The organism is Dorea hominis (assembly GCF_014287705.1).
Taxonomy (GTDB): domain Bacteria; phylum Bacillota; class Clostridia; order Lachnospirales; family Lachnospiraceae; genus Dorea_D; species Dorea_D hominis.
This window is the reverse complement of record NZ_JACOOY010000012.1, coordinates 1-57,671: the sequence shown is the minus strand read 5'-3', so window position 1 is coordinate 57,671 and position 57,671 is coordinate 1. Positions and strand designations below refer to the sequence as shown.

The window sequence follows — 57,671 nt, the reverse complement described above, 5'->3', positions numbered from 1 at the left end:
TGACAAACATAGCTGTTCTCTGATCACCGATCATATCCAGTTCCATCTCGTCATAGGACATGATTTCTCTTAGTTCCTGAATATCAAATGGTGCAAGTCTGGCACCACAGGAAATCAAAATCGATTTTGCAGTTTTGCCGGCAGCAAGCTTGTACTTGCGATATTGCCTTACTGCAAAGTGTTCTGGATTTTCTGCTTCCAGCTCTTCAAACAATTCATCCACTGCATTTTTAAATTCTTCATCATCCTCCCTGGTCTCACTGGCATTGATAAATTCCAACAGAGTAGAAAAGTTCTGTTCTTCCTCTGGTGCCTCATACCAGATGTATCCGATCAGTGCAGAATACAAGAGACGTTCCGCTTTGACCCAGAAATCTTCATTGGATTTTTCGCCCTCACCCTTGGTATTCGCGATAATGGTATTGACCAGCTTCAAGATGTCTTTTTCACTCCGGATATAATGGAACGGATTGTAATGCATGGACTTTTTAAAGTTGATCGTATTTAATACCTTGATCCGGTATCCTCCATTTACTAGCATCTTCCCGCATTCAACGATGATCGTACCCTTTGGATCAGTGACCACATAGGATACGTGGTCCGTCATCTGCATAAGGTTGGGCTTCACATAGAATCTTGTCTTACCAGATCCGGAACCACCGATGACAATCACATTCTTATTTCGGGCATACTTTGGTGCTTTTGGTCTGCTGTTCATGGTCAGACGTTCCGTTTCTGTGAGGATGACATTGTTTTCAAAGACCGGATCCATGAAGGGTTCGATATCTTTTCTATTTCCCCATCTGGCCGATCCATACTCCACACCTTGTCGGAACTTCTTTGCATTTTTTGAACGATAGTAGACCACCAGTTTTAATGCACCTGCAACCAGAACACCTACTGCAAGGTCCTGCAAAGCGACACTTGGCAGCCAGCTTAAAAATGCCAGTCGGAAATTGACTAACATCACGCCAAGTCTCTGGACCATGCTTTCTCCCAGGCAATGCCGGTACAGCCAGGATCCTTTATCTGCTACATAGAAAATAAAGAAATATGGGAGATTTAAGACCACCAGCCGTTTGACCTGGATCTTCTGTAATTTTTCCCTAATCATCGTTCCTGACCTCTGGATTTTTGTCTCTGCTTCACACGCTGGCGGTGCTTTGCTTTTCTTTCTACAGATTTCTGCAGTTTCTTTCTGACAGATGGTTTCTTCACCTGTTTCTTTTTCAGTTCTACTCCGGCATATTCCCGGAAAGCCGCTGTCATCACATCCACGTCTTTTGCCTTAAAGAAGACCAGATATTTCGGTGGATCAGCACCAACTTCTTTCTTCAAGCTGTAATCAATGCCGTATTTTCTTGCCACACGGTCAAAGGATTTGATATTTTCATCTGTGATCTTTAAGTTGGAAAGCTGTACTCCCTGTGCATTCAGCTGCTTGATGGTCTGCTTTCCATGCGGCTTTTTCTTTTCAATCTTTTTTCGGGCTTTTTCCCTTCCTTTCTCCTGAGCCCGTCCGGTCTTTTCTGCCATTTTCACCTGCGTTGCTTTCTGTTTCCTGCGGTTGTCCATTTCCAGGAACTTCCGAAGGGCTGCTTTTAGCACACTGGCAGTGATCTTGACTCCCTGGATGCTCAGGCTGATCACTTTCTGATTTACTTCTTCCTGCAATTACCCACGTCCTTTCTTTCCTTTCATCTCAGAATAAAGACGGGCAATACAATATCCGATGCATGGAACATGTTTTCCATACGGACAGCCACCACATGGTGTTGTTTTTACTGCTTTTTTCTTTTCCGGAAGCAGATAGTGGCACTGTTTCAAGCTACAGCCTTTCTTTTTTCCTCCCCACCAGTAACAGTACTTGCAGGACCATGGCTTTTCTTCGCTGTACTTTCTTCCCTCAATAGCTGCATTTGGTTCTATGATCAGATCTTTATTAGTCTTCATTCTGTTCTTCCTCTTTTCTCATGATTTCTGTCAGTTTTTTCTCTGCCTGACTTCCGGCAGCAATGAGACAATACAAAACTGTAAATATTGCCGCTGCTCCCAGAAGAGCAACAAAAATAATGATATTTCTCATGGTTTCTCCCATCTAAAAAAGCGTCCACAGATTCCTTTCGGTTTCCATGAACGCTCATTCTTATTTAATTAGTGTTTCTTTTTTCTCATAAATGCAAGGGCTCCTGTACCAGTCGCACCAATGCCGAGAAGCATAAACCACAGCCACAGATTGGTGTTATCCCCAGTCTTTGGTGAATCACTGACAGGTTTTCCACCTTCCGGTGTCTTTTCTGCCGGTTTTTCCTCATCTACCATGGTTACATGCTGTACTTCACTGGTATCCTTTACTTCGAATCCCACATCTTTTGCAACCAGATAGCCATCCGGTGCTGTTTCTTCACGGAGAGTGTATTTTCCGATCGGAAGCATTTCGATGTAATGTGCTTTCTCTGTACTGGTCCAGCTTTCCACAACTTTTCCATCCTGATCAAGGATTGTGAGTTTCGCTCCCGGAAGTTCTTTTCCGGCGATATCCTGTTTGGAGATTTTCACCTTCGTTACATCATCCTTCATCTCAACTTTCTGCACATCGGCAGTATCTTTGATCGTGAACTTCACGCTTTCAGCTGTCACGTAACCATCAGCAGGTTTTGTTTCAACCAGTGTGTATTCTTTTCCGACAGTCAGCTCACGGATCACATGTGCTTCTTTACCGGAAGTCCATTCATCCACGATATTTCCATCAGCATCTACCACTTTCAGCTTACATCCTGGAAGTTCTTTTCCGGTTGTCAGACTGGATTTGGTAAATTCAACGACGGTTGGCTGATTATCAAAGGTAAAATCATAAGTGACTGTCGGCTGATCCTCACCTGCATACTCAAAGGTAAATTCCTTTACTTCATCGTTGGTTACGAATCCGTCCGGTGCATAGAGCTCTTTTACATAGTAAGTTGCTCCTATTGGAAGATCTGCAACAAATGTGATCTTTCCTTCTTCATCCGTAGATTTCAGTTCAATGATCTCATCGGCTTCGATCAGGACTTTACCTGTTGTCTCAGACTTAATGTCTTCTTTGGCAAATAATCCAAAGATAGCGCCTTCCAATGTACGGTCAGAATCTTTTTCTTTCTTAAGTACAGTGACTTCTACTCTCTGGCGGTTGTTCTGCCAGTCTTTGTCATAGACTACAACTGGTGTATTCTGATCCACGTAAGTCAGATCTACATGACGGATCTCACCATCCAGTACATGACCGTAAGCAGTTCCTGTTTCTTTCACATAGTATTTACCAAGTGGAAGATTTTCCAGTTTTGCAATACCGGTTTCATCTGTCTTGATCGTTGCAATCAGTTCATCCTTTTTATAGTAATCGTCACTGACGCCATCGGCAGCCTTAATGTCTTCCTCAGCATAGACTTCAAACGTAACATCTGTCAGTTTTCCGGTTACATAGTTGAAAATGTGTTCCACCACACCTTTGACCTTATCGGCCAGTGTAACAGAATCCAGAAATTCTCCCTTTTTGTTGATGATGAGTTCACCAACCGGTACCTCGTCCTTCATTTCCACTTTCTGAACCTCTCCGGTATCTTTGACTGTGAATGTCACATCATTGGCTACCAGATAACCATGCGGTGCAAACTCTTCATGTAGGGTATAAGTCTCACCCACTTTCAGATATTTGATCACATGCGGTGCATCTTTGGAAGATGTCCAGCTATCTACTACATTTCCATCTTTATCCGTTACTTTCAGATAAGCTCCATCCAGTTCTACACCGGTTGTTGCATCTGATTTTGTGATCTCAACAGTTGTCGGCTGGTTCTTCTTTACGGATTTTAATGTTACTGTCTGTACATCCTGCCCCTGATAAGAAGCATCAAATCTCAGTACTTCATCCGAAGATACGAATCCATCTGGTGCTTTCAGTTCTTTTACATAATAGCTTCCAAGTGGAAGATCCAGTGTACATGCTGCCTGACCTTTTTCATCAGAAGTCATTTCCTGTAAAAGAGTATCTGCTTTGACGATCACTTTTCCATCTTTCGTCTGAATGTCTTTTGCATTGTAAATACCGAACACTGCTCCGGCTACTGTATTGCCTGTCTCAGCATCCTGTTTTTCGACAGTAATCGACACTTTCTGTCGTTCATCTGTGACAGAGATTTCTTTCTCGATCACTGCAGTATCCTGATCCGCATAAGCAAATTCGACATTTTCCGGTACAGTATTTAACACATAAGTGTCCGGTGCATTCTTCTCTTTAACATAGTACCTGCCAAGTGGAAGATTCTTTACGGTTGCATAACCATCTGCATCCGTTGCGACGGTTGCTACCAGTGCATCCTTTGCAAAATACAGAGTTCTCTGTCCATCTGCATCTACCTGATGATCGGCAGTATAAATATCCTCTGCCGCATAGACTTCAAATTCAGCACCTGCAAGTCCAGCCATTTCATACTGGAAGTCCTTATCAAATCCCTTTAACACTTCACCCTGTTTATAGATCTTTAACTGACCTTTGACCGGGGCATTGGTATATTCCACATCAATGACTGCATCTCCTGTGACAGGATCGGTCAGATAAGCAGTATCTGTATCAACTGCAACTGTCACATAGTTTTTGGATATTGTGTACCCATCGGGTGCCGTCACTTCCTCAATCCTGTAGTTACCAGGTTTCAGATTTCTCGGCAGTACCAGGTATCCTTCCTCATTTGTGAAATAGGATTTGTGTACCGTTGGCTTCGGATAGGATGTTGTCTGTTCCACATATTTCTGATTATCCAGGTCGTATACCTTGAACTCAGTATTAGCCAGGAGTACAGATTTCTGTGTTTCTGCATCCTTTTTGATAATCTTTAATTTTGCTTTGAATTCTTTATCCAGAAGCACTCGCCATGTCTGCGGTGTATCCGGATGATTCTCTGTGATCTTCACTATAAAATCATCAACCGGTGCATAGTTGTGTTTGCTTGTGGTTTCTCTTACCACATAAGTTCCATATGGAAGCGGAATCGATCTTGCATATCCTTTTTCATCGGTAAACATTTCTGCCTGGCCATCTGCAGTCAGTACAACTGGTCTGGCTGAGTCAAAATCATAACTTCCATCTGCTTTTACTTTCAGATCACTGACAAGCCATGCTGAAAAACCAACTCCCTGCAGAAGATCTGCATCGGTCTTCCCGTTGTTTGCTGCCTTGATGATCTGAAATGGCTGTTTGATGACCGTTTCTTTACATACAGAAGTTCTTTCTACTGTCGGAACAGTAGCACCTTCGTAAGTACAGTCCACCTCATGTTCTGTCGGATCCAGTACGTATCCCACCGGAGCACTAAGCTCTTTCAGATAATACTTTCCAAGATAGAGATCCGATACAGAAGCTTCGCCATTCTTATCCGTTGTCAGGGATGTGATCAGGCTGTCTTTCTTATGGATTGTTCCGGTTCTTCCATCCGGATGAACAATATCTTCCCTTGCATAAAGGCCATATACTGCACCTTCCAGCGTTGCATCACCCTGTGCTGCATTCCCTGTCTCAGCATCCTGTTTTGCAATGTTGATCTTTGCATTTACACGTTTGTCTGTTACATTTTTGGTCGTTGTCTTTCCGATAGCAAGAGTCACATTATAAGACTTTGTATCGATCTGATACCCTGTTGGAACAGAGATTTCTTTCAGATAAACAACTTCCTGTGTTTTCTCCATTGTGAGCTGTGAAGCACCATTCTGATCAGTTGCAGGCATCTCTGCAATCAGCTTTGTACATGCAGCATCGGAATAGATCCCGTACACTGCACCAGCCAGTGCATTTCCTGTATCCTGATCTTTCTTTACAATGGATACTTTGCATTCTTTTGTCCAGGTTACTTTAAAATCCACATATTTCTCATTTCCGACACCTTCACCGAAAACAAGAGCCAGGTCCTGTGTCCCAGATCCTGTTGTGATCTTATAGGCTGAATATTCCTTATCAATACTTCCTTTCATCTTAGAAGAGAAAGTAGCACTGACATTTTCTGCCTGATTAAGTGGTGCTATCAGATAGAACTTTGTACCACCGGAAATCTCCACATTAGCCCCTGCAGCACTTGTTTTTCCGGTTGTCACATTTACAAGCTTTACACCGCTTGGCAACTTAAATGTGATTGTCTGCAGTTTATCTGCTTTGAATGTGATTACGCTTGTTCGCTGGCTGTTTCCTTCCACATAAGCCTTTACATTAGATTCAGAAAAGCTCATATCTACAGACGGAATGTCCGGCATATTTACACAATAATTGTAAAGTTCCATTGCCAGGTTCTTTCCTGTTGCATTAGTTCCGGATGCCCAGTCACTGGATCCATTTGCATAAGCTGCTGCAAGATGGGTAATGATGAATCTCTTTCCTGCCGGAAAATCCGGATGTTTCTCATCGAAGAAACCATTCTCATCACTTGCTTTTGTTCCGTAATAGCAGACCTTTGCAAGTGTCTTTCCATCGGCAAGTTTCTGGATCGTATAAGTTCCATTTCCCGGTCCTTTTTTCGATGGTTCAACACAGTATGCTGTCGCATTGATGCTTCCCCATTTCACATAATATGGACAAGTCAGATAAGAACCTAATCCATAGTCTGCGTAATAGTACCAGGAGCCGGCTGTAACTGTGACTGATTTTGTTCCTGTTTCACCGGAAGCAAGCATCATTGGCATATCAAAAGTAATACTTTCGCCTGCTTCAAGATCTGCAAGAGCAACTTCCTGGTCAACAGCTTCCTGCATAACCTCTGAGAGTGTGATCCCTGTTTCCGGATCAACGGTCTCCTGATCCTCCGTTGCTTCGATCTCTGCATCAAATTCTTTTTCTGTCAGTTCTGTTTTGCTCTCCGTGTCAGCAGCATCAGTTTCCTCTGTAGACGAGTCAGCCTCAGAATCCTCTGTTTCTGTCTTATCGGAAGAACCAGCATCCTGATCAGAAGAACTTTCTGACTGCGAATCTTTCTGTTGATCCGCTTCTTTTACCACGATCTTTCGATTGATCTGGTAGGTTGGGTGATCCGTTGTCTGTGGTTCTACATAATAGACTGCCTTATAGGAATTGGCATAATCGGTAGAAAAATCATTCCCGTCCGTATCTTTTGCTTCCTGAAATGTAACTTTTACTTTGCTGTCATCCTGAATCGTAAGACCGGTATAATCACTCTTTACATCGAAATTGTCTCCAACCTTGATCTCATAATCCTTTGCAGTTACCACTTCATCTTCATCCAACTGATCCTTGATCTCCTCATAATACGGAATCTTTTTTACAGATCCGGCATCATCAGAAGCATAGGCAACAGCGGGAGAGAGTACCGTTGATAGAACCGTTACTGCAGTCAGTAAACCGGACATCACCCTGCGTGCTTTCTTTTTCACGTTCATTCTCTTAAATCCTTCCTTTCTGATTTTTTTGTGTATGGTTATCTGTTCGTGTCTGCGTATTATCTTTTATACGAAGATGATCGCCTCCTTTCCTGAAATTTGCGCTATTTGGGACAGTCAGCACAAGCTGAGATAACAGCACAAATATATGGCGGTACCTGTTTGTCACAAATACCGCCACATGATTTCTACTGTCATCCTCTTTTCAGATTCAGACATTTTATTTTGATTTAAGATTTAAGCGTTTTCCTGTTTTCTTTCCCGGATCCGTTCCTATATCAGTTTCCATCTCTGATACGTTTTCTTCTGGCAGACACGCAGCTTTTCGCTCTATGCATGTTCAAACCAAATATCACTCCGGGCAGGCTATTCATTTTTCAAGGTACATGAAGGTGTTCTATGCAAACCCTTCATATAACGAAACGCTCAGAGCCTGTTTTACAGTGGTCTAATTCAATTTTTTTGAAATTTTTTTAAAATTCTTCGTTTTCCGCCTTTTTTTTCATCGTTTTTAATGCCCTGTTCAGGAGGTCATTTACACTCTGCTGTTTGATTCCCAGATAATCTGCGACATCCTGCTGACGCATTTCTTCGAAATAAACCAGATTGAGTACCATCTTTTGCCTCTCTGTCAATTCCTTGATCAGCGCATGCAGAATTTCTCTGTCGATAACATCGTCAACAAAATCTTTTGAAGATCCTCTCATAATCTCCGCATCATCTGTAACATCGCTGTTAGAAAATACACCATGATTGGTGCTGATTTTGCTCTGGCTGTATGCCATACGGTCTTCAGCCTCCATCAGCAGACGGATATACCAGTTTTCATTATCAAAGAACTCTTTATTAAATTCCTTGTTATCGCCAGTTACACTCACATATTCATAGTCATCACAACTATGAAGCGGAAATACGGTTGATTGATTTCCCGCTGTATAAAGCACATATCCGTGATCATAAACAGAGATCGTTGTATCTGCATTGATCATTTCTTTTACTACAACTTTGTGTTCTTTCAAGGATTTCACGCTTGGGATTCTTTTCTCCATATCAGCAACTTTCACGATTTTCTTCAGTTCTTTTAATGTCAACATAATGACCACCTTTCTGCCTTTCGGCTCCGGGTGGTTCTTTCCATCTTTTATGAAATTTCTGCACAGACATAAAGGACTGCAGCACAAGAGGTCACGAACTCACCCGTTTTTTTTGAACGGGAGTCCGCGACTCCTTGATAACGCATAATCTGCTTACATAATTAGTATGTTAGATTACTGCTCATTTTGGGATTTGCACTGAATGCACTCTGATTTATTCTCTGCTTGCTGTTTGCGAAACATGGAATAATCGCCCATAGCATCGTAAGGACAACGCCTTACAAATTCCTGGTATTCGATTTCGGTCATCTTTGCTTCCTCCTTTGTGTCATATTATCAAAATCTCTATTTACAATTTTTTTGCAAAAAAGAATTCAACCTCTATATAACGAAACGCTGAGAGCCTGTTTTACAGTGGGGTACGACAAAAAAATTTAAAATTTTTTCGAAATACGTCAAAAAAGCCCGACAAAACAAATACTTCAACAATCTCCAAAACCAGAAAATACTTCTGATCTTGCAGTGTATCCGTAAATGTTTTGCCGGGCTCTTAGTGATTCCAGTCAGGTTCAGCTCCTTGACAAACTCTTGCTGTCTGGTGCGTTCTTGATGGTTCCTGCCAAATCCAACGCTTACTACAGACAGCTCATTCTATTCTGTTATGATCCCTGATTCATCATCTTTCGGGAATACGTCCGCATCCTGGACTTTAATTGTTCATCTCTGATGTGGATCGGACGAACCGACACCATATCATCCTTTACAAATATCTCCAATGTACTGCGACATTTTTTGCACTCCACTTCTGAATCGCTTTGTGCGCTCTTTTCAATAAATGCTCCGCATACAGAGCAGTGTACATGCCATTTAATAGCACCTGATCCCATATAGGCTTCCTCCTTTAAGCAATAAGATATTTCTCCATTTATTACTCAACGGACCAAAGGGAAATCAAATCCGCCTTATGAGCATCATGCCATCCATTCCGTAAGTGCCAAAGCTGCACGAACAGCACGATTTCTATTCTGATCAGATCTGCTTTGTCGATCTGTGCATCCTTTTTTATCCTTCCACCAGCTACCACACACTCTTTCCGGTATAAAAAATTCCGCTGTGATTAATTAACATGATATTTCAATAGTTTCAAATACATCACCAGTCAGATCACAGATGTCCTGGATCTGAATCTCGGTATCATCAATCCGTAAGTGGACTGATGGATCAAAAAATTCTACGGTTCCAGATAATGTATGGTACTGACCAATTAATGGATTCTTCCATGGCTTTTGAAAATAAGTTGCCTGTATCTTCATTCCATATGCCAGGATCCTTAATTTCATATCCAACTCATTTTTCTTTTCCTCAGATAAATCTCTTTTTGGTTCATAAATGATTTCCTGTTGCCGGATTGTTTCATCCAGTCCACGAAGTGCCGCAAATGGAGCAAACTGTTTTGCCCTGCGTCCTACATCCATGGGATGTCTCCTGGAAACCGGTCTTGGTAAATATAAATACGGTTGATATGCACTTGCCAGCACTTTTTGCACCTCCTCTAAGCACGGTGACCACCTATTTGCTCATTGCGTTCTCTATAAGTAGAACACTCCAGCAGGTTGGATCCCCGCATGATCGCATTCTTTCCATAACGCTGCTTTACATTCAATACTGCTTCCTGTAAATGCCGTTCCTTATCGGTCTGTTTGGGATCATCAAACAGGCTGTACTGCACATAACTTTCAGGAGCAACCCTGTTCGCACACACCTCGATTCTTCGGATTCCGGTATATCTGTCTGCAATCCTGAGATATAAATCTTCCACTGCATCTATGATCTTTTTGGAACTGTTACTTTCTCTTTCGAGTTTTACGGTTCCTTTGGATGCCTCATGCTCATACCTGTGGTCATAGGCGATCCATAAGGTGAGAGAGCTTGTTACCAGTCCTTTTTCAAACAGATCCAGGACCAGATTATCTGTCATTTCCCTTACGATCACAAGTGCTTCGTCAAAAGAATAATTTCGCATCAGCACCTGACCATTTGAAAGGCTGTGTTCCTCCGAATGATAGTTCTTGATGTCACTCATCCGGCATGTTTCATATCCCCATGCATGATCGATCAACAGCTCTGCATCAATCCCAAACATCTTATACAGCCAGTCTTCGGATCTTAAAGAAGCCATTGCAATATCGCCCATTGTATGGATTCCATAACCGGCTAGTTTTTTTTCAGTCCGGGATCCAATCCTCCAGAAGTCACTTAATGGTTTATGATCCCATAGCTGCTCTCTGTAAGAGAATTCATCCAGGATTCCAATATGGTCATCCACATGCTTTGCTACGATATCCATTGCGATCTTAGCAAGATACAGATTGGTTCCCACACCAGCGGTTGCAGTGATACCTGTTTCCTCCATAACCTCCTGCATAAGCTTTACCGCCATTTCTTTTGCAGTGAGATGATAAAGCTGCAGATAGTTTGTCACATCAATAAAACACTCATCGACACTGTACACATGGATATCTTCTTTTGAGACGTACCGCAGATAGATTCCATAGATCTTTGCGGAATAATCCATATACAGCTGCATCCTTGGCATGGCTGTGATGTACTTCACACAATCCGGTATCTCATGGATCCGGCACCGGTTCTTGATGCCAAGAGACTTCATAGCCGGAGTGATTGCCAGGCAGATTGTTGACTTTGATCTGGTCGGATCTGCAACCACCAGGTTTGTTTTAAATGGATTCAGCCCACGTTCTACGCATTCTACAGAAGCATAAAAGGACTTCAGATCAATACAGATAATAGAAGTCTGATCCTGACTCACATTGCCACCTCCCATACGTCTTTCCTCTTTTTGTAACATGTATCCCATTTTGACTATCAATGATTGTCTATCCTTCCTGTTTTCATTGAATTACAGGAAATTCATTTCACATATCCATTGACAAAAGAGGAAATATTGTGTATCTTATAGGAAAGATGTTTCCCCTTATCTGTGATTCACATTATAGGAGAGATATCTCCCTTTGTCAAGATTAATTTTTATTTTTTAGGAGACACATTTCCCGTTTTGCCTTGAAGCGGCTAATGAAACTTATAAGACAAGGCTTAGAAAGAGGTATGTTTATGACATTCGGTGAAAAAGTAAGATCATTAAGAAAAGAAAAAAAGATGAGTCAGCAGGAACTGGCCAGCATGGTTGGTGTTTCATATAGGACCATTCGATCCTGGGAAGTAGAAGGACGTTTTCCAAAACAAAATGTTCTGTATCAGAAACTGGCAGATGCATTACAGTGTGACGTTTCTTATCTCATGAGTGAGAATGAAGCTTTTATCACAGAAGCATCCGAACAGTTTGGTAACCGTGGTGCCAGACAGGCTCAGCAGATTCTGGAACAGGCTGCAGCTATGTTTGCCGGTGGATCACTGACAGACGAAGATAAAATAGCTTTTATGGATGAGATCCAGAGCCTTTATCTGGATTCCAAAAGACGTGCAAAGAAATTTACACCGAAAAAATATCTGAAAAACCAAGAGGAAAAATAATAGAAGGCGGGATTATTGTACACCTAATCTGTTACCTTATAGTTACAAGGATATTTCTGCCCTTTTTATTTTTTACTTTTGAGGTGATTTATTTGAGAAACACTTACATATATACAGAAACAAAGAAATTAATCAAGAAATATGGAACCCGAGATCCATTTGAGATCATGGATCAGATGAACATTGTGGTCGGTGAAACTTCCAGATATAAGACACTGAAAGGATACTGTTTTATGAGCTGTAAGACAATCTATGTCATGATCAGCAGTTTCCTTTCAGAAGAAGAAAAGATGATCGTTGCCGCCCATGAATTAGGGCATATCATCCTGCATCGTTCCCAGCTGAAAATGGCTCCGATGCAAGATGATACACTCTACAATATGACGGATAATACAGAATACCAGGCCAATCTGTTTGCTGCCGATCTTCTGATTGATGATGAGGAGATCGAAGATATGGTTCAGAACGAAGACCTGGATTACTTCGGACTCTGCAGTTCTCTGAATGCAACTCCGGAACTCATGAGCTTTAAACTATACAGCCTGACAAAACGAGGCCAGGCTTATCATATGCCGATGGAGATTCAGAGTAATTTCCTGGCAAAATAATAAAGGATAAGCGCATTCTACAATAAGAAAACTATAGATTTATCTCACTGAAAGGAGGAACATTTATGTCAAGACATCATATTGAAAAAGTAACTTGTCCTTCCTGCCATCATGAGGGGGATTTTGAGCTCTGGGACAGTATTAATACTGCACTGGATCCTGAAATGAAAGAGAAGGTACTTAATAAATCTATTTTCCTTTATACTTGCCCGAGCTGTGGAGAGACCTTTCGTTTAAACTATCCTACACTCTATCACTAGATGGAAGATCTTATCATGATTTATCTGGTTTCTGAATCAGAAGTAGAAAAGACATATGAAATGTTTTATGGTGAAAATGCTTTGTTTGATTTTCGTACTGAAAAATATTTATCCCGAATCGTAACGTCACCAAATCAGCTCGTTGAAAAGATACAGATTTTTGATGCAGGTAAAGATGACAGGATAATGGAACTTGTTAAATTACTTGCGACAGATTCTCTTCTCGAAAATAATCCTGATGAAGAATTTGATGAACTGCGCTTTGCTGTCGACGATGACGGAACAAATATTCTTGTAATCATTAATAAGGGTGAGACCACTGGTGCAGTTGACATTGACGATATGTATGAATTTGCTTCTTCACACTGCACTGATTTCAAAGATCTCCGAGATGATGAGGATATTGTTATCAATCGGGAGTGGATTCTTAACAAACTTGCTGAAGCAGAAAACGAATAGTATATTTGGTGGCTACACCCCCAAGCCCCTGTAGAATAAATAACGCCAGTACTGGATATCAAAAATCCCGCACCGGCGTTATTTATTAAAATATTTTGTTTTTTAATCTTCAACACTCTCTACTGAAACTTCTTTTTTCTTCCTACTTTTACCAGAAATCATCTTGTGTCCTGTATAAATAGCCATAATCATGCAAAGCAAAGTACTTGCTGCAAAGTACTTATGGCCTTCTTTTGATCCCTTATAACCTGTATAAAAAGTTCCAAGCATTGTAATCAGTGCACTGATAGACCAATATTTATGTGCTTTCATTCAGATACCTCCTGCCGTTTTTCTTAATCATATACCTTTTAAAATATATATACAAACTGGTATTTTGAATCAATCGACAAGCAGCTCGGAGCTTCCACTATAAATTCATACCTTCAGCAAATAGGATATGGCAATGAAAATATATCCGGAGATTTCTCTTCCTACTGGATGCAGTCATCCTTAAAGATTTCACCAGTAGAACAAGTTGAACTTTTGAAAAATTTATATCGAAACAACTTCAACTTTACTCCTGCTAATATTCATGCCGTCAAAAATTCCATCCATCTTACCGCCTCTGAAAATGGAGAATTTATGGAAAAACCGGAACCGGACGAGTGAACGGGCAGGATATAAATGGCTGGTTTATAGGTTTTATAGAAAGCCAAAATAATACATACTTTTTCTCCACAAATATTCAAAGCGAACAACGTGCAACTGGTAGTAAAGCATCAGATGGTGCTTTATCTACTCGTATTGATTCGTCACATAAATATAAGCATCTTCCAACGTTGCAGGAATTGACATACACTCCAATTCTGGCTGTATTTCAGAAATCACTCTTAACTGCAATCCCCCCTCAACATACTGTTTTGATGTAATACGATACTTCTGTTCCACTTCTCTTGCTTTTCTCTCATCAGGTACTTTGCAAATCCAGATTTTCCCCTGTGCTTCTTCTGTCAAATTCTTCATAGAACCCGCATATAAGAAACTACCTTTGTGCATAATTGCAAGTTGGTTACAGGTAGCAGCCAAATCTTCCACCACATGAGTTGAAAACAAAACCGTTCTGTTTTCAGAAAAATCTACTAACAAATTGCGGATGCGAATACGTTCCTCTGGATCTAAACCGGTAGTCGGCTCATCCACAATCAAAAATTCCGGTTCATTTAAAAGCGCCTGCACTAATCCTACCCGTCGTTTCATCCCGCCTGACAACTGTTTCATTTTCTTTTTCCGGTGTTCTGCAAGACTGGTCTTTTTCAAATAATATTCTATTCGTTTCTTGCATTCTGCTTTTGGAACACCTGCCAAATCACCCATATACTCTAAACACTCCTGAACAGTCAAATTCGGGTAAAGATCAATTTCCTGTGGCAGATACCCTATTTTTCTCTGGATTTTTTCATAGTTTCCTTCACTATATAAAATCCTGTCCAATGTGACCGTTCCACTTGTAGGTTTAAGTACAGTAGTTAAAACCCTCATCAAAGTTGTCTTTCCTGCTCCATTTTCTCCCAATAATCCAAAAATTCCATTCGGTATATTTAAATTCGCATGATTGATTGCTGTCACACCATTTTTAAATCTTACTGTTAAATCCTCAATATGAATACTCATAAACTTACCCTCTCTTTCTAACTATTTTCGGCAATACTACCAATAAAATCAATCCAATACCAATACACAAAGCTTTCCCTTGCAGCCATGTAACATCAGCAGTATTTTCTATATCTCTGAAAGCATAGGAAAACAGATTCCATGCCCCAAAAAGTTTATCTCCTCCCGTGGAATTTGTTGCTACCCATATCAGAAGACAGCTTCCAATCCCCATCCACATATTGCGAAAAAGCATAGACAATGTATTGACCAATATTCCCCAAAAGAAAATGGTTACTACAATCGCTAAAAAATAGGCAATAAACTGAAGTATTTCACTTTCTGTTGCCGGATGTGTGACCGGTTTTTGAAACACAAAAAACAATCCGTAACCTAAAACAGCAAGCAGTAATAAAAAAACTTCCTGTATCATTATTCGCTGCATGATGGAGCAAATTCTCTTTCTTATTGGATACAGCCTATGGATTTCTGATCTCTTGCTTGTAATTTCCTGCACATAAGTGTCCGCACAAAAAACAGCAGTCAATATAGCAAAAGGTGCCTCAATGGAAAGTCCTATTTCATTTGTGAATACAACCCCACGTATCAAGCTTAAAATCACAACAAAAGATACTGCATAAGCAATCTTATAAAACGGCAGAACAATCTTCATTTCCTTCTTCATTTACATCCGCCTCCTCTTCCAAATCTGTATTGAAATCAGAATAATCACTACAGATGCTAAAATAAGTAGACTCTGATTTAAAAATGCCATTGGTGGCGGTGTCGTATCGAAAAGCTGATCAGGGAATCGAACCATAATCGCAAAAGGTCTTCCCCAATATCCATAAACTCCTTCCGCATTTCTTCCGCCCATATTGGAATATACCATGTAAAGAATCAGAAGTGGCACTCCCGGAAGTGGATTTTTAAATAGGAGTGAAATCAATGTATATACACTTACAATCATCAGCATATTGGGAAGTATATAAAGTACAGTAGAAACTATAAAATCCCAGAACCGCACTTCAAACCCACTGTCTTTTGTATAAATAACACACAATGCCCAAAATAATAGATTTATAATAGTCAGAGCAATCAAACAAATTGCAAATCCTGCGCTTACTTTTCCCAATACATACTTTCCGGCAGTGATCGGTTTCGTGTGAAGCAATTCATAAGTATGCTTTTTCGTATCCTGTAAAAACAGAACCGCTAACATAATTGTTGCAAAAAAACACATAAACAACCCTGCAAAATCAGCAAATTTTCTTGAGTAATAAAAAGAAAACGTCTTATTTTTCATTTTTTCGTTCAGATATGCGTTGATTTCTTCTGATGTTCCTTTGTAATAGGCACTATCTTCGTACATATATCTTGCACTATACCAATCATATTTTTCCTCCAGATATACGAATGCTTCTTCTAACTCCATATCAACAAGTTCGCTCATTACGGATTGTGCCTCTAAATCAGACATTTCTAATTCATCAATTAGTGCTTGTTTTATCTGTCCACTCCATATTTCTCGATGTTTTTCAGGATTCGCAGGAATATATCCTTCATAAACATCTCCTAAGCGAACTGTATCAGGATAATCATTGACAATTTTCTCTCCTTGCCCTAAATAGTGTGTCATTAAATATGGACTTGTCGTATTAAACACACCATAAATCACAAGCAGAATACCTACCCAAAATAACGGTCGCTTTAGATAATTCTTAATCTCTCTTTTAAAAATAGCAATCATACGTTTGTCTCCTTTCCTTGTTATAGACATCATAAAATATAAATCACAACAAAAAGACAACAGTATAAAAAAATCGGACTGCTTATGCAATCCGATGAAATACTGCTGTTATTACAGCTCCACTCTGTTTTTCGTTTTCTATAAGTAACTGTCCGCCATGCTTTTCACAATACAATCTGCTGATATACATACCCATTCCTGAATGTTTCAAACTATCTTTCACATTTTGCTGATAAAAAAGCTCTGTTGCCTTTTGTTTGTCTACTGTAAATCCCACTCCATCATCCTTTACTCTGATTTGTAATTCAGAATAAGTAAGGAGAACTTCCATTTCCACTTTTGTTTTGGCATAACGAAAGGCATTTGACAAAAGATTTTCTATAACCTCTAAAATCACTTCCTTATCTCCCGAAAATTTTTCTGCTGTTTCCGAACATTCTAAATCGTATTGCTTTCCAAATTTTTTCTCAAACACATTCATCTCTGCACGTATGTCTGTTTCTAACTGCTTACTTGTAATTTTTTCTGCCACCAACTCCCTTGCATCTAAACTGCTCATCTTTCGCATTGTTTCCACAAATATATCCATACGTTCAATCTGTTTTTTGCTTTCATTTACCATATCTAGGGCTTGCTCCATATTTATCTCTTTCTTAGGGAGATATTCTGAAAGCATTTCCTGATACCCCTCCAGCACAGATAGTGGAGAACGTATATCATGTGCAATCGCTGTTCGCAAAGCCTTTTCTTCCTCAATCATTTTCCATAATTGATGGTTATTTTCTGCAAGCTGCTCCTTCATCCGTTCAAATTCTCTGCACAATCTTCCCATTTCATCTTTATTTTCATAGGTAATATGAAAATCCAAATTATTTCGACCAACTTGTTGTGATGCCAGTTCTAATTCTTCAATGGGATTTTTCAATTTATGCTTATAAAAAAGAAACACTGCTATGATATTGCCTACCACAGACACGATAAGTACTGTAAACGTCTGAAGGAAATCGCATATCTCTGATACATGATAATCAAATTTTTTCATTTCATAAGAATTCGGTCTCGGAACATCTGTCAAATACTTTCTACCTTCACCTTCTGCCATTTCAAAATACTTTTCTTGATCTACATATTTCCACCAAATGTCATCTTGTATAGTGGCTGCCATTCGCATAATCAATGCTGAAAGATAAAAACTAACTATCAAACTAACAATCATATACAAAACTATAGTTTTTCTCAACGAAAGATTTCTTATTTTGTCCATTTATATCCCATCCCCCATATCGTTTCAATATATTCATGCTCCGTATATTGATTGATTTTTTTACGAATTCTACGAATTAACTCTGTCACCACTCGGCTATCTCCTTCTGCATCGTATCCACTAATCTTTTCATAAATACGTTCCTTATCAAACACCATTTCAGGGTTCATGGATAAAAGTTCTATAATCTCATATTCTAATTTAGTAAGCCCTAAAGCATTTCCTTTAATATGTACGCATTTACTGGCATAGTCAATTACTAATTCCCCATAAAACCGTTGTTCTGTTTTTCTATGTAAACGTTCCTCACGTTTCAAATGGGCAATAATTCTGGCATCTAATTCTTTCAAACTGAATGGTTTTAAAACATAATCATCGCCACCAGACAACAATCCCATTACTCGATCCTGTTCTTCTACTTTTGCAGTCAAAAAAATAATCGGACAGGAAACCATATCTCTGATTCTTCTGCACACTTCAATTCCGTCCATTCCCGGCATATTTACATCCAATAAAATAATATCGGGATTTACACTTATCTTTTCCATTGCTTCTATGCCATTTTCTGCAATAATCACTGTATAATTCTTCAATGTAAAGTATTGATTCAACATTTTTAGCAATTCTCTATCATCATCAACCATTAAAATTTTATAGTTCATAAATTCCACCTCTGGCTATAATGCTATCTTTTCTTTATAGTATATCTTATAAAAAACAACAAATAAACAACAATTCCTAAAAGGCAACAGCCTTTCTAAACTGCCGCCTTTTCTCCTTCATTTTATTTCCATTATTGATAAACCATCTCTGTATCCACAATCTCCCTTGCACACGATTACATATTGTTCATTCTCGCTACCCATTCCATCTGATTTTCTGCCTTTAACTGTTCCGTGATCCCCTGTGCCTGTTTCATCTGCTCTACAATTCTTTCAAACCTTAAATACTTATAGTCGTCTGTATCCAAACAAACAAGCCGAAGTCGCACAACAACTTGAAAATCTTATCAACGGAACAACAGTCCCAGATACTATTATAAAAAAGGAAAAAGAGCTCCTTCGAGCTCTTTTGATTCAGTTCTGTAAACTTGAATTTACCGAATGACCTTTTCAAACTGGAATATTCCGTCCGGGAACTGCTCGTCCAGTTCTTCGGAGCACATTTCCGGATCATTCGGATCTTGGTGATATTTATTAAAAAACTCTACAATGTGGAAGCCGCAGCGATTGACATAAAAATGAATGTTGCGCTGCTCAAAATACGGAGTGACCGTTTCCCACACCTTCACTTCCGGGTACAGTTTTTCAACAGCACACCAAGCAGCATATCCGATACCTTTGCTATGGACAGCCGGAGAAACAAAAAGAAGATCAAGGTCACCTTTTTCGCCGTCAACTTTGATCACTATGCCGCCGACTTTTTGACCGTCCAGTACGATACGGTAGGCTTCTCCGCCGTCAATGGACTGCTCAATCGTATCCCGTGATATGATTTGATCCTCTTCCTCAAAGTGGTCATCTCTAAGTCCAAATTCTTCCATCGCACCATAATTAAAGGCTTCCTGATTATCCAAAATAAACTGTTCTCTATCGCTACATTCAAGAGGAAACAGCTGTACAATAGTATTCATATCTTTGCTCCTTAAAATTACGATTTTTTACTGCTACTTTTCGTCTATAAATCTTTCTTGTAAACTGTTCATTGTCCTCAGACATTTCTTCAATTGTTATATCAAAATCATTCTCATCAAATTCTGGGAAAAAAACATCCCCTTGCTCTATATTTATATTAATTTCAGTAATGTACATTACATCCACTAATGGTATAGCTTCTTTATATACTCCATAACCACCGGCTATATATACATCCTTTCCTTTCGCTAACTCGATAGCCTCTTTTACACTAGATGCTGTATGAATATTTCTTCCAACATATTTTTTACTTTTTGAAATAACTATAGTTTCTCTATTTGGGAGTGGATGACCGATTTCATCATATGAATTCCGTCCCATTACCACAACATTTCCTGTTGTAAGTTCCTTGAACTGTTTTTGCTCGCCCTTAATTTTCCATGGGATTTTTCCATTTTTCCCAATACAATTATTTTTTGAACGAGCTACTATTAAACCTATCATATGATACTCCCTCCTACAGATTCCATTCTCTTTGTCAATCATTCTACACTTCGAACCTTATCCAAATCAATCCAGTATCTTTGTTCCACAACACCATCAACCACGACTTCGTTTTCTAGTATTCCTCCATTGTTTTCAATGCTTTTAGCCGAACCAATATTTCCTTTATCACAAACCATCAGAACTTTATTTATTCCTAGCTTTCTACATTCTTTCAAAGCCAACGATATCATTTTTGTTGCAATCCCTTTTCTTCTCTCTGATGGGCGAACACCATCTCCTATGTGTCCACCATTTAATAACAATGCTTCGTTTAAATAATGTCTAATGTTTACAGCACCTACAACAATGTTTCGTTCTTCATCTAAGCAAAAAAATGTAGAATCAGGAACTAATCCCTCACTTGTGTCTCTTACTTCCAGATTGTTACAATAGTAATCAAAATCACTGTAATCTAAACGACCAATTACATATGGAATAATTTCTTCACCAGAATTATTCCACTCATCTAACATATCTACAATTTGATTACGATATTTATTTGTTGCTTTTACTAACTTAAGTTTCACAATAATACCTCCAGCACTAATCCTTTGTTATTAGAATTTAACTTCCTGTGGTTCATGTGTAAATGAACTAAATGTAGCTGTGGCATTTTTGAAATAGAATACTTCTGTATTACCATCATCTGCTGAGTACATATTCTGTAAAGATGGGTATGCATCAAGCATAGACTGTCTTGCTTCTCTTCTGTCATCTTCTACAAGTTCTCCAGCCACACGGAGCCACTCTCCATCCTTAAATGCACAGATTTCTACCTTTGGGTTTGCGTGAATCTGCTTTGAAACATCCTTGGTTTTACCTGTCTGAATATACAATTTACCTTCAAAAATATGGGCTGTTCCAAAAGGTCTAACTCTTGGCTGATCTCCTTCTACTGTTGCCAAATAATATGTTTCTGCTTCCTTTTAAAATTTTACTACCTGTTCCATTATGTAATCCTCCTATCTCAATTTTTATTTTGATAGGTTCATTATATCACTATTTTCCCTATTATTCTTATCTATTATCAACCTTTTCCGGATACATATCATGATTTGCCATTCTATTAAATGCGATTTCTTCCCATTTTGTTCCAGGCTTTCCATAATTACAGTAAGGGTCTATTGATATTCCACCTCTCGGAGTAAATTTTCCCCATACCTCAATGTATTTTGGATCCATAAGTTTTATCAAATCTTTCATAATTATGTTCATACAATCTTCATGAAAATCACCGTGATTTCTGAAACTAAATAAGTATAGTTTTAATGATTTACTTTCCACCATTTTAATGTTGGGTACATATGATATTGTAACAGTGGCAAAATCCGGTTGACCTGTTATGGGACACAAACTTGTAAATTCAGGGCAATTAAATTTTACAAAATAATCATTTCCCTGATGTTTATTCTCAAAAGTCTCTAACATCTCCGGTGCATAATCGCATGGATACTGTGTTTTCTGATTACCTAATAATGTTATGTCTGCTGTCTCTTCTTTGCTTCTTCCTGTCATAATTCTTCTCCTTTTTATTCCATTGCCGGATCTTTAATTCCGTTTAACTCAAACGCTTTAGCTCTGTCTATACATGTTCCACATTTGCCACAAGGTTTTTCTCCACCTTCATAACAACTCCATGTGTATTTATATGGCACATTTATCTCAAGTCCCTTTTTAACAACCTGATCTTTAGTTGCATTGATAAATGGTGCTACAACCTTAATCTGTTTTCCACTTCCAAGATATATCGCTTCATTTATTGCATTATTAAAATCGCTGCTACAATCAGGATATGCACTTCCAGCTGCATCATCTGCATGTGCTCCATAATATATCTCACTGCAGCCTTTTGAAAGTGCTATACTGGCAGCACTTGATAAGAATAATCCATTTCTAAATGGAACATATGTTGAAACAGGTGAACCATTTGTACTCTTAATCTGGTCATTATATGATTCTTTAGGTATTTCCTTATCAGAATGTGATAATAGGGAACAATCGCTATATTGAAAAATTTTTGCAAGGTCAAGATAAATATGTTCTACATTATAGTATTTTACAATTTTATCTGACGCTTCTATCTCTTTTGTATGTTTCTGACCATATGCTATTGATAATGCAATAACATTTTCTGGACCATATTTTTCTACTGCCATACCAAGGCATGTTGTACTATCTATTCCACCACTGAACAAAACCATTGCTTTCATTGTTAAATCTCCCTCTTAATGTTTGTGTATATGTTTTTGTGTTAGTTTTTTTAATTCCTCTTGCAGTCATGCAGCTGTGACATCCTTCAATAAGTACTGCTATATCTTCTGCTCCTGTAACCATCTGCATAATATCTGCAATATCACTTCCTATTCTTTCCTGAAGTTGTAATCTTTTCGATACCATATCTGCTATTCTTGCTATCTTACTAAGACCTATCACTCTTCCCTTTGGAATATAGGCAACCGTTACCTTCATATCATACATAAGTGCAAGATGATGCTCACAATAACTGAAAATATCTATGTCTTTTACCACTACCATATCAGAATTTCCATTTTGACTTTTACATTCCACGTTTTCGAACTCTTCTTCCAGTCTATCAAGTGCAAATGTTTTGTTAAACATATCTGCAATTTCTTCATTTGTATAATTCATTCCCTCAAAAACTTCTTCGTACATTTTTGCAACTCTTTTAGGTGTGTCTATTAATCCCTCTCGTTCAGGGTTATCACCCAGAGCTTTAAGAATACCAGCTATATGATATTCGATTGCTTTAGTATCTATTTTCTTATGCTTTTCCATGTTAGACTCCTTTTTTATCTGGTGACCATATTATTTTATGTAACTGAATCTGCATATTAACATCATTCATTACATTCTCTTTCATAAAATCAACTATTTCCTCTGGTTCTATCATTCCAAATACCGGACTTATATAAAGATTACATTTTCCATACAGATTATATTTTTCCATAATCTGCTTTGTCTTTATAAGATCCTCTCGGCTTCCTACTACAAATTTGACAGTATCATTGCTATTTAAAATATCAAAATTTCCTAGATTCATGGACTGTTCCATTCCACTACAGGAAAGCTTATAATCCATTGTAAAAGTTACATTTTCTTTATGAAGCTTACGGATTTTGTCAAGAAAAATGCTACCGTTAGTCTCTATTTCTACATTCAGATTGTTTTCTGCAAGAGCTGTTATAACTTTTTCAATATCGTCTCTTAATAATGGTTCACCACCGGTAAGAGTGACATTTTTCACTCCCGTTGATAAAACATAATCAAGTATTTCTTCTTCCGTCATGGGTTGATAAAGTGTATCTTGCTCATTGGCCCATTTGGTATCGCAATATTTACACTTAAGATTACAGCCTTTAAAACGTATAAAAACCGCAAGTTGTCCGGCTTTAGTTCCTTCACCATTGATACTTACAAATTTTTCAACCACTTCATATTTACTCATATACAACTCCTTTCAGATTAGAAAATTATTTATAATTATTCCATATAAGTTGCACTATTGACAGGAGTTTCATATACCGTTACAGCTTTCATGTTATATCCAAGTTTTTTTATTTTTTCATAAAAATACTTTGCCATATTCTCCGCTGTTGGACGAAAATCAAGTTCAATAATTCTGAAATTCTCGCTTTTTAAAGCTTCAAGTGTAGTTTCCTTCAATGAATTCTTTTCTATAATTAATGCGTGATCCATTGAGTCTGCAAGGTCTCTTAAATCTTTTTTCAATTCTCCAAAATCCACGTACATCCCCTTATGCTGAATGTCGTCCTTTAGTTCCTCAGCTTGAACTTCAAGAATAATCTTCCATCTATGTCCATGAAGATTGCTGCATTTTCCATCGTATCCTGCAAGAAAATGTGCTGAGTCAAAACTTGCCTCCGTTTTTAAAATATACATAAACCTTTTCTCCATTTGCTAATATTGCATAAAAAAACACGGATCCATCTGTACCCGTGCCTTAATAGATTATTTTTCTAAAAAATTCCAATTATAAATTATAAAAATAATAGCCCTGGTTTTATTTAGAGACAGGATGGTACAAACGAACTGTCTTATTAATATACCGTTCAATGATAGCAAATGATTCATAGCTTGTCAATTAAATACTCTTGGTTATCTTGCATCTACAAATTCCGATTTGCACTTCAAATCGTTTTCTTTATTCTATCATAGCATCCATTATTCCGCCATCAGTCTTTCGAACCAGGTATCCATGACAATGATAAACTGGCCTGCTCCTGGCAATTCTTGTAGCATTTCGTCAAGAGTTTTCTGTTTCACATATTTCTGCACATACACCCAACAGGCAATGCTACTGGCTTCTGATACAATGTCAGCTATGGTTTTGCGCATAAGCTCTTCAAATTCAGTAATTTCTTCTTTTGGGACAACATCATACAGTGTTGGTGCCTGATGACTTAATTTTACGCCATTTTCATTTGCATCTTTAAGCAGATTCTTAACTTTTTCTCTTGAATCCTCCGGTACTTTTATGTACTCCCACATAAATGCTACCACATCGGACGGTGTGTCTTTTTTAAGTGGTGGTAACTGAATATAATCATTGTTTTCGCTCATTTTCATATCCTCCTCACGATATAATAAAATCAATAATGCGTTCTCTTGTCATGTCCAGTACAGTATCTACGAACACTCCTGCAAAAAGGATCAGATACAGAATTACACTCAGCGAAAACAGAAATGCAACCTGTACCCAGTCATGGTAACAGTATGCAGTCGCTATAATCAACAAAGTGAATATAAACCCAAGGATCCCTCTGACAACCGCATAAGTCTGTACTGTCATCTTTACTGCCAGTCCGATCACAAAAAGGATCAGCCATACCGGCAGTAATAATATTTTCCCAGCAAGTTTTAAAATAAACATGTGCACCTCCTATCTTACCAGTCCTGGCATATCATGGTTCACCTCTGCCTGATAATACCCGTTCATCGTAGACGGTGCATTAAACAGGGATGCTAATAAATATTTCTTGATGTTCTTCACTTTGGTGGTGTTACCACGCATACAGTGTAAGACATACTCGATATGTGAATAGGTCAGCATCAGAAATTTTTTCTTCACCAGTGATGCCGGATACCAGTTGCTGGCAATCAATATCTTGTCATTTTTACACATCACAGTTTCTACGATCAGGTTCACGATTTCATCTACCTGTCGCATATCGTCATGATGGGTTACTTCCAGTGATTCATAATCAATGGTCTCTTTGACAAGGTTTTCATAAGCCTGATAATCCTCAGAGCGGTTATCGCTATCAAATCTTTTCTCATCCACAGATATGATAGGATTAGATTTATTATCATTCATTTCAGTATCACTAAGATTAGTATTATTAGGGTTTGAAATGTAAACTTCTTGAAGTTTGTTTTCGGGACTTCTAGAAGTTTGATTTTGGGACTTCATGAAGTTTAAATTGTAAACTTCTGCAGGCTCTTCATTTTCCACAGAAGTTTGTTTTTTAAACTTCTCTAATTCCTCTCCAAATTTTTTCTCATCTGTTTTCTCAGGCATAAAGGTTTTTACGTAGATAACATTCACCTTTCCAAATCCCTGCCTGCGTTTCTCAATCAGACCAATTCCTGTTTCGTCATCCAGCTCTCTCATGGATTTGATGGCTTTATTTCTGCCACAGTTCAGTAATTCCATGATATCTTCGATGGAAAAGTAGATATATGCTCTGTTTTTGTCGTCAAACCACTGATTTTTGATGGAAAGAGACATTCGATCCAACATCAGTCCATATAAAATTTTAGCATCGCTTGATAAATCTTTAAAATAGCTGTCTGTAAATAATGCTTTTGGTATGCGGTAGAAGCTGAACTGATCAGCTTCGGTACCGTAAAAATAATTAAATGTCATTTTTTTCTCCATAATTTCCTCCTTTCGTTTTCTGCTAAGAAGTCCTCTTTTTAAACTTCTTTGACTTTGTTTTCTTAGCTTTTTCTATCCTTAACAGGACTGTTCCTGCATCCATTTTTCTAATAATGATTCAATTACCTGTTCCATATCTTTGGCTGTATAATCATCCGGAAAATACTTTGTCAGTTTCTTTTCTGAGAAAGTAAGAGACCGGGATACTTTCTTTGCCATCACACAGTTATTGAAAATCGATAACATCTGAATCTGATTGATTGGTCCATCATTCAGCTGATTTCTGAGTGCTGCAATCTGTTTTGGTTTGATGAATCCGGTGTCGCTGATATATTCGTAGATCCATCCCTGTACTTCCTTATCGATGTAGGAGATATTGACAGCAACCGTAAACTGAAGCTTCTTGTTATCTACCAGATCAAGAAGTTCCGGAATAAGTTCTGTTAATCGTACAAATCTTTGAACCTGAGCTCTACTTTCCCCAACTTGCTTGCTCAAGACTTCATCTGATCTCAACTTCGTCTCATTTTGAGACAAAGTTAAATCTGTTCTGATTCCCTGCCTTTTCATTGCATCAAGTTTCATCTTGTAAGCAAAAGCTTTCTCACTTGGTAACAGTTCCTCTCGCTGAATATTAGCGTCCACCATAGCCACAATGGCATCATCATCTGATAATTCTCTTACGATTGCCGGAATTGTCGTCAGTCCTGCAAGCTGTGCTGCATGCATTCTTCTGTGACCGGATACCATTTCATATTCTTCATTTTCATCCATGCGAAGCAGTACCGGTGTCAGTATTCCATTGATCTTTACACTTTCAACCAGATCCTGCATCTTTTCATCATCCAGCACCTTGAACGGATGATTTTTAAACGGATGGATCTTACTGATTTCTATCTCCATTGCAGATTCTTCATTTACCACACCAAGCAGTTCATCAATACTTGCCAGTTTAATCTTTTCGCCACTTCTATTTTTCATTCTTCAAAACCTCCTGTGTTAAGTTCTTATATGCCTCTGCAACCTTTCCTTTTGGACAGTGCATATAGATGCTTTTTCCCTCTGCACTGGTCTCAGCAGCTTTTACAGACATCGGAATTACATTTTCAAATACCTCGATCTGACTTCCGTATGTTGTATGTACTCTTGATGCAATGTCCCTTGCGTAATTGGTTCTGAAATCTACCATAGTCAGGAGAATACCCTCAATCGCCAGTTTCCGGTTCAGTCTTTTCTTTACTGTAAGAATGGTCTTGATCAGCTGCTGAAGTCCTTTAACAGGCAGATATGCGGCCTGTACAGGTATCAAAACAGAATCAGAAGAGACCAGTGCATTGATTGTCATCATACCAAGACTTGGCATACAGTCGATCAGGATATAATCGTATCGGCCTCTTATCGCATCGATATATTCCTTCATGATCATTTCTCTGCTCATAACATTTCCCATCGTTACTTCCAGGGCAGAAAGCTCAATATTTGCCGGAAGTAGATCTACATTTTCCTGGTGATGTAAGATACCATCTTCCAGAGAGATTTCTTCTTCGTTAATGACATCCATCATGATCGTTGCCAGTGTGATGCGAAGATCATCTGGTTCCTCATATCCAAGACTTGCTGTTAAACTTCCCTGTGGATCCGCGTCGATCAGCAACACTTTCTTACCTTCTCTTGCCAGTCCAATGCCTACATTTACGGTTGTGGTGGTCTTTCCAACGCCGCCTTTCTGGTTTACTACGGATATAACTTTACACATGATTTCTTCCTCCTTTAACTTTCCCATGATTCTTTTTTCCATAATTTCAACAGTGCCAGTATTTCCCGCTTCATCATTGCCGGTGTATAAGAATTTGGAAAATACTTATGTAGCTGTTCGTTTGTGAAAGCCACTCTTGTGATTTCACCCTTTTTAACCTCACACATGATTTCTTCCATCTTTTCCAGTGACAACTGTTTTTCTTTACTCAGTTGCCGGATCCTCTGGGCCTGTGAGAGTGATGGGATTGCCTGTGCATACTCCATTGCTACAAGCAGTTCTCTTTGTTCTTTTTCGCTTAATGCAGCTATCTCTACAGCCGGACAAAAAGAAATGATCTCATCATCCAGTTTCTGCAACATTTCCGGTATCAGTTTTGTCAGTGAGATATAACGCTGCACTTGTTTTGGGCTATCACCACAATCTTCACTGATGATTTCTATTGCCCGCTTTCTTGGTGTTTTGTGGTCAACTTGGCTCTTTTTTCGACCACTTTTTCTTTTTAATACGTCATTCTTCAGTTTGTAAGCAAAAGCTTTTTCACTGTAGCTGATCCGTTCTCTGTGAAGATTGGAATCTACCATGCTCAAGATGGAATCATCTTCACTTAATACTCGGATGATCACCGGTACTTTACGGTATCCCAGTTTCTCCGCAGCATGTTTTCTTCTGTGACCGGATATGATCTCATAGTATCCATCCGGTACTGGTCTGACGATTAGCGGATTTAAAATTCCATACTTCTCAATGCTTTCCTGCAAAAGAAACATTTCCTTATCATCTTTTACCTGAAACGGGTGCTCTTTGAACGGACGAAGACGCTCAATCTCAATTTCTATGATTTTTTCTTCGTTTTCTCCTGATTGTCTGTTTGGCTCAGTCATCTTGACTCCTTTCCTCCAGGATTCAGGAAATAAAAAATGCCTGCCTGGAACTTTTATAGATAGTAAAGTTCCAAACAGACATTGCTGTTTGACCATTAGCTGTAGCTAATAGAATTGAATACTGTTTCAGCTAATTTATGTTTGCAGGTTTGGGAGAGATTGTTTCTTTTCCCGCCTTTTCTCTGATTTACATCCCCGAATAAGGGGTGACAACGGAGCGGAACCCAAATGTTAGCTGGACTTCTTAAAACCCATGTTTGCAAACCGGTAATTTTGATTAGCTGTCAGCTAACAAAAATCGGATTGCGTTAGCTGGAAATTGATCATTTTGAATGGAATTTTGTGTCACGAACGTGATTTGAAAATAACAAAAGCGTTCGTTGTCAGCTAATCCAGCTAACATTTTCGAACGCTTTGAAGCCCGTCGCCAAGAGGATTTGAACCTCCGACCCCTCGCTTAGGAGGCGAGTGCTCTATCCAGCTGAGCTATGACGACACATGCCGCAAACCCTTGATTTTACTGGGTTTCTAGGATTTTTCCCTTCGGCCATATATAAGATTATCAACTCTTTTTCGAGTTGTCAATCTACAGATTTTTTTGATTTGGTAACATTAGAACGTTCCCCCATTTGGGGAATGCTTTGTTGTCACCATTAGCATTTTTCAGAATAGATTCGAACTGAAAGTTGTTTTTCATTTTTTCCCTTTGGGGAATGCCTCGGCTTTCTCTTAGGAGGCGCTTATTTTATCAGTTAAACTAACAAGACTTATTGCCAGAATGTTATTATAACACTCTGGCATATAAAAATCTACATTTCTTTCTAAACAGATCTTATTGCAAATAAATCACCTGCAGAATTGCCCACAAACAACTAAAAATTAATCCGCCCTTGCATCCAGATTTTTCCTTTGAACCGGCGTCCGGCTTTCGGCTCTCCAAATACTCGGTGAACCGGCACGCAGACATCGAATTTTAGGTCATTTACTTCCAGATTCATCACATAGAGTTCCTCTTTTGTGTAAATGTTTTCCACAATCTGCACACCTGTTATCACACCCAGGATGGAATACCGGTCACACTCTACACTGTAAGGCATGATGTATGTATCTACAATACTGAATACATCTTCTTTAATCAGCCTTCTTGATACTTTTGTGTAAATGTCTATATCATCCAACGCCAGATTCTCGATTGCTTCCGCATCTCCGGCTCTTGCAGCACTGACAAGCATCATCCGGTTATGCACATCTTCCGACTGCTGCTGTTTCTGTGATTCGTCCTTCATTACCGGCAGGAGAATCTTTCCCTCATTGCACAGCCCGGATAATGTAATAGAGTCATAACCTCCCGGCTCCTGCGGATGCCATTTCTTTTTCAGATATTCCATATAATTCTGAATCCGGAACATTAATGTAACACCTATTTTCACATCTTCACAGATGCCGATGTAGGACTGTTGATCCTTTGTTCTTTCCACCGTTACATCTGCATATGTTGTAATTCCGGTTCCGTAAAAATAAGGATATATATATTCTCTTTCAAATATTCCATTACTGTCCTGAAATCCACCCGCTGCAATTCCAATATTTTTTGCAAATTCTTTTTTATACTCGCACCGGTCATATTTATCTGCAGTTACAGACATTACAGCACGTTCATTATTCTCCTGCTCCAGCCCCTGCAATAAACGATCCAGTTCTTGTTTTGACTTTACACTTTCCATTCCAATTGCAGTTAAATATTGATGCATTTTACTTCCTCATTAATTATCCCCGGAGTCATTCGCTGTGGACTTATTTATCCACAATTTACACATTTATTCCGGTATTATTTTGGTCTGATCTCGCTCTTACCACCCATATACGGTCTGAGAACTTCCGGAATCTTGACAGATCCGTCAGCCTGTAAATTGTTCTCCAAGAACGCGATTAACATTCTCGGTGGAGCAACAACTGTATTATTTAATGTATGAGCGAAATATTTGCTTCCATCTGCTCCTTTAACACGGATACCAAGTCTTCTTGCCTGAGCATCTCCAAGGTTTGAACAACTACCTACTTCAAAATATTTTTTCTGTCTTGGAGACCATGCTTCAACATCACATGATTTTACTTTCAGGTCTGCAAGGTCACCAGAGCAACATTCCAGTGTACGTACCGGGATGTCCATAGAGCGGAACAGATCTACTGTATTTTTCCATAACTTATCATACCACTGTTTGCTTTCTTCCGGTTTACATACAACAATCATTTCCTGCTTTTCAAACTGGTGAATACGATATACACCTCTTTCTTCGATACCGTGTGCACCTTTTTCTTTACGGAAGCATGGAGAGTAACTTGTCAGTGTCTTTGGCAGTTCTTCTTCTTTAGTCATTGTATCAATAAATTTACCGATCATAGAGTGTTCACTTGTTCCGATCAGGTAAAGATCCTCTCCTTCGATCTTATACATCATGGAATCCATCTCTGCAAAACTCATAACACCTGTTACAACGTTACTTCTGATCATAAACGGCGGGATACAGTAAGTAAATCCACGGTCGATCATGAAATCACGTGCATAAGATATTACTGCGGAATGAAGTCTTGCAATATCTCCCATCAGGTAGTAGAAACCGTTTCCTGCTACTTTTCCTGCTGCCTCAAGATCTATACCATCAAAACTTTCCATAATATCTGTGTGATACGGGATTTCGTAATCTGGAACAACCGGCTCACCAAATTTCTCAATCTCTACATTCTCGCTGTCATCTTTTCCAATCGGAACAGACGGATCAATGATGTTCGGGATGACCATCATGATCTTCTTAATTTCAGCTTCTACATCTTTTTCTTCAGCTGACAGGCTTTCTACACGATCTGCATTTGCCTGTACTTTTTTCTTCAGTTCTTCTGCTTCTTCTTTCTTACCATGTGCCATACATGCACCGATTTCTTTGGAAATTTTATTTCTCTCTGCACGAAGAGCTTCTACTTCCTGTTTGATATCTCTGTTTTTCTGATCCAGCTCGATTACTTTGTCCACTAATGGAAGTTTTTCATCCTGGAATTTATTCTTAATATTCTGCTTCACCACATCTGGGTTCATTCTTAAAAATTTAATGTCTAACATATTGTATCCTCCTCATTTTGTAATTAATATAGGTTTATTATTATCCTTTAGTTTTATAATTACCTTATATAATAGTTTTACATTTTACTGCTATTTTTCTACAGTTTCCGGTGTATATTCCTGGAAAATCGCTTTATCCAGTGCTTCTGCCTCTTCCTCAGCAAGTTCAACAAAGCTCTCACCTTTAACAATTTCTTTTACATAAGTGTAACAGCCTTCTCTACTATGCATTGCATTCAGGATAAATCCATTATTACGATTATCCAACAGTGCAAGTACGAAACTAAGTTTACCTCCCATTTCGTTAAATGCATCGTATTTCACAACACCAATCTTCTGGTAATTTCTATCCATCTTCCGGTTCAGTTCACGAATGTCAAGACGGTTCTGTTTTACAACTTTTACTACGGATTCAAGATCTGTATAGCGTTCTTTCATGCTCTCTTCAAGAGTTTTACCGTCTTTTCCTTTCATAAACGTCTGATAGCTGCTTTTTAGCCTATTGTAGTTCATTGTAACATTTACAGTAAGGATAAACAACACAATAATCAAAATCAACATTAAGATAATAATGATTCCCGGATCAATCCCTATTGTACTTAAGATTTTGCTTTCCATAAGTTCTTATTCTTCCTTTCCTATTGTCATAATCATCTCGAACATACGTTCTAATTCTTTTTCTGAATAATACTCTATTTCTATTTTACCTTTTCCATTGCTTTTTGATGCAATACTGACCTTCGTTCCCATAACTTCTTTCATACGGTTTTCCAGATCTTTATAAACAAATTCATTCTCTACTGCTTTCTTTTCTTTTGGTTTTTTCGGATTCTTAATCTCCTTAACCAGCTTTTCTGTTTCACGTACACTTAATTTTTCATCGAAAATACGATTTGCAAGCTCATACTGTAATTTCTTATCGTCAATTGCCAGCAGCGCTCTTGCATGTCCTGTAGAAATCATCTCATCAATAATCATCTGCTGTACTTTATCATCCAGTTTCAGCAAGCGCATAGAGTTTGTTACAGCGGTACGACTTTTTGAAACTCGATCTGCGACTTCATCCTGTTTCAATTGAAATTCTTCGAGAAGTTTTTTAAATGCCATAGCTTCTTCGATTGGGTTCAGATTTTCTCTCTGAATATTTTCAATCAAACGAATTTCCACAATTTCCTGTTCACTGTATTCTTTTACTATTACAGGTACCTCTTTGATACCGGCCAACTTTGCTGCACGCCATCTTCTTTCGCCTGCAATAATCTCATAATAATCTTTAATTTTTCTGACAAGCAACGGCTGCAAAACCCCATGAAGTTTGATAGAATCAGCGAGCTCAAGTAATGCATCTTCCTCGAACTTCTTTCTCGGCTGCTCTCGGTTTGGTTCGATCATGCTGATTTTCATCATCTGAACGCCGTCTTTCATTTCTTCTTTTTTCTCTTCAGCTTTTTGTACCGTCTCTGTATTTTTCTTAGCCGGTTTATTATCCGGTATCAAACTATCAAGACCTTTTCCAAGACCTTTTTTCTTAACCGCCATCTCTCATTCGCCTCCTGCATTATTTTCCGTATTATTCTTTTTCCATCACCTCATCCGCCAGGCGCATATAACTGTCTGCACCTGCAGATTTTGGATCATATTTGTTAATCGGCATACCATAACTCGGTGCTTCTGCCAATCGAATATTGCGAGGAATAATTGTTTTATATATTGTCTGATCTAAGTTATCTTTTACATTTTCAACGACTTGCAACGAAAGATTAGTTCTTGCATCATACATTGTAAACACAACACCTTCTATTGTCAGTTGCGGGTTCAGACGATCACGAACCAACTCGACTGTATGAATCAGCTGGCTTAACCCTTCCAGCGCGTAATATTCACACTGAATAGGAACTAATACAGAATCTGCTGTAGTCATTGCATTAATTGTCAGCATACTCAAAGATGGTGGACAGTCAATTACTATATAATCATAGTCTTCTTTAATATTTGCAATCGCATTTCTTATAATATACTCTTTTTCATCTACATCAAGAAGCTCAATTTCCGCTCCGGACAAATCAATACTTGTTGGTATTATATCCAGATTTTCCAGAACATCCCTCACAATCACTTCATTAATTGATGATTCTCCTATAATCAAATCATACACTGTGTTTTCAACATTATTTTTATCAACACCTAATCCACTTGTCATATTTCCCTGCGGATCCATATCCACCGCCAGAACTTTCTGTCCTTTTTCCGCAAGGCATGCCGATAAGTTGATAGCTGTAGTTGTTTTTCCCACTCCACCTTTTTGGTTGGCAATAGCTATAACTCTTCCCATTTTTATCACCTTTCTATTTTGAGCTTCTTCTAGTATAGCATTTTTTATTTTACTTTTCTATAAATGTTTCACGTGAAACATAATTTTTCACTTTTTTATAATTGTTTCACGTGAAACATTTATATTTTTGTCTATTTATAATCTTAATGAATATTACCTGCTTACTATAATAATTAGACTGTCTTTAGAATATAACGTTTAAGACTGATCTCTTTGGCGGCACACAGCATAGAACAATTTACAAGCAACTTTTGATTCCGGTATCATATTATATCATTAAATTTTATTCGTATCTTTAATATTATCTTAATTTTGTCTTATACTGTTGTAATTGTTTTAAACATATCAATTTATTTATAAGCAAGTAAAGAAAATTAACGTCCTGATTTTATGATGATTTATTTATAATTACATATAATTTACAATTACATATTCTTTCTTCAAATTATAAAATTCATCGTCCCATATTGTATATGTTTCACGTGAAACATATTACTTATAATATTAGAATAATTTATGACTAACCAAAATAATTTTCTAACTGTCAACGTTATATTATTCTTGCAGCAATATTTATGAAATAATGTTTTCTTTCATTCTTTAAATTCTTGCAATAAATGTTTCACAACAACTATTCATTTATATATTACGATATTTTCCAAAAAGCATCTGTATCACTATGTTTCACGTGAAACATTTACTTTAATTTTAGCATGTGGTATTATTTATATTGTAGTATCAAACGTTTTCACTGATTCCATTAATCAGAAGATCAACATTTGATGTGACAATATATAAGCAAAAGGAGTAATACTCATGAGTTGGAAAAAGAAAGCTATTACTATATCTGCATTATCTGCATTGACAACATTTACTATACATTTGGCTAATAAAATAATTGATATTTCCGCGACTTCTGAAAATCACGAGCAAAACACAGCCGGTTCTTACTTTGATTGGAAATTTGGAAATATATATTATGAGAAATATGGCGAAGGTGAGCCTGTTCTTCTGATTCATGATTTTTCTGTCGGAAGTTCATCTTATGAATGGCACAGAATCATTGATAAACTGGCAAAAAGCCATCTTGTTTATACAATTGATCTGCTTGGATGCGGAAGATCCGAGAAACCATCCATCACTTATACTAATTATTTATATGTGCAATTAATCACAGACTTCATTAATCAAGTTATTGATTCACCTTGTGATGTCATAGCAACCGGTATTTCTGGATCATTCGCAATTGCAGCTGTACAGAACAACAAAAATCTTATAAATCGCATTATACTTGTAAATCCTGAAGATGTGAATAAATTAAATAAGATGCCATCAAAGAGAAGTAAATCTCTGACATGGTTTCTAAATATGCCTGTATTCGGCACTTATTTCTATAATATATTAGTAAAAAGGAGACTTATTACAGATAAATTCAAGAACGAATATTTCTATGATCATTACAAATTAAAAGAGGAATATATTAACAACTACTACGAAACAGCTCATCTGGACCACTCTTCATCCAAATATTTGCTATCCAGTCTGCTTGGCCATTATACAACTGTTAATGTCTATCATTGTATGAAATCGTTAACAAATAGTATTTTCATTATATCTGGAGATGAAGATTCCCGAAATGCTGATATTGCGTGCAAATATGAAAGTATTCTTCCATCTATCGAGATTATGAAAATAGAAGATACCAAACATCTTCCTCAATTAGAAAGACCTGATGCTTTCATTGAGCAATTAGCTGTAATACTTTCCTACGAAGATGAAACGACAATTTAGTATTATACAAGGTAAAGCAAAAAGATGAATGTGCCTGCCCCATGCGCTACGTACATTCATCTTTTTTATTATCCTATATTCTTTTTACACCAATGGCTCCTTCGATGGCAATCCTGCTTTTCTTGGATATTTCTTACCGGTATTCTTTACTTTCTTTATTTTCACAAAAGAACGACCGATATCTGTTCCCGGAAGTGCAAATTTTATAACATCACCCAGTGTACCTCCAAGTATACTTACTGCACGTTTCGATTGCTGTAATTCCTCTTCTATCTCACCGGACTTATAGGATATAAAATATCCCCCTACCTTTACATAAGGCAAGCAGTATTCAGATAAAGTAGCAAGATTTGCTACTGCTCTGGACACGCACAGATCATACTGTTCTCTATATATTTCCTGCTTTGCAAAATCTTCAGCTCTTCCATGAATTGTTTCAATATTCTCCAATTCTAATGCTCCAATAACGTCATTCAGAAATTTTATTCTTTTATTTAGTGAGTCCAATAATGTCACTTTAAGGTGTGGAAACACAATTTTTAATGGAATCCCCGGAAATCCTGCTCCTGTCCCTATATCAATTACATTTTTAACTTCTTCTTCATCCAATGCCTTGATCAGAGATACACTATCCACAAAATGCTTTTCTACTACATCGTCATATTCCGTAATTGCAGTGAGATTCATTACTTTATTACGTTCGATCAACATATCATAATAAGTAAGAAATTGCTCTGTTTGCATATCACTTAACTGTATCCCTATTTCTTCCATTTTTTTATTTAATATTTCTTTATGCATATATATTACCTTTACTCTCAACTCTCATATACAATGTTTGAGATATTATCCCAAACTTATGATACATATATTTTTCTTTGGATGTTATTAATGGTATATATATTATATACCATTAAACACTCTTTTAAACAACAGCTACCATGCTACTTATATACCCCTCCAAGGTATATTAACAGAACTGATATGTCTGCCGGAGATACTCCGGAAATTCTGGATGCCTGTCCGATTGATGCTGGTCTGTGTTCTTTCAGCTTCTGAATCGCCTCGATACGCAAACTGTTTACTTTATCATAATCAATATCTTCCGGTATTTTCTTACGTTCCAGCTTCTTAAACTGCTCTACCTGTCGCATCTGTCTTGTAATATATCCAGCATACTTAATGCAAATATTAACCTGCTCTGCTACTTCTTCTGCAAGATTTTTCGGAAAATCCGGTCTTGCATTATCAATCGGCTTTAACATATCATATGTCAGCTCTGGTCTTCGGATCAGTTCCGCAATTGTGGAACCAGAAGAAAGTGGTGTACTTCCACATTCTTTTAATAATGTCTGTACTTTCTCATTTGCGCCGACATTTGCATGTTCTACACGTTCTATTTCGTTTTTAATCAACTCTTCTTTTTTCAGTAAACGCTGATATCTTTCTTCATTGATCAGACCGACTTCGTAACCTTTTTTTGTTAACCTCTGATCTGCATTATCCTGACGAAGCAGTAATCTGTATTCTGCTCTTGATGTCATCATACGATATGGCTCATGACTTTCTTTTGTAACAATATCATCGATCAGCACACCAATATACGCCTCTGAACGGTCCAAAATCATTGGTTCTTTTCCTTGTAACATTCTCGCTGCATTAATACCTGCAACAATTCCCTGTGCCGCTGCTTCTTCATATCCTGAACTTCCATTAAACTGTCCGGCACTGAACAGCCCATGAATATTTTTGAATTCAAGAGACGGTTTTAACTGTCTTCCGTCAATACAATCATATTCAATTGCATATGCATTTCGAACAATTTTTGCATTTTCAAGTCCCGGAACTGATCTGTACATCGCATATTGCACATCTTCTGGCAACGAACTGGACATTCCACCTACATACATCTCATTTGTTCCAAGTCCTTCCGGCTCGATAAATACCTGATGACGATTTTTATCGGCAAATTTTACAACCTTATCTTCAATTGAAGGACAATATCTTGGTCCTGTTCCCTCTATCATTCCCGAATATAGTGGTGAACGATCGAGATTTTCACGAATGATCCGATGAGTCTCTTCATTTGTATAAGTCAGCCAGCAAGATGCCTGATCAATCTGCACATCGTTTGGATTTGTTGTAAATGAAAACGGAACAATTCTCTCATCACCAAACTGCTCTTCCATTTTACTGAAATCAATGGAATTTTTGTCAATTCTCGCCGGTGTTCCCGTTTTAAAACGATACATCTTAATTCCAAGCTCTTTCAGACAATCCGTAAGATAATTTGCTGACTGTAATCCATTTGGTCCTGTACTCATGCTCACATCACCGTAAACACAGCGTGATTTCAAATAAGTTCCTGTACATAAAATAACAGCTTTGCACCGGTAAATCATCCCAGAATACAACTGAACTCCTGTCACTTCATCATTTTCAGTAAGAATATTCACAATCTCGGCCTGCTTAATCTCCAGATTCTCCTGATTTTCCAGAACCTGGCGCATCGTTTTGCTGTATTCATTCTTATCAGCCTGTGCACGCAGTGAATGTACTGCAGGTCCTTTGGATTTGTTTAGCATTTTGGACTGGATAAATGTCTGGTCAATGACTTTCCCCATCTCTCCACCGAGTGCATCCACTTCTTTTACAAGGTGTCCCTTAGAACTTCCTCCAATATTCGGATTGCACGGCATAAGTGCAATACTGTCTACACTGACAGTAAATACAATTGTACGAAAACCAAGTCGTGCACACGCCAGAGCCGCCTCACACCCTGCATGACCGGCCCCGATCACTGCTACATCATATTGATCTTTATTTTCCCATACAGAATTTGCTGAATATTTCATTTACAAGATCCTCTCCTATTGTCTCGCCTGTGATACTGCCGAGTGATTCATATGCATCTAACAGATCAATGGAATAAAAATCTTCCGGCATTCCCATTTCAATACTTTCATTTACCTTCTGAAGTGATCTGTACGCTTCCTGAAGTGCTGTTTTCTGACGAACATTTGTAATATAAATCTCGTCATTAAATGTCAGTTTTCCATCATAGAACATGTCTTTTAAAATCTGCTCAAACTCCGCAATTCCACTCTTCTCTTTCGCAGAAACTTCAATGATCGGATTATGATTTTCTGTCTCACTCGAATTTACAGGCTGTAATTCATTCACTTTATTTTCAATTACTTTTTTCGTAACTATCATATCTAAATCTGACTTATTTAGCAAGATAATTGCCTGTTTTCCCTGTATCATCTTCAGAATCTCGATATCATTTTCATCAAGTTCAGATGACGCGTCAATTACAAATAAAATCAGATCCGCATCTTTTGCATAATTGATTGCTTTATCTACACCAATCTTCTCAACAATGTCTTCTGTATCACGGATTCCTGCAGTATCCATGATATTCAGAGAAATTCCCTGCAAATTGATATGTTCTTCCAGTACATCTCTTGTTGTACCGGCAATATCCGTTACAATTGCTCTGTCTTCCCCAAGAAATGCATTCATAAGCGATGATTTTCCGGCATTCGGTTTTCCCAAAATTACAGTATTCACACCCTCTTTCAGAATTCTTCCATCATCACATGTGTCCAACAGATGTCTGATATCACCGATCAGTTCGTCCACTGTTACTTTCAACTTTTCTCCGTATCCATCCACACTGATATGTTCCGGATCATCTAACGCTGTTTCAATAAATGCAGTATGATAAATAATTTTCTGTCTGATATTTGAAATCTTCTCTTTTACATTTCCTTTCAACTGGCTAACAGAACTTTTCAATGCATATTCATTCTGAGCAGTAATCAGATCTCCTACTGCCTCTGCCTGGGAAAGATCCATTTTTCCATTTAAAAATGCTCTTTTTGTAAATTCACCTGGTTCCGCCGGTCTTGCTCCATATTTGATCACTGTCTCTAGCACTTTTTTCACCACATACACACCGCCATGGCAGTTGATTTCCACAGTATCTTCTCCTGTATAAGTATGTGGACCACGCATCAGCATTACAAGGACTTCATCGATCACCTCGTCACCATCGCATATATAGCCATAATGAATGGTATGTGACATCTGCCCACTAAGCTTTTTATTCTTTTTTCCACGATAAATACGATCTGCAATTTCAACAGAATCTTCTCCTGTCATTCGTACAATACCGATTCCGGAATTACTCATAGCCGTTGAAATAGCAGCAATAGTGGTCTGCTCATTATAATTCATCGAATTCCTCCTAATAACATAAAATTGCATTTTTCGTTATATAAAAAATAGAGGTCATCAAAACCCCTATTTTTTCTTTCTTTATCTTCTTACCAATGTTACTACAACTCTTCTGTACGGTTCTTCACCTTCGCTATGTGTAGATACAGCAGAATCAGACTGAAGAGCAGAATGAATAATTCTTCTTTCATAAGGATTCATCGGCTCAAGAGAAACAGATCTTCTTGTTCTCTTTACTTTGCTTGCAATGTTCTTTGCAAGATTTTCTAATGTCTGTTTTCTTCTTCTTCTGTAATCTTCTGTATCGAGTTTTACTCTGACATAACCATCCTGCATTTTGTTTGCAACTCTGTTTGTAAGATACTGCAGGGAATCCAGTGTCTGTCCACGTTTTCCAATCAGAATACCCATATTCTTTCCGTCCATCGTGATGCTCAGAGCACCTTCTTCATCAATCTCTGCTTTCACTTCAACATCGTTCATATCCATTGCAGCGAGTACATCTTTTACAAATTTCACACATGCTTCTTTTGTTGCATCTTCAACAGGAGCAAGTTCAACTTCTCTCTTCGGAACTTCTTTTTTCACGAATTCCTTCTTTGGAGCCTCTTTTTTGAAATTATCTTTTTTCACATGCTCTTTTTTGTGGAATTCTTTTTTATGAAAATCTTTTTTCTCTTCTTTAAATTCTTTTACTTCTTTTTTAACAGGCTTTTCTTCTACTTCTTCAACAACCGGTTCCTCTACAGGTTCCTCTTGTTTTCTGCGCGCCTTTATTACTGCCTGCTTCATGCCGATTCCAAGAAATCCGGCACTTCCTTTCTCAATTACTTCGTAATCTAAATGATCACTTGTCACACCAAGCTGGATCAATGCTTCTGTAATCGCATCATCCAATGTTTTAGCTGATACAGTAATGTAACCGTCCATAATAGCGCCCCCTATTTGTCCTCATTGAATTTTCTAACCATATTGGCTTTCGCTGCAAGACTTCCTTCTTTTGCATTCGCTGCATTCTTTCTTGCTTTTTCAAGCTTTTTCTCTTTTTCAGCATCAGAAACACCCAGACTTGATTTCTCAGAAATGTTTTTCGTATTCATCTGAGCCATTGCATTGATCTTCTCTGCTTTCTCGCTTCTCTTTGCACGTTTCTTTTCTGCTTTTTCTTTATTCTTTTCTACCAGATCTTCAACAGACATCTTCTGCAGGTGTTTGTTGATAAATACCTGCTGTACACAACGTACTAACGCACTGATGATCCAGTAAATACCGATACCAGTCGGCAATGTAAATACCATGAATACAGAGAACAGAGGCATTGTCATATTCATTGTCTTCATAGTTCCTGCCATCGGATTATCTTTATCCATCTGCTGCTGTCCGGAAATTGCCTGGGACAGTTTCATACTTACATACTGTGTTCCGGCTGAAAGAAGCGGAAGCACGATTGCCGTGATCATGATCACAATTGCCGGCATTCCGTATGATCCACTGTTCTTCAGCATAGCAGCCGGAGATACGGTAAGATCCGGTATTGTGATAAATCTGTTTACTGCAGCCGGAGCTCCTTTGATTGCCGGTACATACTGCTGAATATTATAAATAACCGGATATAATGCAAACAGGAACGGCATCTGGATTAACAGCGGAAGGCATCCTCCCATCATGGAAGTTCCATATTTGTCATATACCTGCTGGATTTCTTCCTGCTGCTTCATCATAGAAGCCTGATCTTTTTTGTTTTTATACTTTTTCTGAATTTTCTGTACTTCCGGGTTGATCACAGCCATCATTTTAGATGATCTCTGCTGATTGATCGTCAATGGAAGCATACAAGTATATACCAGAATCGTATAGATGATAATTGATAATCCTACAAGCCCATTATCTGAGGGCAGAGCCTTATCTAAGAAGTCATAGATAAAACTCATTACTTTACCTAATAGCCAGCATAACTGTCCTACGAGCGGCCAGTTTGCTGCAGTCAGTAAACTTACAGTCATTCGTTCTTCCTCCATCGTAACTACATTTTTTATGGAACTGGATCAACGCCTCCCTTTGAAAATGGATTGCATCTCAATATTCTCCATAACGCAAGTCTTCCGCCTTTCCATGCTCCGTATTTTTCAATTGCTTCTTTTGCATAACAGGAGCAGGTCGGATAATATTTACAGGTCGATGATCCTTTGAGGTTCGATAAATATTTCTGATAGAATCTGATATATGCCAACAGAATTCTTTTCATAACACGCTACCTCATATATATAATTCATGAAGAGTTCCAAGATGGATCAATGCGCTCTCTATTTCTCGATATGTTTTTCCTTTCGCACCGGCTCTAGCAATTACAACCAGATCCCATCCACACTTGAAGTGCTCTTCTTGTAGTCGATAACTCTCTCTAATTAATCTCGTTATTCTATGACGTACTATACTATTTCCAACTTTTTTACTTACAGATATTCCCAATCTGTTTACATCTGAATGATTCTCTCGAATATACATGACCAGATATTTGTTTGCACAGGATTTTCCTTCCTTATATACTAAACGGAAATCCCTGTTTTTTTTTAATGATTCGGAATATTTCATTTTCATTTTCTCCTAATTTTGAGAGAAGAAAAGGCCACATATATGCGGCCTACGCTGATAATTTCTTTCTTCCTTTTGCTCTTCTTGCTGCAAGAACTTTTCTTCCGCCTGCAGTGCTCATTCTTGATCTGAAACCATGAACTTTAGCTCTTTGTCTCTTTTTTGGCTGGAATGTCATTTTCATTGATATCCACCTCCTTATATTTTTAAGGGTTATCCCTCAGTTTTCTATAGACATCATTTTTTATTATATTCATAAAATTCCTTTACGTCAAGCAAAACCTGCGAGTTTATAGACTTTTTCTTTGTATTTTAGTTAATGGGGATAAATATGCCGGTATTCCACATTTTTCACTTCGCCTTATATAAATAGGTAAGAACTTATTTATCATGGAATTATCCACTAAATGTGGAAAACTTTGTGGATTTCAGTGGATAACTTGTGGATTTTAACTTTTTTTTCCACAAATCGAACGCAAATATGCCGTTTTCAAGGGGGAAATTAGTTATCCACATTGATTAAACGTTGCCTAATCCCCCATTTTGATGTAAACTATAATAGAGTATATAGAAGATTAGGAGTTTTATAAAATGAACACAGTAGAGGAAAAATGGCCGCAAATAATAGAACATTTGCGCGTGGAACACGAATTATCCAATGTATCATTCTCGACATGGATTAAACCGCTGAAAGTATATGATGTCATCAACAACACTGTATTTATTATGGTAAATATGAATTCAAGTGTTGAATACATTGAAAAAAAATATCTTCTTCCTTTGAAGGTATGCATTGCTGAAATCACAGGAGAAGAATACGAAGTTTCTTTCATATCCGAAGATGATGACCGATTGAATGAAATACAGAATATGGCAGTTGAAGCAAGTCAAAAGAAACGTACGAAGTCCGTAGCCGAAAGAGCCGGGCTGAATCCTAAGTACACTTTTGACACTTTTGTTGTAGGCGGAAATAACAGTTTCGCCCATGCAGTTTCCGTTGCGGTAGCGGAATCGCCGGGACAGGTTTATAATCCTCTATTTCTCTACGGAGGTGTCGGACTGGGAAAGACTCATCTGATGCATTCCATTGCACATTTTATTTTAGATCAGAATCCAAAGAAAAAGATTTTATATGTAACAAGTGAGACATTTACGAATGAACTGATTGAATCATTAAAGAACGGTAAATCATCCGGCAACGAATCTTCTATGACAAAGTTCCGCGAAAAGTACCGGAATATTGATGTACTGTTAATCGATGACATCCAGTTTATTATTGGTAAAGAAAGTACGCAGGAAGAGTTTTTTCATACTTTTAATCATTTACATACTTCCGGAAAGCAGATCATTATCTCCAGTGACCGCCCGCCAAGGGATATCGAGACACTGGAAGCCAGACTGCGCTCCCGTTTTGAGATGGGTATGCTTGCAGATATTTCTTCTCCGGATTATGAGACACGTATGGCAATCCTTCAGAAGAAGATCGAACTGGACAAGCTTGAAAAATACAACATCCCATTAGATGTAATCCAGTACATTGCCACAAATATCAAGACAAATATCCGAGAACTGGAAGGTTCTCTTAATAAACTGATTGCTCTTTACAGACTGAATAATAATGAAGGAACGATTGACATATCTCTCGCTGCCGAAGCATTGAAAGATATTATTTCTTCTGATAATAACCGAGAAGTTACACCGGAACTCATACTGGATATTGTTGCAGATCACTTCAATATCAGTATTGCTGATCTTAAGAGCAAAAAAAGAAACGCAGAAATTGCCAATCCTCGTCAGGTAGCGATGTATCTGATGCGTACGATGTCTACCAAAGAGCTTTCTTTAAAAGCAATTGGTGCTATTTTTGGTGGAAAGGACCATTCTACTATCAAATACGGTATTGAAAAGGTAGAATCCGAGATGGAAACCGACGAAACACTGGCAAATACTGTCAATATCATTAAGAAGAAAATCAATCCGGCTTAGTTTATGTGAATTATTATGTGGACTGGCTTGGGATAACTTTCATATAGTTGTGGATAATTATGGGATTATATGTGGATTTTTAACCAACGCGGTGGATAGAATTTTTTTATCCCAATGCAATCCCCATGAATTCTCATCGAAATCCACAGAGTTTTTAATTCCGGAAACGCCGATAAACAGAGGGCTTGAAGGGGTTTTCCCCTTTTCCACACCCCCTAAGGCGACGGATACGGAAGCATTTCATAGACATAATATATATTGCGCACCGCGAAAGGAGTTTTACACACATGAAAATTGTTTGTACGAAAAGTAATCTTGTAAAAGGAGTTAGCATTGTTTCAAAAGCGGTACCTTCAAAAACAACAATGTCAATCCTTGAATGTGTATTGATCGATGCTACAACAGATATTATCCGTCTGACTGCCAACGATATGGAACTTGGTATCCAGACAGACATAGAAGGTGAGATCATCGAAAGAGGTATGATCGCTATTGACGCGAAGTTTTTCTCCGAAATCGTAAGAAAACTTCCAGACAGTGATGTCATTATCGAAACAGACGAATCTTTACAGACTACGATTGTCTGCGAGAAAGCAAAATTCAATATTTCCGGTAAACCGGGCGATGAATTTTCTTATCTTCCAATCATCGAAAAAGACGAATCGATCGAAGTATCACAGTTTACGCTGAAAGAAGTAATCAGACAGACTATTTTCTCTATTGCTGATTCTGACAGTAATAAACTGATGACAGGAGAACTCTTTGAGATTAAGAATAATATGCTTCGGGTTGTATCTCTGGATGGGCACCGTATCTCCATCCGTAAGATTGCTCTGAATGCAGATGTTACAGACAAGAAACTTGTTGTTCCAGGTAAGACACTGATCGAGATCAGTAAGATTTTATCCGGAGAAGCTGAAAGCAAAGTAAATATTTCTTACACAAGCAATCACATTGTATTTGAGTTTGATAATACAGTTGTTGTATCCAGACTTCTGGAGGGAGAATATTTTAAAATTGATCAGATGCTGTCCAGCGATTATGATACTAAGGTCAGAATTAACAAAAAAGAATTGTTAAACTGTATTGACCGTGCTACTCTTCTCGTCAAAGAAGGTGATAAGAAGCCAATTATCATCAATATTGGTGATGAGATCATGGAACTGAAGATCAAATCGCAGATTGGCTCCATGAATGAAGAGATTATGATCAACAAAGAAGGTAAGGATCTGTTGATCGGATTCAATCCGAAGTTTCTGATTGATGCATTAAGAGTTATTGATGACGAGGAAGTAACACTTTATCTGATGAATGCGAAAGCTCCGTGCTTCATCAAGGATGACAATGAGACTTATATTTACCTGATTCTTCCGGTAAACTTTAATGCGGCTGGTTAAGAGGTGAAAAGATGGAAGTTATAAGACTGAGAGATGAATATATTAAACTCGGACAGGCACTGAAAGCTGCCGGTCTTGTTGAGTCCGGAGTGGAAGCAAAAGAAGTAATCACAGAAGGACTCGTAACAGTAAATGGAGAAACAGATACCAGACGCGGCAGAAAATTATATGCCGGGGATATGGTATTATTTGATGGAGAAGAGATAAGAATTGAAGATTGAGTCTTTAAAGCTTAAAAATTTCAGAAATTATGAGCTGTTATCTCTTGAATTTGACAAAGCAACAAACATCTTTTACGGTGATAATGCCCAGGGAAAGACAAATATCTTAGAGGCTGTCTATCTTTCTGGAACAACAAAATCCCACAGAGGAGCCAAAGACAAGGATCTGATTCGTTTTGAACAGAATGAGTCCCACATTGAGACAGTTGTAGAGAAGAACGGCATTAATTATCAGATCGACATGCATCTGAAGAAGAACAGTCCAAAAGGAATTGCGATCAATAAGATGCCGATCAGAAAAGCCAGTGAATTATTCGGAATTGTCAATATTGTATTTTTCTCGCCGGAAGATCTGAATATTATTAAAAATGGTCCCGGAGAGAGAAGAAGGTTTGTGGATCTGGAACTTTCTCAGCTGGATAAAGTATATCTGAGCAATCTTGCAAATTATAACAGAATTGTGAATCAGCGGAATCATCTGCTGAAAGAGGCGGCATACAACAGTGATGTACTGAAAACACTGGATATCTGGGATATGCAGCTTGTTCATTATGGCAATCTGATCATTCAGAGAAGGCAGGAATTTGTAGAACAGATGAATGAGATCATTTCCGGAATCCATAACAAACTGACCGGAGGAAAAGAATCCATCCGGATTTTATATGAGCCAAGCAATAGCTATCTGACGCTGGAGCAGGCGCTGAACAAGAACAAAGAAAAAGATTTGCGTATCAGAAGCACATCTGTAGGTCCGCACCGGGATGATATTGCATTTATGATCGGCGATATCGATATTCGTAAATACGGTTCCCAGGGACAGCAACGGACTGCGGCATTGTCCCTCAAATTATCAGAAATAGAGCTGGTAAAACAGTCGATTCATGATACGCCGGTTCTTTTACTGGATGATGTATTGTCTGAACTTGATAAACATAGGCAAAACTATTTACTGGATAGTATTCATGATATACAGACGCTCATTACCTGTACGGGGATGGATGAGTTTGTAAATCATCGATTTTCTATAAATAAAGTATTCCATGTCCAGAGCGGACAGGTAAAGAAAGAAAACTAGGAGGAATAGAATGAGTACAGAAAAAGTACAGCACGAATATGGTGCAGATGAAATCCAGATACTGGAAGGGCTTGAAGCTGTCAGAAAGCGTCCCGGAATGTATATCGGAAGTACATCATCGAGAGGTTTACATCATCTCGTATACGAGATTGTAGACAATGCCGTAGATGAGGCACTTGCAGGATTCTGTGACACGATTTTTGTGAGCATTAATAAAGATAATTCGATTACCGTTGTAGATAATGGACGTGGAATCCCTGTCGGAATCAATCATAAAGCGGGTCTTCCTGCAGTTGAAGTTGTATTTACCGTGCTGCATGCCGGTGGTAAATTCGGCGGTGGAGGATACAAAGTATCCGGTGGGCTTCATGGTGTAGGAGCCTCTGTCGTAAATGCGCTTTCCAACTGGCTGGAAGTTGAAATCTGTAAAGAAGGCAAGGTTTATAAACAGCGCTATGAGAAAGGAAAAGTCGTTCAGAAGCTGGAAGTGATCGGTTCCTGTGCTCCGGAAAAGACGGGAACAAAGGTTACATTTTTACCGGATGATACGATTTTTGAAGAGACTGTTTTTGAGTATGATATTTTAAAACAGCGTTTCCGCGAGATGGCATTTTTAACAGCCGGACTGAAGATTGTATTAAGAGATGAACGTCCGGAAGAAGAAACGATAGAACGGACATTCCACTACGAAGGTGGTATCCGCGAATTTGTAAAATATCTGAATAAGAGCAAGACTCCGCTGTATGAAGATATCATTTACTGCGAAGGAAATGTCAACAATGTATCTGTGGAAGTTGCAATGCAGCACAATGATTCTTACAGCGATAATACGTATGGATTTGTAAATAACATTACGACTCCGGAAGGAGGAACCCATGTAGTTGGTTTCCGTAATGCACTTACAAAGACATTTAATGATTATGCAAGAAAGAATAAATTACTAAAAGACAGCGAGCCGAATCTGTCCGGCGAAGATATCCGTGAAGGACTGACTGCAATCATCAGTGTAAAAATCGAAGATCCACAGTTTGAAGGACAGACAAAGCAGAAATTAGGTAACAGTGAAGCAAGAGGTGCCGTTGACAGTGTTGTAAGCAAACAGCTTGAGATTTATCTGGAGCAGAATCCATCTGTGGCAAAGATGACAGTCGAGAAATCTGTGATGGCGCAGCGTGCAAGAGAAGCAGCAAGAAAAGCAAGAGATCTTACGAGAAGAAAATCTGCTTTAGACGGTATGTCGCTTCCCGGTAAACTGGCTGACTGTTCTGACAAAGATCCGAAAAACTGTGAGATATATATCGTAGAGGGAGACTCTGCCGGCGGTTCTGCGAAGACAGCGAGAGACCGTGCGACACAGGCAATCCTTCCACTGCGAGGTAAGATTCTGAATGTTGAGAAAGCAAGACTGGACAAGATTTATGGCAATGCCGAGATCAAGGCAATGATCACTGCATTTGGTACAGGTATCCATGATGATTTTGATATTTCAAAATTGCGTTATCACAAGATCATCATTATGACAGATGCCGATGTTGACGGTGCACATATCAGTACACTGCTTCTGACATTCCTGTATCGTTTTATGCCGGATCTGATCAAAGAAGGATATGTATATCTGGCGCAGCCGCCGCTTTATAAGCTGGAGAAGAACAAAAAAGTATGGTACGCATACAGCGATGAAGAATTAGACAGTATCCTGCAGGAAGTTGGACGAGACGGAAACAACAAGATTCAGCGTTACAAAGGTCTTGGAGAGATGGATGCAGAACAGCTCTGGGAAACAACAATGGATCCGCAGCAGAGAATACTTTTGAAAGTTAAGATGGATGAAGAGACAACAAGTGAACTGGATCTGACATTTACAACCCTGATGGGAGATAAAGTAGAGCCAAGACGTGAGTTTATCGAAGAAAATGCACAATACGTGAAGAATTTGGACGTGTAGGAAAGGAAAAGGATAAATGGAAGATAATATTTTTGACAAAGTCCATGAAGTGGATTTGAAAAAAACAATGGAAACATCTTACATTGACTATGCGATGAGCGTTATTGCTTCACGTGCACTTCCGGATGTAAGAGACGGTCTGAAACCGGTACAGAGAAGAATTTTATATTCTATGAATGACCTGGGTAATGGTCCTGATAAACCACACAGAAAATGTGCTCGTATCGTTGGTGAGACCATGGGTAAATATCACCCGCACGGTGACAGTTCTATTTACGGAGCACTTGTTAATATGGCACAGGAGTGGTCTACCAGATATCCACTCGTAGACGGTCATGGAAACTTTGGTTCTGTAGACGGTGACGGTGCAGCCGCCATGCGATACACAGAGGCAAGATTAAGTAAGATTTCCATGGAACTGACAGCAGATATCAACAAGAATACCGTTGATTTTGCGCCGAACTTTGATGAGACAGAGAAGGAGCCGACAGTACTTCCGGCAAGATTTCCGAATCTTCTGGTAAATGGTACTTCCGGTATTGCGGTAGGTATGGCAACAAATATTCCGCCGCATAACCTGAAAGAAGTCATCAATGCAGTTGTTCAGATCATTGATGATCAGATCGAAGACAGAGAAGAGACAACGATTGAAGAGATCCTGAAAATCATCAAAGGACCGGATTTCCCGACAGGCGGTATGATCCTTGGAACAAGAGGAATCGAGGAAGCATATCGTACCGGCCGTGGCAAGATACGTGTCAGAGCAATCACAGATATTGAGGCTATGCCAAATGGCAAGAGCCGTATTATTGTAACGGAACTTCCGTTTATGGTAAATAAAGCGAGACTGATTGAGAAAATAGCAGAGATGGTCAGAGATAAGAGAATCGATGGAATTACAGATCTGAGTGACCAGTCCAGCCGTGAAGGAATGAGAATTGTCATTGAACTCAGAAGAGATGTCAATGCAAATGTCATCCTGAATCAGTTATACAAACATACACAGTTACAGGATACTTTTGGTGTGATCATGCTGGCACTTGTCGGCAACCAGCCAAAAGTCATGAATCTTCTTGAGATGTTAAATCACTACCTGAATCATCAGGAAGAAGTAGTGACAAGACGTACACAGTATGAGTTAAACAAAGCAGAAGAAAGAGCACATATTTTAAAAGGACTGCTGATCGCACTTGATAATATCGATGAAGTAATCAATATCATCCGAGGCTCGCAGAATGTCCAGATCGCCAAAGCAGAGTTGATTGAACGGTTCGGACTTTCCGAAGTACAGGCACAGGCAATCGTAGATATGCGTCTGCGTGCGCTGACAGGTCTGGAAAGAGAGAAGATTGAAGCTGAATACAAAGAACTGATGGAGCAGATCAGCAGATTAAAAGCAATCCTTGCTGACAGAAAGTTACTTCTTGGCGTGATCAAAGAAGAGATTCTTGTTATCCGTGATAAATACGGTGATGAGAGAAGAACATCCATCGGATTTGATGAATTTGATATTTCCATGGAAGATCTGATTCCAAGAGAAGATGTTGTTATTACAATGACCAAATTAGGATATATCAAGAGAATGTCCAATGATACATTCAAAGCACAGAACCGTGGTGGTAAAGGTATCAAGGGAATGCAGACACTGGATGAAGATTATGTAGAAGAACTGTTTATGACGCATACACATCATTACATCATGTTCTTTACAAATACCGGAAGAGTTTACCGTCTGAAAGGCTATGAAATCCCGGAAGCTTCCCGTACTTCAAGAGGAACTGCGATCATCAATCTGCTGCAGTTGATGCCGGGTGAGAAGATCAGTGCTGTCATTCCGATTGAGGAGTACAGAGAAGGTGAGTATCTGTTCATGGCTACGAAGAAAGGTCTTGTTAAGAAGACGCCTATTACAGATTATGCAAATGTAAGAAAGACAGGTCTTGCAGCAATCACTCTTCGTGAAGAAGATGAATTGATTGAAGTAAAATACACAGACAATAATCAGGATATCCTGCTTGTTACCAAGTATGGTCAGTGTATCCGTTTCAAAGAAACAGATGTCCGTTCTACCGGAAGAACATCTATGGGAGTACGCGGAATGAATCTTTCTGACAGAGATGAAGTCATCGGTATGCAGTTAGATTCCCAGGGAAGTGAGCTTCTGTTTGTATCTGAAAAAGGTATGGGAAAACGTACTGACATGGATGAATTTACACCACAGAACCGTGGCGGTAAAGGTGTGAAATGCTATAAGATCACAGAAAAGACCGGTAACGTAGTTGGCGTAAAAGCTGTCAACGAAGAAGATGAGATCATGATCATCAATACGGAAGGAATTATCATCCGTATGAAGTGTGAAGGAATTTCCGTACTTGGAAGAATTACATCTGGAGTGAAGCTCATCAATCTTAAAGATAAAGACATCGTTGCAAGTATTGCGAAAGTAAGAAAAGGCGACGAGGACGATTCTGAGGAGGAGCAGGAGAGCACTTCCGAATCTGAAGAAGCAGATGTAACAGAAAACGATACATCTGAAGAATAGAAATATTATATTGATTAAGTAAATAGAAAAACTGACGTATCTGCAGAAAGAATCTCAGGAAGATCTGAAGTACGTCAGTTTTATTTATTTTATTATGACTGCTGTTATATTCTGCAAAAATCCTCTGGAATCTGGATTCCACTACAGTGTTGTTATGGGACTTCGCCTCTTAATATTCCCTGATTGTCATAATAGTACATAAAATCTGTGAAAATAGAGTGAAAGGAAGAGAACATTTTATTTTCGTAGAATTTTTATCAATAATGATGTAAGATAAAAAGAGGAAACTAAAGGAGGTCGTTATTATGAATACGGATATTAATATGGAGCAATTACAGAAGGATGCAGTAGAGATTTTCAATCAGGGGTTCGCCTGTTCAGAATCGCTGATCTATGCTATCCGCAAGAATTTTGATCTGGATATGTCGGATGATGCAATTGCGATGAGCTCAGGATTTCCATGGGGACTTGGAGGAGGCGGCTGTATATGCGGAGCGCTTGCCGGAGCAACAATGATGATCGGGTATTTCTTTGGACGTACCACACCGGGAGATCCAAAGATCAACAAATGTTTTGCCCTGACAAATGAATTACATGATTTCTTCAAAGAATATTGCGGAGCAACCTGTTGTCGTGTACTTACAAAAGGAAAAGAGAAAAATTCTCCGGAACGTAAGGCACAGTGTACAGATTTTGTAGCAGCAACTGTAAAGAAAACAGCAGAAATTATTCTGCGTGAACTGGAAGCATAGATTCTGGAAAGATTAAAGTTACACTTTTTAGCAAAGATAAATTTAAGAAGCGAGTATAAAAAAGGCTTACCTGCAGAGGTAGGTCTTTTTTGTTGAATATAAAAATATAAAAAAGCTATTTACCAAAAATCCACCCTCTAAATATCGAAAAAAGATAAAAAAATATTGAAAAACAATAAATACATATTGAAAAACAATAAACTATATGTTATTTTATAGAAAATAAAGTAAGAAGGAGCAATCTAATTATGAATACAAAGATAGTTAAATTTACAAAACATATTCTGGATGTAATGTTTGTAAGTGGAATTATTGTAATTCTGACATTGCCAATCAGTTTACGATATCTTGCAAAGTTCAAGATTGAGGTATTTATGAATCAGTATATACCAATGCTTATTATTTTCGGAATATCAGGAATCCTTGGAGTGACGATCATATATGAACTCCGCAGAATGATGAAAACCGTAATGGAAGAAGAGTGTTTTGTAACCGCTAATGTAACGAACCTCAGACATATGGCAAGATTAAGTTTTGGAATTACAATTTTATGGATTATAAAACTATTTTTCAATCCGACACCGGCGGCACTTGTAATTATAATCGTTTTCTTTATCGCAGCTCTGTTCAGTCAGGTACTTGCATGTGTATTCAATCAGGCAATCGCATACAAAGAAGAAAATGATTTTACGATTTAGGGGGTGTCACAATGGGAATTAAAGTACATTTGGATGTAATGATGGCACAAAAAGGAATCGGGCTTGTTGAACTGGCAAATAAAATTAACATTACGCCGGCAAATCTGTCAATTTTGAAAAATAATAAGGCAAAGGCAATTCGTTTTACAACATTAGAAGCTATCTGCAGAGAGCTCGACTGCCAGCCAGGAGATATTATCGAGTATACGAAGGAGTAATATGCGAAAGAAATTAATTTCGTCCATTTTAATTGTAATATTCTTTTTTGCTGTTCTATTGGGTATTTATAAAACAAATTACAATAGCATTATTAAGACATATGGCGGAGAAGTATCAGAAAGTTTCCCAGAGAAGATTCCAGAAGAAGCAGTGAAGACAGATGTATACGAAAGTTCGTTACTTGAATCTCCGGAATTTTGCCTGTTATTGCAATTTGACAAGGATAGTTATACAAGTTGGATCAAGAAATTAAAAAAGAGAACTACAGAAAAATGTAAAGTGGAAGATAAAGAGATAAGATATGCAGCGGAAGATGGTTCATTTGTCACCAAAGGTAAATATTATCTTCCAACAACTTTCTTTGAAAAATTCCATGTGCCGAAAACAAAAGTAAAGTGGACATATAGTTTTGTAAAATGTAGTGGAACACAAGAAAAAGAATACGAATGGAATCATGGTTATGTATGTGGATGGGCAGCCAATGATGAAATTCATACAATTGTATATTTTTACGAAAATTGGTAATTAAGATTGTGGATATTGAAGGAGCGTTTAATATGGATCGATATATTGAAAAAATAAAAGAAGAATATCCGTTTTTTGCAGCATTAAGTTTATTATATGGAATTATTTTCACAGTATCATTGTATGAAAATATTTCCGGAATCACATTTCCAATATGCATCGGAATCACAATTATTTTTATAAAAATCTTTTTAAAGAAACTGGGTCTGAAATTAAAAAAGGATTCCTGGATATACATAACAGGAATGTTGCTTTTAGGAATATCAACTGCATGTACAACATCGTACTTTTTTATATTTTTCAACTGGGTAGGAACAGCAATTTTATTAACCGTATTTATGCTGCATCAGTTTTATGATGATACAAGCTGGAATTTCGGCGGCTATCTGAAACGAATCATTTTACTTGGAATTGGAATGATCGAAAGTACGCCAGCCCTGTATGTTGGAGGAGTAAGATATCTAACAAGAGATCACACCGGAGAAGATAAAGCAAAAAAGAAAAATATGTTGATTGCAGTTTTAGTTGGAATAGTAATTGCAGCATTGTTGCTTCTCATCATATTTCCGGTGCTGCTCAGTTCGGATGCAATATTTGCAGGGATATTTGGAAATGTATTAAAGCATATAAAAATAGGCATGGTACCTGGATATATCGTTTTATTTATAGCAGGTGTACATTTATGCTACACATTTTTCTATACAGCAAGCAAGAAAAATTTTGCGGAAACGGATAAAGAAAAGAAGAAAAAAGGAAATGCAGTAATTGCGATCACATTCACAGGAATCATCAGCGCAATTTATGTATTATATTGTATAATACAGATTTTTTATCTATTCATCGGAGTGCAAAAAGGTCTTCCGGCAAATACAACCTATGCGGAATATGCAAGAGGCGGCTTCTGGCAGTTATTGTTTGTCAGTGCACTTAATTTTATAATTGTTATATTATGCCTTTATATATTCAAAGAAAATAAAATTTTAAATATTATACTAACCATAGTCTGCAGTTGTACATTTATAATGATCATTTCAGCGGCATACCGGATGTTACTTTATATCGGAGTTTATCATCTTACATTTTTAAGAATACTTGTATTATGGTCATTGTTGGTACTTGGACTTATTATGTGTGGCGTCGTGATTTCGATATATAAAAGAAACTTTCCAATGTTTCGCTATACAATGGTGATTGCATTTGGATTATATATTTTTTTGTCATTCAGCCAACCGGACTGGATGATTTCAAAATATAACATTGCTCATATACAGGCAGAAAATAAAAAACTGAAATTTAATGATATAGCAGAGCTGACAGATATGTGGTCAGAAGATGCTGCTCCTGTATTAGCAGATCTGAAATCGGAAGATCTGGACAGTGAAGACATAGATAATGTAAAAGATGTACTGGCGGAATATTTCCGGGGAGTGAAAAAAGACCAAAGTGATCTAAATTTAAGAAATTGGAATTTAGGAAGATATAAAGCGAAAAAAGCAGTAGAAAACTTCCAAAAGGGGACGGGGATTTTTTAGAAAATCCCCGTCCCCTTTTGGACATGCACCTGGCACTTTTAAAAAAATCCCCGTCCCTTTTTTACTAACTTTACATTTTATCCACAAAACATTATACTAAAATAGATAATATTCCCCAACAGTGGGGAAACGAATAAGGAGAGGAGTTTACAATGAAAAGGATCATAATGATGGTATTTCGGAATCTGTTTCTAGTTCCTTATATGTGGATAAGATTGTGCTATCATGCATCACATGTGGATAAATACAAAGAAGAACAACATTACGAGTTACTAAAGTATATTACTCACAGAGCAAATAAAGGTGGAAACGTTACGATTGATGCATACGGTGTGGAAAATATTCCGGATGAAAATGGATTTATGTTCTTTCCGAATCATCAGGGGCTTTATGATGTATTGGCTATTCTGGATGTATGCCCGAAGCCATTTTCAGTTGTAGCTAAGAAGGAAATTGCGAACATTCAGTTTTTGAAACAAGTATTTGCCTGTATGAAAGCATATATGATAGATCGAGATGACATTAAGCAATCACTTCAGGTAATTATCAATGTAACAAATGAAGTAAAAAAGGGAAGAAACTATTTAATTTTCCCAGAAGGAACAAGATCTAAAAATGGAAATGAGCTTCTGGAGTTTAAAGGTGGAAGCTTTAAAGCTGCTACAAAAGCGAAATGCCCAATCGTTCCGGTAGCATTAATAGATTCATTTAAACCATTTGACACAAATACTACAAGTCAGGTAACAGTTCAGGTACATTTTCTGAAACCTCTTTATAATGAAGATTATAAAGATATGAATACAAAAGAAATAGCAGCGCTAGTCAGAGAAAGAATTCAGAATACAATTAGAGAAGCTGGATTTTAAATAGAAATAGTGCAACGTAAAGAAACTTGTTTTTCTACGAAGTGAAGAAAAAGAGTAGAAGTTGGTTTTACAAATGGGAAAGTAAAAAGGGCTTATTTAGTTTCACAATGAGATAATTGAGAAAAAATAAAAAAATGGAAATACTATATTGACAATAAACATTAACTCTAGTATAATAATGCGTGCTGGAGAAATACTCAAGAGGCTGAAGAGGCGCCCCTGCTAAGGGTGTAGGTCGGGTGACCGGCGCGAGGGTTCAAATCCCTCTTTCTCCGTAAGAAAATCGCAATTCATTGAATTGCGATTTTTTGTTATGGCAATGAGAAAAATACGCCATGCTTTTATGACAGCATTTGTCGACCGCTAATCAGCGAATAAAACTCGCAGAGTGTTTTCTATTTTACCGGTTTTATTATTTAACAGAGAAAGCATCATTAATTATAATGGCAAATAAAATGAAAGCTATAGAAAATATAATATTATATGTATTATTATAAATAATCGAATGGAAAAAATTGTGTTACAAAAATATAATGTGAAAAGATATATAAAATAAGAAGTAAGAATGTAGAGTGTACAGTTATGATATGGGAATATAAAGACCTATATATAGTATAAAAGCATTAAATTAATACTTTGTGTAGTATTAGAAAAGAAAATGTAAAAAAGTGTAAAAAAAATTACTAAAACTATTGACATGTAATTGTGTAAATGGTATTATATCTAAGCTGACTCGCAAGAACAACGGTTCAAACGAATAGCAAAATAAATTTAAAAAGTTGTTGACAAACGCTTGAAGATGTGATAATCTAATATAGCTGTCGATGAGACAACAGATAAGAACCTTGATAATTAAACAATAGACAACAACCCTGAAAATTCTTAAGAGAATATTCAGAACGGACAAAGAACAAAATGAAGTTCGACTCTGTCGAACGACTTTCACACTGAATTCGTGAAAGACCTCATTAAGTGTTCAATGTCAACCTTAAAACAGTAAAAGGGATAAGAAAGCTAGTAGTTTTCTTGAACTGGAACGAACTTGATTTTAAATCCGAGTCAAATCGGA

At 37.9% G+C, this 57,671-nt stretch carries 59 protein-coding genes, 2 tRNA genes and 4 pseudogenes (1 of these 65 running past the window's edge); 19 read left to right on the top strand and 46 right to left on the bottom strand.

Features of this window, described 5'->3' with window-relative positions; genetic code table 11:
* From H8S07_RS10020 to H8S07_RS09980, 10 genes are all read right to left on the bottom strand, one after another.
* Nucleotides 1-1,114, bottom strand: partial view of a VirD4-like conjugal transfer protein, CD1115 family gene (locus tag H8S07_RS10020; protein WP_118358487.1) — the 5' portion only. The gene continues 710 nt to the left of window position 1, outside the view; the window shows 1,114 of its 1,824 coding nt (coding positions 1-1,114); it begins with the start codon at nucleotides 1,112-1,114; its stop codon lies off the left edge, out of view.
* Entirely contained in the window at nucleotides 1,111-1,674 is a 564-nt protein-coding gene (locus tag H8S07_RS10015) for a PcfB family protein (RefSeq protein ID WP_114100248.1), read from the bottom strand. Before H8S07_RS10015 ends, H8S07_RS10020 begins: the two co-directional genes overlap by 4 nt.
* Nucleotides 1,675-1,953, bottom strand: a complete 279-nt coding sequence (locus tag H8S07_RS10010; RefSeq protein WP_005423569.1) for a hypothetical protein — start codon at nucleotides 1,951-1,953, stop codon at nucleotides 1,675-1,677. It abuts the gene before it with no gap.
* Nucleotides 1,943-2,086: a hypothetical protein gene (locus H8S07_RS10005; protein WP_164492145.1), complete on the bottom strand. Its 144-nt coding sequence runs from the start codon at nucleotides 2,084-2,086 to the stop codon at nucleotides 1,943-1,945. The genes H8S07_RS10010 and H8S07_RS10005 overlap by 11 nt, the downstream gene beginning before the upstream one ends.
* Nucleotides 2,087-2,154: 68 nt before the next feature.
* Nucleotides 2,155-7,416, bottom strand: coding sequence for a SpaA isopeptide-forming pilin-related protein (locus H8S07_RS10000; RefSeq protein ID WP_186855952.1), 5,262 nt, complete (start codon nucleotides 7,414-7,416; stop codon nucleotides 2,155-2,157).
* Between the two features lie 473 nt (nucleotides 7,417-7,889).
* Nucleotides 7,890-8,510, bottom strand: a complete 621-nt coding sequence (locus tag H8S07_RS09995) for a sigma-70 family RNA polymerase sigma factor (RefSeq protein ID WP_117639991.1) — start codon at nucleotides 8,508-8,510, stop codon at nucleotides 7,890-7,892.
* 174 nt (nucleotides 8,511-8,684) lie between these two features.
* Complete coding sequence (locus tag H8S07_RS14645; RefSeq protein ID WP_264294275.1) at nucleotides 8,685-8,819, bottom strand: hypothetical protein; 135 nt, start codon at nucleotides 8,817-8,819, stop codon at nucleotides 8,685-8,687.
* Between the two features lie 350 nt (nucleotides 8,820-9,169).
* Nucleotides 9,170-9,397 (bottom strand): hypothetical protein, encoded by a 228-nt coding sequence (locus H8S07_RS09990; RefSeq protein ID WP_005334838.1) that lies wholly within the window; start codon nucleotides 9,395-9,397, stop codon nucleotides 9,170-9,172.
* Nucleotides 9,398-9,631: 234 nt separating this feature from the next.
* Nucleotides 9,632-10,048: a hypothetical protein gene (locus tag H8S07_RS09985; RefSeq protein WP_330598550.1), complete on the bottom strand. Its 417-nt coding sequence runs from the start codon at nucleotides 10,046-10,048 to the stop codon at nucleotides 9,632-9,634.
* Nucleotides 10,049-10,062: 14 nt separating this feature from the next.
* Complete coding sequence (locus H8S07_RS09980) at nucleotides 10,063-11,352, bottom strand: Y-family DNA polymerase (RefSeq protein WP_330408389.1); 1,290 nt, start codon at nucleotides 11,350-11,352, stop codon at nucleotides 10,063-10,065.
* A gap of 248 nt (nucleotides 11,353-11,600) precedes the next feature.
* Here H8S07_RS09980 and H8S07_RS09975 point away from each other — a divergent pair, with 248 nt between their 5' ends.
* The 3 genes and pseudogenes from H8S07_RS09975 (at nucleotide 11,601) to H8S07_RS09965 (ending at nucleotide 13,386) form a co-directional block, all read left to right on the top strand.
* Nucleotides 11,601-12,059, top strand: a complete 459-nt coding sequence (locus H8S07_RS09975) for a helix-turn-helix domain-containing protein (RefSeq protein WP_005423558.1) — start codon at nucleotides 11,601-11,603, stop codon at nucleotides 12,057-12,059.
* 92 nt (nucleotides 12,060-12,151) lie between these two features.
* Entirely contained in the window at nucleotides 12,152-12,667 is a 516-nt protein-coding gene (locus tag H8S07_RS09970; protein WP_225876977.1) for an ImmA/IrrE family metallo-endopeptidase, read from the top strand.
* A gap of 65 nt (nucleotides 12,668-12,732) precedes the next feature.
* A pseudogene (locus tag H8S07_RS09965) lies at nucleotides 12,733-13,386 on the top strand (CpXC domain-containing protein).
* Nucleotides 13,387-13,488: 102 nt separating this feature from the next.
* Here the strand turns inward: H8S07_RS09965 and H8S07_RS09960 are convergent.
* Nucleotides 13,489-13,698 (bottom strand): DUF6219 family protein, encoded by a 210-nt coding sequence (locus H8S07_RS09960; protein WP_005334849.1) that lies wholly within the window; start codon nucleotides 13,696-13,698, stop codon nucleotides 13,489-13,491.
* 45 nt (nucleotides 13,699-13,743) lie between these two features.
* Between H8S07_RS09960 and H8S07_RS14945 the strand changes: the two genes are divergently transcribed.
* Together H8S07_RS14945 and H8S07_RS15070 are read left to right on the top strand one after the other, a co-directional pair.
* A complete protein-coding gene (locus tag H8S07_RS14945; RefSeq protein WP_081019506.1) occupies nucleotides 13,744-14,037 on the top strand; it encodes a penicillin-binding transpeptidase domain-containing protein in 294 nt (97 codons plus the stop codon).
* Nucleotides 14,034-14,090 (top strand): annotated as a pseudogene (locus H8S07_RS15070) (hypothetical protein); the annotation flags it as partial. The gene H8S07_RS14945 and the pseudogene H8S07_RS15070, both read left to right, overlap by 4 nt.
* A gap of 73 nt (nucleotides 14,091-14,163) precedes the next feature.
* Here H8S07_RS15070 and H8S07_RS09950 read toward each other — a convergent pair.
* From H8S07_RS09950 to H8S07_RS09820, 27 genes and pseudogenes are all read right to left on the bottom strand, one after another.
* Nucleotides 14,164-15,039: an ABC transporter ATP-binding protein gene (locus tag H8S07_RS09950; protein WP_005334851.1), complete on the bottom strand. Its 876-nt coding sequence runs from the start codon at nucleotides 15,037-15,039 to the stop codon at nucleotides 14,164-14,166.
* A 4-nt stretch (nucleotides 15,040-15,043) separates the two neighbouring features.
* Nucleotides 15,044-15,703 carry a hypothetical protein gene (locus tag H8S07_RS09945; RefSeq protein ID WP_005334852.1) on the bottom strand — a complete coding sequence of 220 codons (660 nt, stop codon included), beginning with the start codon at nucleotides 15,701-15,703 and terminating at the stop codon, nucleotides 15,044-15,046.
* On the bottom strand, nucleotides 15,704-16,768 hold the full coding sequence (locus tag H8S07_RS09940) for an ABC transporter permease (protein WP_040015615.1): 1,065 nt from the start codon (nucleotides 16,766-16,768) through the stop codon (nucleotides 15,704-15,706).
* Between the two features lie 82 nt (nucleotides 16,769-16,850).
* The gene (locus tag H8S07_RS09935; protein WP_005334857.1) at nucleotides 16,851-18,032 is read right to left on the bottom strand and encodes a HAMP domain-containing sensor histidine kinase; all 1,182 of its coding nucleotides are present in this window, start codon (nucleotides 18,030-18,032) and stop codon (nucleotides 16,851-16,853) included.
* Nucleotides 18,020-18,694: a response regulator transcription factor gene (locus tag H8S07_RS09930; protein ID WP_005334858.1), complete on the bottom strand. Its 675-nt coding sequence runs from the start codon at nucleotides 18,692-18,694 to the stop codon at nucleotides 18,020-18,022. The genes H8S07_RS09935 and H8S07_RS09930 overlap by 13 nt, the downstream gene beginning before the upstream one ends.
* Nucleotides 18,695-18,870: 176 nt before the next feature.
* A pseudogene (locus tag H8S07_RS09925) lies at nucleotides 18,871-18,978 on the bottom strand (TnpV protein); the annotation flags it as partial.
* A 150-nt stretch (nucleotides 18,979-19,128) separates the two neighbouring features.
* On the bottom strand, nucleotides 19,129-19,665 hold the full coding sequence (locus H8S07_RS09920; RefSeq protein ID WP_117528505.1) for a GNAT family N-acetyltransferase: 537 nt from the start codon (nucleotides 19,663-19,665) through the stop codon (nucleotides 19,129-19,131).
* Entirely contained in the window at nucleotides 19,634-20,170 is a 537-nt protein-coding gene (locus H8S07_RS09915; protein ID WP_117528506.1) for a dihydrofolate reductase, read from the bottom strand. The genes H8S07_RS09920 and H8S07_RS09915 overlap by 32 nt, the downstream gene beginning before the upstream one ends.
* A gap of 38 nt (nucleotides 20,171-20,208) precedes the next feature.
* Complete coding sequence (locus H8S07_RS09910; RefSeq protein ID WP_117528507.1) at nucleotides 20,209-20,739, bottom strand: GNAT family N-acetyltransferase; 531 nt, start codon at nucleotides 20,737-20,739, stop codon at nucleotides 20,209-20,211.
* Nucleotides 20,740-20,769: 30 nt separating this feature from the next.
* Nucleotides 20,770-21,162 (bottom strand): annotated as a pseudogene (locus H8S07_RS09905) (pyridoxamine 5'-phosphate oxidase family protein).
* Between the two features lie 67 nt (nucleotides 21,163-21,229).
* On the bottom strand, nucleotides 21,230-21,727 hold the full coding sequence (gene queF / locus H8S07_RS09900) for a preQ(1) synthase (RefSeq protein WP_055214233.1): 498 nt from the start codon (nucleotides 21,725-21,727) through the stop codon (nucleotides 21,230-21,232).
* Between the two features lie 14 nt (nucleotides 21,728-21,741).
* On the bottom strand, nucleotides 21,742-22,422 hold the full coding sequence (gene queC / locus H8S07_RS09895; RefSeq protein ID WP_117528508.1) for a 7-cyano-7-deazaguanine synthase QueC: 681 nt from the start codon (nucleotides 22,420-22,422) through the stop codon (nucleotides 21,742-21,744).
* The gene (folE, locus tag H8S07_RS09890; protein WP_117836027.1) at nucleotides 22,385-23,008 is read right to left on the bottom strand and encodes a GTP cyclohydrolase I; all 624 of its coding nucleotides are present in this window, start codon (nucleotides 23,006-23,008) and stop codon (nucleotides 22,385-22,387) included. Before folE ends, queC begins: the two co-directional genes overlap by 38 nt.
* A 1-nt stretch (nucleotide 23,009) precedes the next feature.
* Nucleotides 23,010-23,678, bottom strand: coding sequence for a putative 7-carboxy-7-deazaguanine synthase QueE (gene queE, locus H8S07_RS09885; RefSeq protein WP_117836026.1), 669 nt, complete (start codon nucleotides 23,676-23,678; stop codon nucleotides 23,010-23,012).
* Between the two features lie 35 nt (nucleotides 23,679-23,713).
* A complete protein-coding gene (queD, locus tag H8S07_RS09880; RefSeq protein WP_117529282.1) occupies nucleotides 23,714-24,133 on the bottom strand; it encodes a 6-carboxytetrahydropterin synthase QueD in 420 nt (139 codons plus the stop codon).
* A 282-nt stretch (nucleotides 24,134-24,415) separates the two neighbouring features.
* The gene (locus H8S07_RS09875) at nucleotides 24,416-24,820 is read right to left on the bottom strand and encodes a hypothetical protein (RefSeq protein WP_005334861.1); all 405 of its coding nucleotides are present in this window, start codon (nucleotides 24,818-24,820) and stop codon (nucleotides 24,416-24,418) included.
* Between the two features lie 7 nt (nucleotides 24,821-24,827).
* Nucleotides 24,828-25,124, bottom strand: a complete 297-nt coding sequence (locus H8S07_RS09870) for a hypothetical protein (RefSeq protein ID WP_005334864.1) — start codon at nucleotides 25,122-25,124, stop codon at nucleotides 24,828-24,830.
* A gap of 9 nt (nucleotides 25,125-25,133) precedes the next feature.
* A complete protein-coding gene (locus H8S07_RS09865; protein WP_117947869.1) occupies nucleotides 25,134-26,132 on the bottom strand; it encodes a DUF6017 domain-containing protein in 999 nt (332 codons plus the stop codon).
* 78 nt (nucleotides 26,133-26,210) lie between these two features.
* On the bottom strand, nucleotides 26,211-27,113 hold the full coding sequence (locus H8S07_RS09860; protein WP_118031502.1) for a ParB/RepB/Spo0J family partition protein: 903 nt from the start codon (nucleotides 27,111-27,113) through the stop codon (nucleotides 26,211-26,213).
* On the bottom strand, nucleotides 27,103-27,888 hold the full coding sequence (locus tag H8S07_RS09855; protein ID WP_005334870.1) for a ParA family protein: 786 nt from the start codon (nucleotides 27,886-27,888) through the stop codon (nucleotides 27,103-27,105). Before H8S07_RS09855 ends, H8S07_RS09860 begins: the two co-directional genes overlap by 11 nt.
* Before the next feature lie 14 nt (nucleotides 27,889-27,902).
* Nucleotides 27,903-28,868: a ParB/RepB/Spo0J family partition protein gene (locus H8S07_RS09850; RefSeq protein ID WP_118031503.1), complete on the bottom strand. Its 966-nt coding sequence runs from the start codon at nucleotides 28,866-28,868 to the stop codon at nucleotides 27,903-27,905.
* 326 nt (nucleotides 28,869-29,194) lie between these two features.
* Nucleotides 29,195-29,268 (bottom strand) — tRNA-Arg (locus H8S07_RS09845).
* A gap of 376 nt (nucleotides 29,269-29,644) precedes the next feature.
* Nucleotides 29,645-30,523, bottom strand: coding sequence for a DUF3881 family protein (locus H8S07_RS09840; RefSeq protein ID WP_118288807.1), 879 nt, complete (start codon nucleotides 30,521-30,523; stop codon nucleotides 29,645-29,647).
* A gap of 77 nt (nucleotides 30,524-30,600) precedes the next feature.
* Nucleotides 30,601-31,887 carry a serine--tRNA ligase gene (gene serS / locus H8S07_RS09835; RefSeq protein WP_021859811.1) on the bottom strand — a complete coding sequence of 429 codons (1,287 nt, stop codon included), beginning with the start codon at nucleotides 31,885-31,887 and terminating at the stop codon, nucleotides 30,601-30,603.
* A gap of 90 nt (nucleotides 31,888-31,977) precedes the next feature.
* Nucleotides 31,978-32,505 (bottom strand): DUF4446 family protein, encoded by a 528-nt coding sequence (locus H8S07_RS09830; RefSeq protein ID WP_021859812.1) that lies wholly within the window; start codon nucleotides 32,503-32,505, stop codon nucleotides 31,978-31,980.
* Between the two features lie 6 nt (nucleotides 32,506-32,511).
* The gene (locus H8S07_RS09825; protein ID WP_021859813.1) at nucleotides 32,512-33,426 is read right to left on the bottom strand and encodes a ParB/RepB/Spo0J family partition protein; all 915 of its coding nucleotides are present in this window, start codon (nucleotides 33,424-33,426) and stop codon (nucleotides 32,512-32,514) included.
* 31 nt (nucleotides 33,427-33,457) lie between these two features.
* Nucleotides 33,458-34,219 (bottom strand): ParA family protein, encoded by a 762-nt coding sequence (locus H8S07_RS09820; protein ID WP_021859814.1) that lies wholly within the window; start codon nucleotides 34,217-34,219, stop codon nucleotides 33,458-33,460.
* Nucleotides 34,220-35,035: 816 nt separating this feature from the next.
* Here H8S07_RS09820 and H8S07_RS09815 point away from each other — a divergent pair.
* Nucleotides 35,036-36,010, top strand: coding sequence for an alpha/beta fold hydrolase (locus H8S07_RS09815; RefSeq protein WP_118288806.1), 975 nt, complete (start codon nucleotides 35,036-35,038; stop codon nucleotides 36,008-36,010).
* A gap of 84 nt (nucleotides 36,011-36,094) precedes the next feature.
* Here H8S07_RS09815 and rsmG read toward each other — a convergent pair whose 3' ends face one another.
* The 8 genes from rsmG to rpmH form a co-directional block, all read right to left on the bottom strand.
* On the bottom strand, nucleotides 36,095-36,811 hold the full coding sequence (gene rsmG, locus H8S07_RS09810; RefSeq protein WP_117538473.1) for a 16S rRNA (guanine(527)-N(7))-methyltransferase RsmG: 717 nt from the start codon (nucleotides 36,809-36,811) through the stop codon (nucleotides 36,095-36,097).
* A 143-nt stretch (nucleotides 36,812-36,954) separates the two neighbouring features.
* Nucleotides 36,955-38,865, bottom strand: coding sequence for a tRNA uridine-5-carboxymethylaminomethyl(34) synthesis enzyme MnmG (mnmG, locus tag H8S07_RS09805; RefSeq protein WP_118288805.1), 1,911 nt, complete (start codon nucleotides 38,863-38,865; stop codon nucleotides 36,955-36,957).
* Complete coding sequence (gene mnmE, locus H8S07_RS09800) at nucleotides 38,831-40,252, bottom strand: tRNA uridine-5-carboxymethylaminomethyl(34) synthesis GTPase MnmE (RefSeq protein WP_118288804.1); 1,422 nt, start codon at nucleotides 40,250-40,252, stop codon at nucleotides 38,831-38,833. Before mnmE ends, mnmG begins: the two co-directional genes overlap by 35 nt.
* A gap of 81 nt (nucleotides 40,253-40,333) precedes the next feature.
* Nucleotides 40,334-41,182 (bottom strand): RNA-binding cell elongation regulator Jag/EloR, encoded by an 849-nt coding sequence (gene jag / locus H8S07_RS09795; RefSeq protein WP_117538470.1) that lies wholly within the window; start codon nucleotides 41,180-41,182, stop codon nucleotides 40,334-40,336.
* Nucleotides 41,183-41,193: 11 nt separating this feature from the next.
* The gene (locus H8S07_RS09790) at nucleotides 41,194-42,255 is read right to left on the bottom strand and encodes a YidC/Oxa1 family membrane protein insertase (RefSeq protein WP_021859820.1); all 1,062 of its coding nucleotides are present in this window, start codon (nucleotides 42,253-42,255) and stop codon (nucleotides 41,194-41,196) included.
* 29 nt (nucleotides 42,256-42,284) lie between these two features.
* Entirely contained in the window at nucleotides 42,285-42,497 is a 213-nt protein-coding gene (gene yidD, locus H8S07_RS09785) for a membrane protein insertion efficiency factor YidD (protein WP_021859821.1), read from the bottom strand.
* Nucleotides 42,498-42,508: 11 nt separating this feature from the next.
* Nucleotides 42,509-42,844: a ribonuclease P protein component gene (gene rnpA, locus H8S07_RS09780; protein WP_021859822.1), complete on the bottom strand. Its 336-nt coding sequence runs from the start codon at nucleotides 42,842-42,844 to the stop codon at nucleotides 42,509-42,511.
* A 49-nt stretch (nucleotides 42,845-42,893) separates the two neighbouring features.
* Nucleotides 42,894-43,028 (bottom strand): 50S ribosomal protein L34, encoded by a 135-nt coding sequence (gene rpmH, locus H8S07_RS09775; RefSeq protein WP_021859823.1) that lies wholly within the window; start codon nucleotides 43,026-43,028, stop codon nucleotides 42,894-42,896.
* 407 nt (nucleotides 43,029-43,435) lie between these two features.
* On the opposite strand from rpmH, the gene dnaA reads away from it, so the two are divergent.
* The 13 genes from dnaA to H8S07_RS09710 all read left to right on the top strand — a co-directional run bounded on the left by dnaA (nucleotide 43,436) and on the right by H8S07_RS09710 (nucleotide 56,877).
* The gene (gene dnaA, locus H8S07_RS09770; RefSeq protein WP_186855951.1) at nucleotides 43,436-44,830 is read left to right on the top strand and encodes a chromosomal replication initiator protein DnaA; all 1,395 of its coding nucleotides are present in this window, start codon (nucleotides 43,436-43,438) and stop codon (nucleotides 44,828-44,830) included.
* A gap of 287 nt (nucleotides 44,831-45,117) precedes the next feature.
* Nucleotides 45,118-46,227 (top strand): DNA polymerase III subunit beta, encoded by a 1,110-nt coding sequence (gene dnaN / locus H8S07_RS09765; RefSeq protein WP_118520816.1) that lies wholly within the window; start codon nucleotides 45,118-45,120, stop codon nucleotides 46,225-46,227.
* A gap of 11 nt (nucleotides 46,228-46,238) precedes the next feature.
* Nucleotides 46,239-46,448, top strand: a complete 210-nt coding sequence (locus H8S07_RS09760) for an RNA-binding S4 domain-containing protein (protein ID WP_021859826.1) — start codon at nucleotides 46,239-46,241, stop codon at nucleotides 46,446-46,448.
* Complete coding sequence (gene recF, locus H8S07_RS09755; protein ID WP_117538469.1) at nucleotides 46,438-47,523, top strand: DNA replication/repair protein RecF; 1,086 nt, start codon at nucleotides 46,438-46,440, stop codon at nucleotides 47,521-47,523. Before H8S07_RS09760 ends, recF begins: the two co-directional genes overlap by 11 nt.
* A 10-nt stretch (nucleotides 47,524-47,533) precedes the next feature.
* Nucleotides 47,534-49,468 carry a DNA topoisomerase (ATP-hydrolyzing) subunit B gene (gyrB, locus tag H8S07_RS09750; RefSeq protein ID WP_186855950.1) on the top strand — a complete coding sequence of 645 codons (1,935 nt, stop codon included), beginning with the start codon at nucleotides 47,534-47,536 and terminating at the stop codon, nucleotides 49,466-49,468.
* Between the two features lie 16 nt (nucleotides 49,469-49,484).
* A complete protein-coding gene (gyrA, locus tag H8S07_RS09745; RefSeq protein WP_186855949.1) occupies nucleotides 49,485-52,010 on the top strand; it encodes a DNA gyrase subunit A in 2,526 nt (841 codons plus the stop codon).
* A 305-nt stretch (nucleotides 52,011-52,315) separates the two neighbouring features.
* Nucleotides 52,316-52,762 carry a C-GCAxxG-C-C family protein gene (locus H8S07_RS09740; RefSeq protein ID WP_021859830.1) on the top strand — a complete coding sequence of 149 codons (447 nt, stop codon included), beginning with the start codon at nucleotides 52,316-52,318 and terminating at the stop codon, nucleotides 52,760-52,762.
* A gap of 248 nt (nucleotides 52,763-53,010) precedes the next feature.
* The gene (locus tag H8S07_RS09735; protein WP_021859831.1) at nucleotides 53,011-53,460 is read left to right on the top strand and encodes a DUF2975 domain-containing protein; all 450 of its coding nucleotides are present in this window, start codon (nucleotides 53,011-53,013) and stop codon (nucleotides 53,458-53,460) included.
* A gap of 11 nt (nucleotides 53,461-53,471) precedes the next feature.
* Complete coding sequence (locus H8S07_RS09730) at nucleotides 53,472-53,678, top strand: helix-turn-helix domain-containing protein (protein WP_186855948.1); 207 nt, start codon at nucleotides 53,472-53,474, stop codon at nucleotides 53,676-53,678.
* Between the two features lies 1 nt (nucleotide 53,679).
* Nucleotides 53,680-54,204, top strand: coding sequence for a hypothetical protein (locus H8S07_RS09725; RefSeq protein WP_186855947.1), 525 nt, complete (start codon nucleotides 53,680-53,682; stop codon nucleotides 54,202-54,204).
* Nucleotides 54,205-54,236: 32 nt separating this feature from the next.
* Nucleotides 54,237-55,736: a DUF4153 domain-containing protein gene (locus H8S07_RS09720; protein ID WP_186855946.1), complete on the top strand. Its 1,500-nt coding sequence runs from the start codon at nucleotides 54,237-54,239 to the stop codon at nucleotides 55,734-55,736.
* Nucleotides 55,737-55,888: 152 nt separating this feature from the next.
* Nucleotides 55,889-56,602 carry a lysophospholipid acyltransferase family protein gene (locus tag H8S07_RS09715; RefSeq protein WP_186855945.1) on the top strand — a complete coding sequence of 238 codons (714 nt, stop codon included), beginning with the start codon at nucleotides 55,889-55,891 and terminating at the stop codon, nucleotides 56,600-56,602.
* Nucleotides 56,603-56,789: 187 nt separating this feature from the next.
* Nucleotides 56,790-56,877, top strand: a tRNA-Ser gene (locus tag H8S07_RS09710).
* Nucleotides 56,878-57,671: the final 794 nt, after the last annotated feature.

What these genes read in the sequence shown, in the direction of transcription:
- H8S07_RS09950 (WP_005334851.1), bottom strand. Translation starts at nt 15,039, where the DNA reads ATGAGTATTCATATTGAGGATTTAACAGTAAGATTTAAAAATGGTGTG.
- H8S07_RS09715 (WP_186855945.1), top strand. Translation starts at nt 55,889, where the DNA reads ATGAAAAGGATCATAATGATGGTATTTCGGAATCTGTTTCTAGTTCCT.
- H8S07_RS09725 (WP_186855947.1), top strand. Translation starts at nt 53,680, where the DNA reads ATGCGAAAGAAATTAATTTCGTCCATTTTAATTGTAATATTCTTTTTT.
- yidD (WP_021859821.1), bottom strand. Translation starts at nt 42,497, where the DNA reads ATGAAAAGAATTCTGTTGGCATATATCAGATTCTATCAGAAATATTTA.
- H8S07_RS09735 (WP_021859831.1), top strand. Translation starts at nt 53,011, where the DNA reads ATGAATACAAAGATAGTTAAATTTACAAAACATATTCTGGATGTAATG.
- H8S07_RS09915 (WP_117528506.1), bottom strand. Translation starts at nt 20,170, where the DNA reads ATGATAGGTTTAATAGTAGCTCGTTCAAAAAATAATTGTATTGGGAAA.
- mnmG (WP_118288805.1), bottom strand. Translation starts at nt 38,865, where the DNA reads ATGAAATATTCAGCAAATTCTGTATGGGAAAATAAAGATCAATATGAT.
- H8S07_RS09855 (WP_005334870.1), bottom strand. Translation starts at nt 27,888, where the DNA reads ATGTGTAAAGTTATATCCGTAGTAAACCAGAAAGGCGGCGTTGGAAAG.
- H8S07_RS09935 (WP_005334857.1), bottom strand. Translation starts at nt 18,032, where the DNA reads ATGGACAAAATAAGAAATCTTTCGTTGAGAAAAACTATAGTTTTGTAT.
- H8S07_RS09740 (WP_021859830.1), top strand. Translation starts at nt 52,316, where the DNA reads ATGAATACGGATATTAATATGGAGCAATTACAGAAGGATGCAGTAGAG.
- H8S07_RS09720 (WP_186855946.1), top strand. Translation starts at nt 54,237, where the DNA reads ATGGATCGATATATTGAAAAAATAAAAGAAGAATATCCGTTTTTTGCA.
- gyrA (WP_186855949.1), top strand. Translation starts at nt 49,485, where the DNA reads ATGGAAGATAATATTTTTGACAAAGTCCATGAAGTGGATTTGAAAAAA.
- H8S07_RS09820 (WP_021859814.1), bottom strand. Translation starts at nt 34,219, where the DNA reads ATGGGAAGAGTTATAGCTATTGCCAACCAAAAAGGTGGAGTGGGAAAA.
- H8S07_RS10005 (WP_164492145.1), bottom strand. Translation starts at nt 2,086, where the DNA reads ATGAGAAATATCATTATTTTTGTTGCTCTTCTGGGAGCAGCGGCAATA.
- H8S07_RS09920 (WP_117528505.1), bottom strand. Translation starts at nt 19,665, where the DNA reads ATGAATACTATTGTACAGCTGTTTCCTCTTGAATGTAGCGATAGAGAA.
- dnaN (WP_118520816.1), top strand. Translation starts at nt 45,118, where the DNA reads ATGAAAATTGTTTGTACGAAAAGTAATCTTGTAAAAGGAGTTAGCATT.
- H8S07_RS09730 (WP_186855948.1), top strand. Translation starts at nt 53,472, where the DNA reads ATGGGAATTAAAGTACATTTGGATGTAATGATGGCACAAAAAGGAATC.
- queE (WP_117836026.1), bottom strand. Translation starts at nt 23,678, where the DNA reads ATGAGTAAATATGAAGTGGTTGAAAAATTTGTAAGTATCAATGGTGAA.
- dnaA (WP_186855951.1), top strand. Translation starts at nt 43,436, where the DNA reads ATGAACACAGTAGAGGAAAAATGGCCGCAAATAATAGAACATTTGCGC.
- H8S07_RS10000 (WP_186855952.1), bottom strand. Translation starts at nt 7,416, where the DNA reads ATGAACGTGAAAAAGAAAGCACGCAGGGTGATGTCCGGTTTACTGACT.
- H8S07_RS10010 (WP_005423569.1), bottom strand. Translation starts at nt 1,953, where the DNA reads ATGAAGACTAATAAAGATCTGATCATAGAACCAAATGCAGCTATTGAG.
- H8S07_RS09865 (WP_117947869.1), bottom strand. Translation starts at nt 26,132, where the DNA reads ATGGAGAAAAAAATGACATTTAATTATTTTTACGGTACCGAAGCTGAT.
- H8S07_RS09825 (WP_021859813.1), bottom strand. Translation starts at nt 33,426, where the DNA reads ATGGCGGTTAAGAAAAAAGGTCTTGGAAAAGGTCTTGATAGTTTGATA.
- jag (WP_117538470.1), bottom strand. Translation starts at nt 41,182, where the DNA reads ATGGACGGTTACATTACTGTATCAGCTAAAACATTGGATGATGCGATT.
- H8S07_RS09760 (WP_021859826.1), top strand. Translation starts at nt 46,239, where the DNA reads ATGGAAGTTATAAGACTGAGAGATGAATATATTAAACTCGGACAGGCA.
- rnpA (WP_021859822.1), bottom strand. Translation starts at nt 42,844, where the DNA reads ATGAAATATTCCGAATCATTAAAAAAAAACAGGGATTTCCGTTTAGTA.
- H8S07_RS09790 (WP_021859820.1), bottom strand. Translation starts at nt 42,255, where the DNA reads ATGACTGTAAGTTTACTGACTGCAGCAAACTGGCCGCTCGTAGGACAG.
- H8S07_RS09980 (WP_330408389.1), bottom strand. Translation starts at nt 11,352, where the DNA reads ATGGGAGGTGGCAATGTGAGTCAGGATCAGACTTCTATTATCTGTATT.
- H8S07_RS09815 (WP_118288806.1), top strand. Translation starts at nt 35,036, where the DNA reads ATGAGTTGGAAAAAGAAAGCTATTACTATATCTGCATTATCTGCATTG.
- H8S07_RS09840 (WP_118288807.1), bottom strand. Translation starts at nt 30,523, where the DNA reads ATGCATCAATATTTAACTGCAATTGGAATGGAAAGTGTAAAGTCAAAA.
- H8S07_RS14645 (WP_264294275.1), bottom strand. Translation starts at nt 8,819, where the DNA reads ATGACCGAAATCGAATACCAGGAATTTGTAAGGCGTTGTCCTTACGAT.
- H8S07_RS09830 (WP_021859812.1), bottom strand. Translation starts at nt 32,505, where the DNA reads ATGGAAAGCAAAATCTTAAGTACAATAGGGATTGATCCGGGAATCATT.
- mnmE (WP_118288804.1), bottom strand. Translation starts at nt 40,252, where the DNA reads ATGAATTATAATGAGCAGACCACTATTGCTGCTATTTCAACGGCTATG.
- H8S07_RS09860 (WP_118031502.1), bottom strand. Translation starts at nt 27,113, where the DNA reads ATGAAAAATAGAAGTGGCGAAAAGATTAAACTGGCAAGTATTGATGAA.
- rpmH (WP_021859823.1), bottom strand. Translation starts at nt 43,028, where the DNA reads ATGAAAATGACATTCCAGCCAAAAAAGAGACAAAGAGCTAAAGTTCAT.
- H8S07_RS09940 (WP_040015615.1), bottom strand. Translation starts at nt 16,768, where the DNA reads ATGATTGCTATTTTTAAAAGAGAGATTAAGAATTATCTAAAGCGACCG.
- queF (WP_055214233.1), bottom strand. Translation starts at nt 21,727, where the DNA reads ATGACAGGAAGAAGCAAAGAAGAGACAGCAGACATAACATTATTAGGT.
- H8S07_RS09875 (WP_005334861.1), bottom strand. Translation starts at nt 24,820, where the DNA reads ATGAAAATGAGCGAAAACAATGATTATATTCAGTTACCACCACTTAAA.
- H8S07_RS09870 (WP_005334864.1), bottom strand. Translation starts at nt 25,124, where the DNA reads ATGTTTATTTTAAAACTTGCTGGGAAAATATTATTACTGCCGGTATGG.
- H8S07_RS09850 (WP_118031503.1), bottom strand. Translation starts at nt 28,868, where the DNA reads ATGGTCAAACAGCAATGTCTGTTTGGAACTTTACTATCTATAAAAGTT.
- queC (WP_117528508.1), bottom strand. Translation starts at nt 22,422, where the DNA reads ATGAAAGCAATGGTTTTGTTCAGTGGTGGAATAGATAGTACAACATGC.
- H8S07_RS09995 (WP_117639991.1), bottom strand. Translation starts at nt 8,510, where the DNA reads ATGTTGACATTAAAAGAACTGAAGAAAATCGTGAAAGTTGCTGATATG.
- serS (WP_021859811.1), bottom strand. Translation starts at nt 31,887, where the DNA reads ATGTTAGACATTAAATTTTTAAGAATGAACCCAGATGTGGTGAAGCAG.
- gyrB (WP_186855950.1), top strand. Translation starts at nt 47,534, where the DNA reads ATGAGTACAGAAAAAGTACAGCACGAATATGGTGCAGATGAAATCCAG.
- H8S07_RS09975 (WP_005423558.1), top strand. Translation starts at nt 11,601, where the DNA reads ATGAAACTTATAAGACAAGGCTTAGAAAGAGGTATGTTTATGACATTC.
- H8S07_RS09990 (WP_005334838.1), bottom strand. Translation starts at nt 9,397, where the DNA reads ATGGGATCAGGTGCTATTAAATGGCATGTACACTGCTCTGTATGCGGA.
- H8S07_RS09930 (WP_005334858.1), bottom strand. Translation starts at nt 18,694, where the DNA reads ATGAACTATAAAATTTTAATGGTTGATGATGATAGAGAATTGCTAAAA.
- rsmG (WP_117538473.1), bottom strand. Translation starts at nt 36,811, where the DNA reads ATGCATAAAGAAATATTAAATAAAAAAATGGAAGAAATAGGGATACAG.
- H8S07_RS09960 (WP_005334849.1), bottom strand. Translation starts at nt 13,698, where the DNA reads ATGAAAGCACATAAATATTGGTCTATCAGTGCACTGATTACAATGCTT.
- H8S07_RS09945 (WP_005334852.1), bottom strand. Translation starts at nt 15,703, where the DNA reads ATGAAGAAGGAAATGAAGATTGTTCTGCCGTTTTATAAGATTGCTTAT.
- folE (WP_117836027.1), bottom strand. Translation starts at nt 23,008, where the DNA reads ATGGAAAAGCATAAGAAAATAGATACTAAAGCAATCGAATATCATATA.
- queD (WP_117529282.1), bottom strand. Translation starts at nt 24,133, where the DNA reads ATGTATATTTTAAAAACGGAGGCAAGTTTTGACTCAGCACATTTTCTT.